Origin of the sequence: Marinicella marina, from assembly GCF_030065545.1 — a bacterium.
GTDB classification, from domain to species: domain Bacteria; phylum Pseudomonadota; class Gammaproteobacteria; order Xanthomonadales; family Marinicellaceae; genus Marinicella; species Marinicella marina.
The window spans coordinates 1-57,671 of sequence record NZ_JASJNC010000009.1; the positions used below are offsets into that span (position 1 = coordinate 1).

Annotated in this window: 46 protein-coding genes and 1 pseudogene (1 of these 47 running past the window's edge); 24 read left to right on the forward strand and 23 right to left on the reverse strand. The window is 45.2% G+C overall.

Translation table 11 applies throughout. The features are described 5' to 3' along the window. The 3 genes and pseudogenes from QNI24_RS13405 to QNI24_RS13415 form a co-directional block, all read left to right on the forward strand. A pseudogene (locus tag QNI24_RS13405) lies at window positions 1-201 on the forward strand (hypothetical protein); the annotation flags it as partial. A 6-nt stretch (window positions 202-207) separates the two neighbouring features. Beyond that, the gene (locus QNI24_RS13410; RefSeq protein WP_267177405.1) at window positions 208-705 is read left to right on the forward strand and encodes a GNAT family N-acetyltransferase; all 498 of its coding nucleotides are present in this window, start codon (window positions 208-210) and stop codon (window positions 703-705) included. Window positions 706-861: 156 nt separating this feature from the next. Further along, window positions 862-2,043 carry an energy transducer TonB gene (locus tag QNI24_RS13415; RefSeq protein ID WP_267177404.1) on the forward strand — a complete coding sequence of 394 codons (1,182 nt, stop codon included), beginning with the start codon at window positions 862-864 and terminating at the stop codon, window positions 2,041-2,043. A gap of 208 nt (window positions 2,044-2,251) precedes the next feature. Here the strand turns inward: QNI24_RS13415 and QNI24_RS13420 are convergent, their stop codons facing one another. After that, window positions 2,252-4,576, reverse strand: a complete 2,325-nt coding sequence (locus QNI24_RS13420) for a S8 family peptidase (protein WP_267177403.1) — start codon at window positions 4,574-4,576, stop codon at window positions 2,252-2,254. A gap of 350 nt (window positions 4,577-4,926) precedes the next feature. Then, complete coding sequence (locus tag QNI24_RS13425; RefSeq protein ID WP_267177402.1) at window positions 4,927-8,205, reverse strand: WD40/YVTN/BNR-like repeat-containing protein; 3,279 nt, start codon at window positions 8,203-8,205, stop codon at window positions 4,927-4,929. 171 nt (window positions 8,206-8,376) lie between these two features. On the opposite strand from QNI24_RS13425, the gene QNI24_RS13430 reads away from it, so the two are divergent. From QNI24_RS13430 to QNI24_RS13440, 3 genes are all read left to right on the forward strand, one after another. Further along, entirely contained in the window at window positions 8,377-10,332 is a 1,956-nt protein-coding gene (locus tag QNI24_RS13430) for a winged helix-turn-helix domain-containing protein (RefSeq protein WP_267177401.1), read from the forward strand. 178 nt (window positions 10,333-10,510) lie between these two features. After that, window positions 10,511-12,160: an FG-GAP repeat protein gene (locus tag QNI24_RS13435; RefSeq protein WP_267177400.1), complete on the forward strand. Its 1,650-nt coding sequence runs from the start codon at window positions 10,511-10,513 to the stop codon at window positions 12,158-12,160. Between the two features lie 84 nt (window positions 12,161-12,244). Next, window positions 12,245-14,185 (forward strand): hypothetical protein, encoded by a 1,941-nt coding sequence (locus QNI24_RS13440; protein WP_283708742.1) that lies wholly within the window; start codon window positions 12,245-12,247, stop codon window positions 14,183-14,185. A gap of 83 nt (window positions 14,186-14,268) precedes the next feature. Here QNI24_RS13440 and QNI24_RS13445 read toward each other — a convergent pair whose 3' ends face one another. Both QNI24_RS13445 and QNI24_RS13450 read right to left on the reverse strand, forming a co-directional pair. Beyond that, window positions 14,269-16,011, reverse strand: coding sequence for a sodium:solute symporter family protein (locus QNI24_RS13445; RefSeq protein ID WP_267177398.1), 1,743 nt, complete (start codon window positions 16,009-16,011; stop codon window positions 14,269-14,271). 2 nt (window positions 16,012-16,013) lie between these two features. Next, window positions 16,014-16,271: a DUF4212 domain-containing protein gene (locus tag QNI24_RS13450; RefSeq protein WP_267177397.1), complete on the reverse strand. Its 258-nt coding sequence runs from the start codon at window positions 16,269-16,271 to the stop codon at window positions 16,014-16,016. Between the two features lie 229 nt (window positions 16,272-16,500). On the opposite strand from QNI24_RS13450, the gene QNI24_RS13455 reads away from it, so the two are divergent. Beyond that, on the forward strand, window positions 16,501-20,280 hold the full coding sequence (locus tag QNI24_RS13455) for a hybrid sensor histidine kinase/response regulator (protein WP_267177396.1): 3,780 nt from the start codon (window positions 16,501-16,503) through the stop codon (window positions 20,278-20,280). A 5-nt stretch (window positions 20,281-20,285) separates the two neighbouring features. Here QNI24_RS13455 and QNI24_RS13460 read toward each other — a convergent pair whose 3' ends face one another. The 8 genes from QNI24_RS13460 to QNI24_RS13495 all read right to left on the reverse strand — a co-directional run bounded on the left by QNI24_RS13460 (window position 20,286) and on the right by QNI24_RS13495 (window position 28,340). Further along, window positions 20,286-20,957, reverse strand: coding sequence for a response regulator (locus QNI24_RS13460; protein ID WP_267177395.1), 672 nt, complete (start codon window positions 20,955-20,957; stop codon window positions 20,286-20,288). A gap of 11 nt (window positions 20,958-20,968) precedes the next feature. Then, window positions 20,969-22,909 (reverse strand): acetate--CoA ligase, encoded by a 1,941-nt coding sequence (acs, locus tag QNI24_RS13465; protein ID WP_267177394.1) that lies wholly within the window; start codon window positions 22,907-22,909, stop codon window positions 20,969-20,971. A 107-nt stretch (window positions 22,910-23,016) separates the two neighbouring features. After that, the gene (locus QNI24_RS13470) at window positions 23,017-23,430 is read right to left on the reverse strand and encodes a 7(1) septoil knot domain-containing protein (protein WP_267177393.1); all 414 of its coding nucleotides are present in this window, start codon (window positions 23,428-23,430) and stop codon (window positions 23,017-23,019) included. Window positions 23,431-23,512: 82 nt separating this feature from the next. Beyond that, complete coding sequence (locus QNI24_RS13475; RefSeq protein WP_267177392.1) at window positions 23,513-24,199, reverse strand: exonuclease domain-containing protein; 687 nt, start codon at window positions 24,197-24,199, stop codon at window positions 23,513-23,515. Window positions 24,200-24,208: 9 nt separating this feature from the next. Beyond that, entirely contained in the window at window positions 24,209-26,068 is a 1,860-nt protein-coding gene (locus tag QNI24_RS13480) for a putative nucleotidyltransferase substrate binding domain-containing protein (protein ID WP_267177391.1), read from the reverse strand. Beyond that, window positions 26,068-26,517 (reverse strand): hypothetical protein, encoded by a 450-nt coding sequence (locus QNI24_RS13485; protein ID WP_267177390.1) that lies wholly within the window; start codon window positions 26,515-26,517, stop codon window positions 26,068-26,070. Before QNI24_RS13485 ends, QNI24_RS13480 begins: the two co-directional genes overlap by 1 nt. An 85-nt stretch (window positions 26,518-26,602) precedes the next feature. After that, a complete protein-coding gene (locus QNI24_RS13490) occupies window positions 26,603-27,943 on the reverse strand; it encodes a DcaP family trimeric outer membrane transporter (protein WP_267177389.1) in 1,341 nt (446 codons plus the stop codon). A 103-nt stretch (window positions 27,944-28,046) separates the two neighbouring features. Next, window positions 28,047-28,340: a hypothetical protein gene (locus tag QNI24_RS13495; protein WP_267177388.1), complete on the reverse strand. Its 294-nt coding sequence runs from the start codon at window positions 28,338-28,340 to the stop codon at window positions 28,047-28,049. Window positions 28,341-28,413: 73 nt separating this feature from the next. Here QNI24_RS13495 and QNI24_RS13500 point away from each other — a divergent pair, with 73 nt between their 5' ends. From QNI24_RS13500 to QNI24_RS13520, 5 genes are all read left to right on the forward strand, one after another. Continuing rightward, the gene (locus QNI24_RS13500; protein ID WP_267177387.1) at window positions 28,414-28,707 is read left to right on the forward strand and encodes a metalloregulator ArsR/SmtB family transcription factor; all 294 of its coding nucleotides are present in this window, start codon (window positions 28,414-28,416) and stop codon (window positions 28,705-28,707) included. Further along, entirely contained in the window at window positions 28,694-29,341 is a 648-nt protein-coding gene (locus QNI24_RS13505; protein WP_283708743.1) for an SdpI family protein, read from the forward strand. The genes QNI24_RS13500 and QNI24_RS13505 overlap by 14 nt, the downstream gene beginning before the upstream one ends. A 168-nt stretch (window positions 29,342-29,509) precedes the next feature. Beyond that, entirely contained in the window at window positions 29,510-30,007 is a 498-nt protein-coding gene (locus tag QNI24_RS13510; protein ID WP_267177385.1) for a hypothetical protein, read from the forward strand. Next, window positions 29,979-30,806 (forward strand): hypothetical protein, encoded by an 828-nt coding sequence (locus tag QNI24_RS13515; protein ID WP_267177384.1) that lies wholly within the window; start codon window positions 29,979-29,981, stop codon window positions 30,804-30,806. Before QNI24_RS13510 ends, QNI24_RS13515 begins: the two co-directional genes overlap by 29 nt. A gap of 78 nt (window positions 30,807-30,884) precedes the next feature. Continuing rightward, complete coding sequence (locus tag QNI24_RS13520; RefSeq protein WP_267177383.1) at window positions 30,885-32,912, forward strand: S9 family peptidase; 2,028 nt, start codon at window positions 30,885-30,887, stop codon at window positions 32,910-32,912. 84 nt (window positions 32,913-32,996) lie between these two features. Here QNI24_RS13520 and QNI24_RS13525 read toward each other — a convergent pair whose 3' ends face one another. The 8 genes from QNI24_RS13525 to nadC all read right to left on the reverse strand — a co-directional run bounded on the left by QNI24_RS13525 (window position 32,997) and on the right by nadC (window position 40,596). Continuing rightward, window positions 32,997-33,584: a hypothetical protein gene (locus tag QNI24_RS13525; RefSeq protein WP_267177382.1), complete on the reverse strand. Its 588-nt coding sequence runs from the start codon at window positions 33,582-33,584 to the stop codon at window positions 32,997-32,999. A 56-nt stretch (window positions 33,585-33,640) separates the two neighbouring features. After that, the gene (locus tag QNI24_RS13530; RefSeq protein ID WP_267177381.1) at window positions 33,641-34,243 is read right to left on the reverse strand and encodes a hypothetical protein; all 603 of its coding nucleotides are present in this window, start codon (window positions 34,241-34,243) and stop codon (window positions 33,641-33,643) included. Next, window positions 34,240-34,494, reverse strand: a complete 255-nt coding sequence (locus tag QNI24_RS13535; protein WP_267177380.1) for a hypothetical protein — start codon at window positions 34,492-34,494, stop codon at window positions 34,240-34,242. The genes QNI24_RS13530 and QNI24_RS13535 overlap by 4 nt, the downstream gene beginning before the upstream one ends. Window positions 34,495-34,872: 378 nt before the next feature. Further along, a complete protein-coding gene (locus QNI24_RS13540) occupies window positions 34,873-35,229 on the reverse strand; it encodes a type II secretion system protein GspG (protein WP_267177379.1) in 357 nt (118 codons plus the stop codon). A gap of 236 nt (window positions 35,230-35,465) precedes the next feature. Then, entirely contained in the window at window positions 35,466-37,319 is a 1,854-nt protein-coding gene (locus QNI24_RS13545) for a PLP-dependent aminotransferase family protein (RefSeq protein WP_267177378.1), read from the reverse strand. A 133-nt stretch (window positions 37,320-37,452) separates the two neighbouring features. Beyond that, window positions 37,453-38,094, reverse strand: a complete 642-nt coding sequence (locus tag QNI24_RS13550) for a nicotinate-nicotinamide nucleotide adenylyltransferase (RefSeq protein ID WP_267177377.1) — start codon at window positions 38,092-38,094, stop codon at window positions 37,453-37,455. A gap of 8 nt (window positions 38,095-38,102) precedes the next feature. Then, on the reverse strand, window positions 38,103-39,764 hold the full coding sequence (locus QNI24_RS13555; protein ID WP_267177376.1) for an NAD+ synthase: 1,662 nt from the start codon (window positions 39,762-39,764) through the stop codon (window positions 38,103-38,105). A 4-nt stretch (window positions 39,765-39,768) separates the two neighbouring features. After that, entirely contained in the window at window positions 39,769-40,596 is an 828-nt protein-coding gene (gene nadC / locus QNI24_RS13560; protein WP_267177375.1) for a carboxylating nicotinate-nucleotide diphosphorylase, read from the reverse strand. A 120-nt stretch (window positions 40,597-40,716) separates the two neighbouring features. Between nadC and ribD the strand changes: the two genes are divergently transcribed. The 6 genes from ribD to QNI24_RS13590 are packed head-to-tail and all read left to right on the forward strand — an operon-like array spanning window position 40,717 to window position 44,989. Beyond that, on the forward strand, window positions 40,717-41,814 hold the full coding sequence (gene ribD, locus QNI24_RS13565; protein ID WP_267177374.1) for a bifunctional diaminohydroxyphosphoribosylaminopyrimidine deaminase/5-amino-6-(5-phosphoribosylamino)uracil reductase RibD: 1,098 nt from the start codon (window positions 40,717-40,719) through the stop codon (window positions 41,812-41,814). Window positions 41,815-41,816: 2 nt separating this feature from the next. After that, entirely contained in the window at window positions 41,817-42,428 is a 612-nt protein-coding gene (locus QNI24_RS13570; RefSeq protein ID WP_267177373.1) for a riboflavin synthase, read from the forward strand. A gap of 13 nt (window positions 42,429-42,441) precedes the next feature. After that, the gene (ribB, locus tag QNI24_RS13575; protein WP_323373326.1) at window positions 42,442-43,554 is read left to right on the forward strand and encodes a 3,4-dihydroxy-2-butanone-4-phosphate synthase; all 1,113 of its coding nucleotides are present in this window, start codon (window positions 42,442-42,444) and stop codon (window positions 43,552-43,554) included. Window positions 43,555-43,557: 3 nt separating this feature from the next. Further along, entirely contained in the window at window positions 43,558-43,992 is a 435-nt protein-coding gene (ribH, locus tag QNI24_RS13580) for a 6,7-dimethyl-8-ribityllumazine synthase (RefSeq protein WP_267177372.1), read from the forward strand. Beyond that, complete coding sequence (gene ribA / locus QNI24_RS13585) at window positions 43,989-44,576, forward strand: GTP cyclohydrolase II (protein WP_267177371.1); 588 nt, start codon at window positions 43,989-43,991, stop codon at window positions 44,574-44,576. The genes ribH and ribA overlap by 4 nt, the downstream gene beginning before the upstream one ends. Window positions 44,577-44,581: 5 nt before the next feature. Beyond that, window positions 44,582-44,989, forward strand: coding sequence for a hypothetical protein (locus tag QNI24_RS13590; RefSeq protein ID WP_267177370.1), 408 nt, complete (start codon window positions 44,582-44,584; stop codon window positions 44,987-44,989). Window positions 44,990-45,014: 25 nt separating this feature from the next. On the opposite strand, the gene QNI24_RS13595 is transcribed toward QNI24_RS13590, so the two are convergent. Further along, window positions 45,015-46,472: an amidohydrolase family protein gene (locus QNI24_RS13595; protein WP_267177369.1), complete on the reverse strand. Its 1,458-nt coding sequence runs from the start codon at window positions 46,470-46,472 to the stop codon at window positions 45,015-45,017. A gap of 320 nt (window positions 46,473-46,792) precedes the next feature. Here QNI24_RS13595 and QNI24_RS13600 point away from each other — a divergent pair, with 320 nt between their 5' ends. Both QNI24_RS13600 and QNI24_RS13605 read left to right on the forward strand, forming a co-directional pair. Further along, window positions 46,793-47,977, forward strand: coding sequence for an efflux RND transporter periplasmic adaptor subunit (locus tag QNI24_RS13600; protein WP_267177368.1), 1,185 nt, complete (start codon window positions 46,793-46,795; stop codon window positions 47,975-47,977). A 27-nt stretch (window positions 47,978-48,004) separates the two neighbouring features. After that, window positions 48,005-51,154, forward strand: coding sequence for an efflux RND transporter permease subunit (locus QNI24_RS13605; RefSeq protein WP_267177367.1), 3,150 nt, complete (start codon window positions 48,005-48,007; stop codon window positions 51,152-51,154). A gap of 75 nt (window positions 51,155-51,229) precedes the next feature. Here the strand turns inward: QNI24_RS13605 and QNI24_RS13610 are convergent, their stop codons facing one another. After that, window positions 51,230-52,507, reverse strand: a complete 1,278-nt coding sequence (locus QNI24_RS13610) for an APC family permease (RefSeq protein ID WP_267177366.1) — start codon at window positions 52,505-52,507, stop codon at window positions 51,230-51,232. A gap of 195 nt (window positions 52,508-52,702) precedes the next feature. After that, a complete protein-coding gene (locus QNI24_RS13615) occupies window positions 52,703-53,281 on the reverse strand; it encodes a superoxide dismutase (RefSeq protein ID WP_267177365.1) in 579 nt (192 codons plus the stop codon). A 142-nt stretch (window positions 53,282-53,423) separates the two neighbouring features. Here QNI24_RS13615 and QNI24_RS13620 point away from each other — a divergent pair, with 142 nt between their 5' ends. The 4 genes from QNI24_RS13620 to QNI24_RS13635 all read left to right on the forward strand — a co-directional run. Then, window positions 53,424-53,972, forward strand: a complete 549-nt coding sequence (locus tag QNI24_RS13620; protein ID WP_488192488.1) for a DUF924 family protein — start codon at window positions 53,424-53,426, stop codon at window positions 53,970-53,972. Window positions 53,973-54,169: 197 nt separating this feature from the next. Then, on the forward strand, window positions 54,170-55,552 hold the full coding sequence (locus QNI24_RS13625; RefSeq protein ID WP_267177363.1) for a class II fumarate hydratase: 1,383 nt from the start codon (window positions 54,170-54,172) through the stop codon (window positions 55,550-55,552). Then, on the forward strand, window positions 55,552-56,763 hold the full coding sequence (locus tag QNI24_RS13630) for a hypothetical protein (RefSeq protein WP_283708744.1): 1,212 nt from the start codon (window positions 55,552-55,554) through the stop codon (window positions 56,761-56,763). The genes QNI24_RS13625 and QNI24_RS13630 overlap by 1 nt, the downstream gene beginning before the upstream one ends. 26 nt (window positions 56,764-56,789) lie before the next feature. Beyond that, window positions 56,790-57,671, forward strand: partial view of a sensor histidine kinase gene (locus QNI24_RS13635; RefSeq protein WP_267177361.1) — the 5' portion only. 246 nt of this gene lie beyond the right edge of the window; the window shows 882 of its 1,128 coding nt (coding positions 1-882); its start codon is at window positions 56,790-56,792; the stop codon falls past the right edge of the window.

Consider the following 57,671-nt stretch of genomic DNA (forward strand, 5'->3'; position numbering starts at 1 on the left):
CAGGTCAGCAGACAAAGGGTTGCTCGGTTGATGAAAGCTGCGAATATTCAGTCGAAAATAGTTAAGAAGTTCGTTATCACTACCAATTCAAGAAACACCAAAGCACCTTCCCCTGATCGCCTAAAAAGGAACTTCAAGGCGTCTGAGTCCAACATCTCTTGTGTAATGACTTTAAGTTTGCAAGTATTTGTGGTAGTATAAATGGTTATGACAAAAGAAATAGAATGCCGAGCCGCGAGGTCTAAAGACGCCAAAGATATGATTACCGTTCAATTCAAAGCGGTTCAATCTATCTCCAAAGAAGACTATGCCAAACAGGTTTTATCAGCATGGTCACCCAAACCAAACAGTCAAAGAATCCAGTGGTGGGCTGACTACATCAAAAACGACAATGTCCGCTGTTATGTCGCTACCAATGAGAACAGTAAAGTGTTGGGCGTGGGGGTTTATTTGATCGCTGAACAGTCGATTAAATCGTTGTATGTTGATCCGAAACATTCGGGCAAGGGTATTGGCTCACGTTTATTGAAACGAATGGAGCGGTTCGCTGACCGCAAAGATGCCGATAAACTTAAACTCAAAGCTTCGTTAAACTCAATTTCGTTCTATAAAAATATGGGTTATAAGAAAATCAAAGAAGCCAAACAAATACTCAGCAACGGCAGTACCATGGATGCGATGTCTATGGAAAAGGCGATTAATTAGCTCCCTCTGATCCAGTAATTATGACAGCAATGTCTGCGCGCTCAGATAAAATGTAGCGCGATCTTGTTGCGCTCAAGAGGGCGTGATTTGCGCAGCAGTGATGATTGGGCTAACATGCGTTTTTATTTTTATGACATTTTCCAAAGGAGTATAGGTATGTCAAAAATCTGTCTGTTATTATTCCTGTTAATTCAGCCTTTTTTCAGCACAGCCAAAGAGCCGGAGGTGCATGAGATCATTCCAATTGTGCAGATTGCGCCGCAGTATCCTCGTGTGGCCCTCATGGCCAGGATTGAGGGCGAGGTCAGTGTGGTCATGTCAATCAATGCCCAAGGTTCTGTTGACAGTGTTGAGGTTGCTGAAGCGCAGCCGCCCAGAATTTTTAATGATGCTGCAATCAACGCTGGTATGAAGTTTAAGTTCAAACCCAAAGTCATTGATGGGAAAGGGGTTCCCAGTCTGGCAAAAATTACATTTGTTTTTGAGTTACCAGAGCAACCAGCTGATGTTCATGTTGAAGCGGTGTTTGAATTATTAAAACCAAAACTCAATGAGATAAAGGTCCAGCCCAAGATGGTGGTGCTGGCCGATTCGGTGCAGATAAAGTCTACAATCAGACCCAAAAAAGTCAGTGAAGTACATGTGATGTTCGAGGATGATTTATTAGAACTCAAACCTCAACCACTGATCTGGGGAGGGGTAGATACTGCTGAGGAATTGGTACCTGATTTTGCGGAACAATTAGCCCTCAGAAAAGCTATGGTTGAGCAGCAGTATGCAGAACTGCCTGGGATGTACCAAAGGTTTCATCGCATTTACCACGCTAAAAGTCACCCACCAGTTTTGATTAACGCCGTTGATTCGGTGGATTTCACGCATATGGGTAATGGCTTTCCTGAAGAATACAGGTTAACCATTGATGAACAAGGTGATGTGATTAAATGGCGAGCTTTGCATAATAAGGTGATTAATAAAGCGCCAGCGATGGTTGAATTGGTTGATGAGTTCATGGCAACTCTGAAGTTTTTGCCGGCTTTGAAAAAACACCAAGCTGTAAAATCTAAAATTACTATTGGGTTTAACACGGTCTTAGCCACTGAGTTTGATGTGCATCAATTTGCGCAAAAAAATAACCGTCAACACGTTGCAGAGCAACCATGGGTGAAATTAGCCGCCATCATCAACCCTGACGGCACAGTGCATGCTGTGAAGGTGCTGGATTCATCTGAGCAAAGTTTTGAAGCCATGGCTGTTGAAGGACTTAAAGGTCAACTTTTTGGCAAAACAAAAGTCAAATGGCAAATGCAGGAATTGGTGGAGTTTGCGCCGAAAAACTAGGCATTGATTGTGTTGTGTTTTTCGGGGATGCCAATTAACACCGTACAGATGATCACGTTAATGAAGGGCGTGATGTTTATACAAGGTTATGGTCAATTCATGCCAAGTCCTCACGGCGGGTACTTCACTGAATGCATGAATGGTTTGATTTAAAAAAGCTTCGCAACTGGGTATTAAGTTGCGAAGCTTATGGTTAAGTACCGATTGCTTAAGGACAATCTCCTGAAATGCATACCTCTTCAGAATCCAGCGTTTTACAACGCAAACCAAGTCCGGTAATAACTTCGTTGTTACCCTCATCTTCGATGTACACCACTAATTTGGTGGCCAATGAGTCACCAGGACAATAGGCGGGTGTGCGCCAATTATCATCACAGTTAGGACGTTCAAATGTAGTTGGGTTGGAAATTCGGGTTAAGGTGTTATCACTCTCAACACGGGTGCGGTAGAGTTTTACGCCTTTGAGCCGGGTGTTGTTTTTGGTCTTGGAGTTACACACCGAGACACCACGGATGAACGTATCGTGTGAGGTGGTCAGTGTCGGTACAAACTTCTCCGAGCGACTGGTAGGGCCTCTGTTACCGCAGATGTCGATGTTGGCATGAGGTAACTCACGGGTGTTGTTAAGGATGTGGGCTTTTTCTGCTTGTATGAAGCAGGGGCGGTCACTGCGTTCGGCCATTTTGATGCGCTCAATGGCCAGAAACTCTCCTGCGGTGCCGATGGTTCGGGTGCGGTCGCCAGAAAAACCAGAGCGGGCCGGTACACTGTCCAACAAGTCCCCGTCCATGGATAAAACTACTTCCACCTCATAGCTGGAATCAGGGACGCCATCATTATCTGTGTCTTGAATTAAGGAAGGTTGAGCCGCTTCCTGCTGTAGCATGGCAGCCTTGATATCGGGCAGTGGTCCAATGCTGACACCTGCACCTTGTGGCGTGCCTGTTGATTTCAGCAGTTGGCCCATTTCATACCAATCCAGTGGTCCGCGTCCACGGGCCACCTGCCAGCCTTGGATGGCAGCCACAGCGCCTGCCACCACCGGTGTGGCGCTGGAGGTTCCATTGAAAGAGTTGGTGTACCATTGGATGTCGTCATTGCCATCAAAACGCAGGCCATTAGCACCATAACCCGTGGTGGTGACTGAATTACCATAGCCTTGAACATCCACTCGACTGCCATGGTTGGTCCAGCAAGTTGGGGTGTGGTTGTTATTTGGATCACCAGCGCCGATGAACAGGGCGCCTGAATCACGCACGTTGCGGTCAAAGCGGTCCTTATAACGACTGTTATCGAGGTTAACACTGCCATTTCCTGCTGCTTCTGCAACTATGATGCCGGCAGCTGATGCGGCATTGATCATGTCAAATTCTGCCTGCCAATATTCCATGGCAATGTAACCACATTGATCTTCATTGCAGTCACAATTGACATTGCCGGGTCCTTTGGCGTGTTGTTCAATCAACATCACATCACCTTCTGACATGTTAACCAGTCCCACAAAAACAGCCTCAGCGACATCATAATGCCCCCAAATGCCTTGGCCGCGACGTACTGAAACCACGCCACCAGAAGCATTAGGTACGATTCCGGTGACACCGGAGCCGTCCTCTTTGGCCAGCATGACGCCCATTACAGCGGTACCATGTTGGCCTTTATCGCCGGTTCGAATTCGACCATCAGTGATGAACATGGACGGTAAGTCTTCATGGTTCAGGTTCCAGCCACTTTCTATATCAACTATTTTTATTAACTCACCTTTGCCACCAGGCTGGTTCCAGGCATAAAGGGCATCGATTCCTTGTGGTGCTGGGTTCAGATAAGTTTGGCTGCCCTGCAAATTAGGCGTGGGCGGTGCCACATCGGCGTTTTCAGGCACTGGTGGTAGGTAAGCAATTTCGACAACATCTAAGGCGTTCAATCGATTGACCAGCTCAACCGCTGATGCCGTGTCTTTTACTTGTGCCCAATAATAATTGGCCAGATCAGCGCTTTGTTTGCGGGTCACGAACTCGGTGTTCTTCCGCAAACGTGAGAGCAGTTTGGTATCGTTTCCAAACAGCTTTCCAAAACCGACCAGTGGTGACTGGCTTAGGTGCTTTCTGGCCGCAGTGAGTTGTTTTCTTAACTTTCTGACCGACATTTTTTTCTGTTTAATCAGGTGTTGGTCGTATTCGTCATGCAAGCGATCCATCAAGACTGTCTTACTGATGCGGTCATTGATGGTTTTTATTTTCTGGTCGTTGTGTTCAATCCCAGGCATTGGTTTGATTCTGATTTTTGGCCCATCAATGAATTTAATCACCACCCGTTGTTTTTGTAGGCCTTCGCGATACAGACTCAATTTGGGCTTAATCACCGCAGCCTTTGGTTTGAGCTTGATGCGCTTTGTGGCTGGTAGCTTATTGGCTTTGAGCTTTTCTGTGACTGGAATTCGATCTATTTGGTTGGCTTGTGTGAAGCCACTGATGAACATCAATAAGATCAGTATCATGCTGTGATGGATGAATTCCCCTTGCTTTAAAAACTTCATGTTTTTTCTCCTTTTTTATGTTGATGCTGCAGCTCCAGTCCAGCAACCCTGCTGGTTTAATTCAGCAGTTTAAATTAATGCCACTGAATGGTTTCATTGGTGCCACAGTCACTTTCAGATTAGGGGAAAGTGTTATGAAAAACATGAAAAAGTTATGAAATAAACATGAAAATTAGATTTATATGTACAATTTAAATGCCTTAAGGCAGGTAAACATGCTGGTTTTGTAGTTTGATTGACTTAACCGCGGTTGTATTCAGCCATGAAGTGCAGGGTGAGGTGAGGCGTCAGCTTTAACAGGGTAACCAAAGCCGATACAGTCATCGGCTTTGGTTAAGTTTAACTTGAACTTACTTATTACCCAAGGAAGGCAGACGACCTGGTGTCCAGGGTGCACCGTATTCGCCCAGTTCTTCTTCGAACATCCTTAAGTCTGTTTCCAGCATGTGCATGGTTTTCAGTGCGGTTGAGAGCTGACCCGCTGCAATGCGCATGGAATCTTTGTAGTTGCCTGGGATGTCGGCTTGAGACTCAATCAAACCACCATACAAACTGCCCACACGTTGTGAGATGGACCAGGGCACGGCTTCTTGTCTAGATGCGATGGTGCTGTCACCCCACATTTTGACTTTTAAGTCTTGGACCCTTCCGGCCAAATATCTGGCAGTTTGGGCATGCTCCTCGGTAGCGGCTGTGGTCAGGTCTACGGCTTTGTACAGGTGTTTCAGGCGGTTATCCATTTCACGGAGTTTACCGCTGGCACCATCGGTTTTTCTTTGTAGTTCTGCCAGTTGTTTTTTGAAAGCCAATACAGCTTCAGGGTTGGCTGAAATTTCAGGGCTGTTGTCCATTGATTTTAAGCGGAAAGGCATGGCTTCACTCAAAGCACTTAATTCACCGCCTTGGCGTTTCATTAGCGTGGCGCGGTATTCACCCGGGATGGCCAAAGGGCCCATGGGTGGAGAGACCCAATAAGGCACGAAACCTGGTTTTCTCAAGCTAACCGCATCTGGTGCAGGGTAGCGCATGTCCCATTGAACCCGTTGAAAACCTTTGCTGTTTTTGGCCGGAACCCGACTGACCACATTGCCTTTGTCATCTTCGATCAGAACAAACACGCTGGGTGCTTCTTCGTTGTCCTCAGCACGTAACGCATCCCAAGAAGGATAGGGTGTGTTTTCGCCGGCTTTTTCTTTTTTAATTTCAGCACTGCGACGTTGTTTCTTCAACGACTTGAATGCGTCTTTCAAATGGTAAGAAATGGTGGCACCACCGGGTGGGTTAGGTGCGGTAAAGAAATCACTGCCGGATGAGCCTTTTTCACGGTCATCAAACTGATCACCTTCAATGTACAACCAAGCGTCTTTAACTGGGAAGACTGTGGCAGTCTCATTCAAGCTATCGGCTGCTGTTCTTAACGGCGTGTAGTCATCTAGGATATAAACACCACGTCCAAAAGTGCCAACGACCAAGTCGTTTTCACGCTGCTGAATGGCCAAATCACGCACCGCGATGGTAGGTAATTGTTTCAGCTCTACCCATGAATCGCCATCGTTTTGGCTGAAAAACACACCAAATTCAGTGCCCACAAACAATAAGCCTGGCTTCACATGATCCTCAACAATGGTGTGCGCTGAGCCTCGTTCAGGTAGGTTGTTGCTGATCAGTTTCCAGGATTTGCCTTGGTCGGTTGTTTTCAAAACATAAGGTTTATAGTCACCGCGTTTGTGGTTGCCTATGGTGGCATAAGCCACATCGGCGCTGTGGTGAGAAAACAGCACGTCTGAAACATAAGACATGTCAGGCACACCTCTGAATGATTTCACAGAACGCCAATTTTCACCGCCATCAGCAGAGACACTGATCACACCATCATCGCTGCCCGTCATCAGTAAGTCTGCTTGGACTGGGCTTTCGGTGATACCGATCAAACTGCCGTATTTCGAGGTTGAGACGTTTTTGGCAATGGTATCAACACTCCAAACACGATCCATTACTTCCAGTTCGTTGCGATCGATTTGTTGGGTCAGGTCAGGGCTGATGATTTGCCATGAGTCACCACGATCATCAGAGCGGAACAGTTTTTCAGCACCATAATACAAGCGGGTGCTGTTGTGCGGGCTGAGCAGCAGCGGTGCGTTCCAGTTCCATTTGTATGCCGGTTCATCAGCACCAGGGTGTGGGGCGATATAAACCCGCTCCATGGTGCGGCGGTCGTATCTGGCCAAGCCACCGTATTGGTATTGGGCATAAATGATATTGGGGTCATTGGGATCGAACTGGGGTTCATAGCCATCACCGCCCAGAATGATGTGCCAGTCGGCATTGGTGATGCCGTGGATGTCGTTGGTGCGAGAAGGCGCACACAGCGAGTTGTTGTCCTGGGTGCCGCCACAGACATTATAAAATGGTTCGGCATTGTCGGGTTCGATGCGGTAGAACTGTGCGATTGGCAGGTTTTGGACGTGGCGCCATGTTTGGCCGCGGTCCCAAGTTTCGTAAATACCACCATCACCACCGATGTATAAATGTTCGGTGTTATCTGGGTCAATCCACAAGGCATGATCATCCACGTGCCTGAATTTCAAAGACAAAGGCTTCCAGGTTTTACCGCCATCCTCGGTGATGTTGGTGAAGGTGTTCATGGAATAAACCCGGTCTGGATTATGTGGGTCTACAATCAGTTCATTGTAGTATTGGGGGCTGTTGGTCATATAACTGGACTGCTTGTGCCAGTTCTGGCCAAAATCCAGTGAGCGGTATACGCCTTTTTCTTTGTCATTTGCCTCGATGATGGCGTAAACGGTTTTGGGGCTGGATGGCGCGTTGGCCAGACCAATGCGACCCATGTTGTCTTTGGGTAAGCCAGCGGTGATTTCAGTCCAGGTTTCGCCGCCATCGGTGGTTTTATGGATGCCGCTGCCAGGTCCACCATTGATTAGGGTCCAGACATGGCGTCGGCGTTGGTATGAACTGGCTATGATGTGATCGAAATTATCAGGATCAATTACGAATTCATTGACACCGGTATATTTGTCGATTTCTAGGATGCGGTCCCAACTCTCGCCACCATCGGTGGTTTTATACAGGCCGCGATCACCGCCGTTACTCCACAGAGGGCCTTGTGCTGCCACCAGCACGGTGTCTGAATCTTCTGGATGAATCCATATTTGGGAAATGTGGTTGGAGTTTTTTAAACCCATGTTTTTCCAGGTTTTACCGCCATCAGTGGTTTTATAAACGCCATCACCATAGGCGACACTGCGTTGCGAGTTGTTTTCGCCTGAACCGACCCAAATAATCAGCGGGTTATTTTGGTCAATTTCAATGGTGCCCAAAGAATAAGAGCCCTGGTGTTCAAAGATGGGTTCCCAAGTGATGGTGTTGTTGCTGGTTTTCCATAAGTTACCAGAGGATGTGGCGACGTAAAACTCATGTTTCTTGGTTGGGTGAAAAGCAAATTCTGAGATGCGCCCAGATATCATCGCCGGTCCAATGTTGCGCAGTGGCATGTTGGCCAGTGGGTGCGTTGTTTCTTTGGCTTTGGCTTTGGCTTGGGTCAGGGTAGGTAGACCACTGATGAACACCATGGCCACGCTCAGCCACAATACATGAATTATTTTATTCATAGGAATCCTCTTTGTCATGGTTGTTTTAACAGTAATCTATCATAACTCAAATTCGACTTAATCTGCTAGCAGTCACCACAGACAAGCCCAAAAATATCAAGTCATTGATTACTTTCCCAATGGGGTAAAAATTGTTCTGAAAATCATGCCATTCATAGTATTATTTATTTCATGGCAATTTATTCGTTTGGTTCATTCCAACTCAACACCGAGACCATCAAGCTAAATCGTGGCAATCAAGAAATTGAGCTTGAGCCACAAGTATTCAATGCCTTGTTGTACTTGATTGAAAATCATCGGCGGGTGGTTACCAAAGATGAGCTGTTTGATGAATTGTGGCAAGGTCGAACCTTGACCGATAATGTGATTACCAGGATCATTTATGAATTGAGAAAAGCCATTGATGATAAAGCAAACAAAGATTCTGTCATCAGAACAGTCAGGGGCAAGGGGTATCAGTTTGTTGCAGCGGTCACTGAAGTTGAGTCCAGTGATGCTGTGGTTCCAGCAACGTCATCTGGCTTGAAAGCCAAAACATGGACTGCACCTATTTTTTCATTAGCAGCTTTGGGTGTCTTGGTGTTTGGTTATTGGGCGCTTTATGCTGAAAAGGATGGCATCAATAAATCAGAACAATCAAGTGCTGGGGCGCTTTCAATCAATACCAAAAACCAGGCCTATCAAATTCTGTCTGTGCTGCCGATAGAAATCAATTCAGGCAATGATGAATTGGAGATGCTGGTGCAATCGTTGATTGATTATTTGATTCATCAGTTGGGTCAAAATTTTAATATGAAAGTCATCCACCCTGACAGCTTGGTCAGTATGGGTGAACAAGTGGAAGACTTATACGCCATACAAGAGGCCACCCGGTCTAATTTTCTGATTCAGGGGTTCATTGAATCCAACAGTGCCAAAATCGTAAATTTACATTTGACCTTGCACAAATTGAATCAAGACGGCACCCTAACGCCGTTTCCTTTGGGTGCTTTTGAATTTCCTTATCCCAATGATGTAAAGGAGCTGAATGCCTTGTATAAACAACGCAAAGTGACCGTCAGGAGTATTGTCGAAATCATCAAGCCAGGCTTAACGCTTAATCAAGACGATCATTTTGAGACTGATGACCCCGAAGCTTATCGATTGGTGATAGCGGCACACCACATGTCGCGCTCGGATCAATGCGATGACATGAAACGGGCCGAAGAATTGTTACTCAAAGCGGTAGCAAGGGACGATGAATTTGTGTATGCCTATTTGCAGTTGTTCATGAATTACTACAAAAGGGTTTGGATATGTGGCGAATCAACTGACTACCATGCCAAAGGCTTGGTGATGGCTGCGGTGGTGGATCGATTGGCACCAGATAAATTCCAAGCCATGGACATGCGCCGAAGCACCATTTTGGTTGAGTCTAACCAAGTCGAAGAAGCCTATGAGTTTTCCAAGCAAGCTGACTGGAATAACCCCAGCGACATTTACGACATGTCATACAGCCTGCGCTATGCTGGATTTTTGGACATGTCGAGTGAAAATATAGACAGAATTCTTCAGCTGGATCCGTTTTTCTTCAGTGAAAAGCCCATTCAACATGCACCTAATACTTTGCTGTACCAAAACCGATTCAGTGAGCATTTGGCCTTGTTGGCGGAACCCGGTAGTGCCTATCATGATTATTTTCGTGCCTTGAATTTATACCTCAATGATGAATCGAAGCAAGCCCAAAAAATTCTAGAGGGCGTAGTCAAAAGAACACCGGAAGATTTATTCGGCCGTTATTCGCAAGCCCTGTTGTATGTGGTCGTTGCGGATCATGCGGCAGCAGTAGCTACCATTGATGGCATCAATCAGCTCAGAACGACACAAAAACACACCGATGGTGAAATGACTTATAAGTTAGCACAGCTCTATGCCATGGCTGGATCAACCGAGCAAGCCATAAAGCAGTTTCAACAGGCTGTTGATCAAGGTTTTTTTCCAATGAATTACTTTTTGATAGACCCAGCTTTGATGTCACTTCGTGATCACCACCAATTCAACCCAATCATCAAACAAGCAACCCAGCGGCACCTGGCCTTTGCTCAGCGCTTTGGCTTAACTCCTGAGGCTGCCAAGGCAAACAAATAATTCACTCAATGCTGAAAATTCAATGGATGTTAAAAATTCATTGGATAAGACATCCTCAAGTTTTCATCACCAAACCATGAGCCCAGCATCATTTTTATCAGCACTGTAATTCCTAACATATACACAGGTTTGAAAAACCCATGTTCAATTTTGTTTTATTTATTTGAAAGGAATTATTATGAAAAAGAGACCGCAGACAGCAGGGTTGTTGACCGTACTTTTAATTGGCGCTCTGGCTGGCCAAAACACCCATGCAACGAAAACCCAACACAATGCAATCAAAGCCATTGAGGGATCGAATTTTTTGGACTTGGATACTGTAATCAGCATTTATGCAACAGCAGAGGATGATGAGTTTGGGTATGCTTTGGCCAATGGTGATTATGACAATGATGGTTATGATGATCTGGCTGTGGGGATTCCACGATATGACTTAGAGGTTTTGGGTACACCCATTGAGAACACGGGTGCTGTCATGATCATTTATGGTACGGCTGGCGGGTTGGGCAGCAGAACCCAGCTCATTTATCAAAGCTTTGATCAAGCGCAAGATGGTATAGAGGAAAACGATTTATTTGGTCGCGCCCTGACCACCGGTGATTTCAATGGTGATGACATTGATGACTTAGCTGTTGGGGTACCATTTGAAGACGTGTTCAGTGTATCGCCAGTTCTCAATGCAGGTGTGGTGAATGTGTTTTATGGCGCCAAATCTGGTTTTGGTAATGAGTCGTTGTTGATTCGACCCGGGTTACCAGGACAACCTTCTGTGGGGGTTGAGAGCAATGATCAATTTGGTACCGCACTGGCAGCTGGTGATTTTGATGCCGATGGCTTTGATGATTTGGTGGTGGGTGTGCCCTTGGAAGATTTTGGCACAGACAATGACATCGATAATGCCGGTTCAGTGGTCATTTATTATGGTTCAGCAGCCGGTGTAGACTTAGACAGCAGGCAGGGTTATAGTCAAAACACAGCATCAATTGAAGACAGTGTGCAGGAGGGTGATCTATTTGGCTGGAGTTTGGCTACTGGGTATTTTGATAACGACCAGTATGCGGATTTGGCTATTGGTGTGCCGGGTGAGGACATTGATGGTGAATTCAATGCAGGCATTGTGCAAATTATTGAAGGCTCGGCGTCTGGCCTGACCTCTAATGATTATATCCGCTCGCAAGAAGGTCCAGTCAGCGGTATTTTTGAGGCTGGCGATGAGTTTGGCCATGCTTTGTCAGCTGGTGACATCAATAACGATGGCTTTGATGATTTGGCGGTTGGGGTTTGGCGTGAGGATGCCAATGCCAGTGGCTTGGTTGATATTGGCGGGGTCAACATCCTCTATGGAGACACCAATTCGCTATCTGAAGAAGGCAGCCAATTTATTTCACAAAATAACAGCAGTGTTTTGGGTACTGCAGCCAATAGCGATGAATTTGGTTCTGCTGTCTTGTTGGTCGATCTAAATGATGATGGTTTTGCTGACTTGGTGGTTGGTACACCGGAGGACATCAGTTTCAATGACGATGCTGTGGTGGACAATGCTGGCAGCATCAATATCTTGTATGGTAACGCCGCAGGCATCAGCCTCAATGGTGATGAATACCGCCAGTCTCGTGACGTGGATTCAAGTCAAAACATAGGTAGCTTGTATGGCAGGGCGCTGACAGCCGGTCAATTCAATGGCTTCGTTGGGCTGGCAGTTGGTGTGCCAGGTTGGCAGTCTGGTGATGGTGATGTTGAGGCTGGCGCCGTCGATGTGCTTGATTTTACCCGTGCTGATTTGATTTTTGCAGATGGCTTCGAAGACACATCGTTTTCAGCAGAATGAGTAGAGAGCCAGTGAACAGCTCTCAGTATAACTATAAAGTGAGGGCTGTTTTGCTGGGTGATTCAATCAAATGAGGAAGTTATGATGATGAAAGATTCAACCCTAAAAGTTCCGGTAAATATACCATTCGTTCACTTCGGTTCATTGTTGTTGTCGTTGTTATTATTAATGTTTTGCCCCTTGGTAGCTGTTGCTAAAAGCAAACAATTCAGCAATAAATTGAATCAAGACATACTCAAATCACAAAGTTTTGATCAATTGAGTACAGTGATTGCAACCAGGCCTGCGGGCGAATTCATCAGCCTGGGCGCTGATGGGGACTGTGAATTGAATGTGGCATCAAGCAGCCTCCAGCAGGCGATTGATACCGGAGTGGCAGAAATCAGGGTGGCATCAAATGGTACTTACCTTGAGAACATCTCAATCGATAACCAAAGCGTGGTAATCAGAGGTGGGTTTACTGATTGTGCCGCAGCCAACAGCAACAGCCAAACAAGCAATGATTTAACGGTTATTGATGGAGCCAATATGACCGCCCCAGTGATTCACATCTCAGGTGTTACCAAAGGCCAAAGACAGGTGGTTAGGTTAGAAAACTTGAGGTTAGAAAATGGGACCTCCTCCAATGCGGTTAACGGCGGTGGTTTATCTTTGGATGAAACTGATTTGGAGTTACAGCTGTTGCGGGTTTTAATCATTAACAATGATGGAACTTTTGGTGCTGGGATGAATGTGGATGGCGGCATTGGTGTGAATGCCGCTGAACTTGATGTTTTTGGTCAAGATGTGGTGGTTGTCGAAAACACATCCAGTGCAAGTGCAGGCGGCCTTTTATGTATCGGTTTAGCAGATGTAACCTTCACAGGTATGAGTTTGGTGGTGAATAATTCAGCAGTCAATTCAGCGGCTGGCATTTCTATGCGGAATGGTTGTGAAATCAGTTTCTACAGTGAGCTGTTTGCGGGCTCCTTAACCGGATTTGCTGGCATCATTGGCAATTCTGCTAACAACGATGCCGGTGGTGTATTTGCTACTTTGGGGGCGAAGCTCTATTTATTCGGTCAAAAAATGTGTGTTGATGACAATTGTTTAGGCTCTAATCAACAACCAATCACTGTTATTAATAATGTGGCTGATGAGGATGATAATGCTGACGGTGATGGTGGTGGGATATACCTGCAAGAATCTGGCTTTCAAACTGAAGCGTATGGCAACGGTGTGGTGATTGATGGCAATACAGCTGGTGGTCATGGTGGAGGCGTTTTTATTGGTGGCAATGCCAAGTTCACGGTTGAAAGACAAGTGGGAGGGTGTTGGAATAAAGACCGATGTAACCACATCATAGCCAATACATCGGGCGATGATTCTGGCCGAGGAGGTGCTTTTTATGTATCTGATGGAGGCGTGTTAAATATCAGACAAAGTTATTTAGAGGAGAATCGTGCTGATTTTGGCACAGCCATTTATGCCACAGGTCAAACAGCAGCCGTGTTTGTTGAAAGCAGTATTTTTAATGACAATGGCGATGGGGGCATTGACGGCTTTTCAGATTTTGGGGTGATCAGTGCTTTTGATGGTGCTGCCACAGATCTGCGTCACGTTACCATTGCAGACAATGAATCAGCCAGCAGTGTGTTTGGTGTTGGTCCGACCGGTGATTCCTCTTTAACTTTATTGAATTCGATTGTTCATGATCCCGGTTCTGGTAACTTATTTGGTCCAGATAATGGCCCCATATCTATCAATTGTTTGATCGCTCATGAGGCCAATTCATACCTTGGTGGTCAAGTTTCTGTGCTTGATCCAGGTTTTGTCGATCGTTTGGCTGGTGACTTTCACCTCAGTTCTGATTCATTTGCGATTGATCTGTGCGATGGTATTGCTTTGACTCAGCTATTGGACATAGATGTTGAAGCCAGAGGCTGGGATGACCCAACGCAAATCAATGCCAGTGGCACGCATGTATTAGATGCAGGTGCTGATGAAAGTTACGCCAATGACATCATTTTTGCGGACAGTTTTTAATTTGAAAGCATAAAAAAACCCTGCTTGAGCAGGGCTTGGGGAGACGTGGCTGGTTCAAACCAGCCACTTTTTTACCTCGGTCCTTAAGTGGTTGCTTTTGGAATCCTGATTGATTCAACCAACTCTTGGATTTCTGCTGGTGGTGGGGCAGTGACTTTACTGACCACAAAGGCCACCACAAAGTTAAGGATCATACCCAAAGTACCTATGCCCTCAGGTGAGATACCAAACCACCAATGTTCGGCGTTGTTCAACTCTACGTTCAGGGTTTTGAAGTAGATGATATAACTCAAAGTGAAGACAATACCAACAACCATGCCAGCAATCGCACCGGCTTTGTTGGCTCGTTTGGAGAAAATGCCCATCAAGATAGCAGGGAATAGGGATGAGGCTGCCAAGCCAAAAGCCAATGCCACCACTTGGGCCACAAAGCCTGGCGGATTGGCGCCCAAGTAACCGGCCACGATAATGGCAAATGCGGCAGCAACACGTCCCACCATCAGTTCTTTCTTCTCTGAGATGCTTGGCATCAACATGCCTTTGACCAAATCATGAGAAATGGCTGCTGAAATTACCAGCAATAATCCCGCAGCGGTTGACAGCGCGGCGGCAATACCACCAGCAGCAATCAATGCAATGACCCAGTTGGGTAATTGGGCAATTTCTGGATTGGCCAATACCATGATGTCGCGATCCACTTTTAATTCATTGCCTTGCCAGCCATAACTTTCAGCGGTGGCTTTGAAGTCTTGGTTTTTGTCGTTGTAGTACTGAATGCGGCCATCGCCATTTTTATCATCAAATGCCAACAAGCCCGTTTTTTCCCAAGTGGCGAACCAGTCGGGTTTTTTACTGTATTCCAAATTGCCAGCCACTGAGCCCACAGCGCCCGGTTGAATGGTTTCAATCAAGTTCATGCGGCCCAAAGCGCCCACAGCTGGAGCGGTGGTATAAAGGATGGTGATGAAGAACAGGGCCCAAAAAGCCGATTTTCTGGCATCAGCCACCTTAGGCACAGTAAAGAACCTAACAATCACATGCGGCAGACCAGCAGTACCAACCATCAATGCGGCAGTAATAAAAAACATGTCTACAGTACTCTTAGCACCATCGGTGTAGGCAGTAAAGCCCAAGGATTGAACCACATTATCTAGTTTAGTCAGTAAATACATGCCTTCACCAGTCATTTCGCTGCCAAAAGCAAGTTGTGGTACTGGGTTACCCGTGGCTTGGATGGAGATGAATATGGCTGGTACCATGTAGGCAAAAATCAACACACAGTATTGTGCCACTTGGGTGTAAGTGATGCCCTTCATGCCGCCTAAAACCGCATAGAAAAACACAATGCCCATACCAATGATCAAACCAGTGACAATTTCTACTTCTAAAAAGCGTGAGAACACAATACCCACGCCGCGCATTTGGCCAGCTACGTAGGTGAATGAGATGATGATCAAACAAATCACTGCCACTATCCGCGCCGTTTTTGAATAATACCGATCACCAATGAATTGTGGTACCGTGAATTTTCCAAACTTACGTAAGTAGGGTGCCAATAACAGCGCCAGCAGCACATAACCGCCGGTCCAACCCATCAAATAAACCGAGGCATCATAACCAGCAAAAGCGATGATACCTGCCATTGAGATGAACGATGCGGCTGACATCCAATCGGCCGCAGTGGCCATGCCGTTGGCAATCGGGTTAACACCTTTGCCAGCAATGTAAAAATCACCGGTGCTTTTGGCCTTTGACCAAATCGCAATGGCGATGTACAAAGCGAAAGAGAGAACAACAACGGTTATGGTTAAAGTCTTTAATTCCATGATTATTCCTCCACCCCAAATTTCTTATCGAGCTTGTTCATGCCCCTGACATAAACTGCAATAAGAATTAAAAAGACATAGAGTGCACCTTGTTGTGCCATCCAGAAGCCCAATTTGAAGCCAGCGAATTGAATTTGGTTGAGTTCATCAACAAAAACAATGCCGCACAAAAACGAAACAATGAACCAAATGGATAACAACAACCCCATCAATTTGAGGTTGGCTTTCCAGTAGTTAGCATGATTGCTATTTGTAGACATGTGATCCTCTTTTTAAATGAATTAGACCTAATGTAACAAAAGCACTGAACAATTAAACTTAGACTTTGGTCTACGTGCTGCGGGCAGGATATCGTACTTGATCATTATTTTTTTGCTGGCGATTGTGCTGCCATGTATTTTATTTTGGTTTTTTCGCTCAAAAGCATCTTTACTTGATAGAATAATCTCATGAAATCAGCTGCTTGCCTGAATAAGCTCAACCAAAATCATGTTCACTGAATATGCGGTTTACATCATATTGGTGCTGTATATGGCACTGATGTATGGCATTGCCCGTTGGGGTGATGGGCTGAACATACAGCACAAACCTCGTTTGCGCAGTTGGGTTTACGGTTTATCCTTAGGGGTTTATTGCACCTCATGGACGTTTTTCGGTGCTGTGGGTACGGCTGCCAGTAAGGGCTGGGATTTTTTGCCGATATACCTTGGGCCGCTGATTTTGTTTACAGTCGGCTGGCCATTGGTGGTGAAAATCATCACCTTAAGTAAAGCCAACAACATCACTTCAGTGGCTGATTTCATTGCCAGTTTGTATGGCAAATCTCGGCGGGTGGCGGTGTTGGTGACAATCACTGCAGTGGTGGCTTCTATTCCATACATTGCTTTGCAGTTAGAGGCCATTACCGCCAGCATCGACGTCATCAGTGAACAAGCTGATCACAGTGGCTCAAATGATTTTTACAGTGCTTTATTAATCACGGTGTTGTTGGCATTTTTTTCCACCATATTTGGTACCCGCAAGTTGGATGTGACTGAACACCACCGCGGTTTGATGCTCTCCATAGCTTTTGAATCGGCTTTGAAATTGTTGGCGTTTGTGGCAGTTGGGTTGTTTGTGGTGTTTGTGTTGTTCAAGGAGCCCCAAGCAGTCATCGCGCACGGCATGGCAGACCCTAAAGTAGCCGGTGGGCCAGTCCTTTCAATCAATTTTATGGCTCAGTCGATGTTGGCATTGATGGTGTTTATGTGTTTACCGAGACAGTTCCATGTCACCGTGATTGAAAATGAGAGCCGAACAGATTTGGGTAAAGCCAGATTGATTTTTATCCTTTATTTACTGTTGTTTACCCTGTTTGTGATACCCATCGCCTTGGCAGGTAGTGAATTTTTGGGTCAAAGTAGCCGGGCTGATTTGTATGTGTTGCAGCTACCGATGTATTACCAACAATCAGGTCTGACCTTGTTGGTGTTTTTAGGTGGTCTGGCGGCTGCCACAGGCATGGTCATCATCGCCACCATCGCTTTGAGTACCATGGTCAGTAACGATTTGATTTTGCCGCTGTATTTGCGTTTCAATCATTATCACTTGAAACACAAAGACGGCCTGCAACGGGTGGTGCTGTGGTCCCGCAGGGTCAGTATATTTGCCATCAGTTTCGCAGCTTTGGTGTTTTATGGCTTGGCGCATGATAATGTGCCCCTGGCGGCCATGGGTAATTTATCCTTTTTATTGATGGTGCAATTTGCGCCAGCCATATTGTTGGGCATTTACTGGCAAAGGTCGAATAAACAAGCCGCTTTCATGGGCATGTTGGCGGGCGTTTGTGCTTGGTTTGTGATGGTCTTCTTTCCGGCGCCCATGGTTGGGGTTGCACAGACTGAATACGGTATTTTAACCAGCATGCTCCAACTGACCAGTGATCAACCGCCTATTTTTAAATTGTTTGGTGTGTCGGTATTGAGCAACATCGCCATGCACGTAGTTTATGCTTTTATTTCTGGGTGGCTAAAACAGCCGCGGCGAGTGAATCGAACTGTGGATGCTGCCGCTGTCAGAGATGACTTGATTGTGGCTGATTTGAAGCAACTGGTTGCTCGCTTGGTTGGGGAAGGTTTTGCCAATATATCATTCAATGAATTTGCGCAAGATTTGAACCATGAGCTCAGTGATGAAGAGACTGCCAGCCCACAGCTGATTCAATTCACCGAGACTTTACTGGCAGGATCAATCGGTTCATCATCTGCACGAGCCGTGATGACCGCAATGTTACAAAGTAAAGGTTTGGCGGTGAATGAAATACTTGGACTTTTGGATCAGACCACCCAAGCGATTCAATTCAATCGCTCCCTGACTGAGGCGACATTGGATAATATCTCCCAAGGTGTCAGTGTGGTCGATGATAATTTGCGGTTGATTGCTTGGAATAAGCAGTACATTGAATTGCTAGAATATCCTGCAGATTTTATCAAGCGAGGTATGCCAATTGAACATGTGTTGCGGTATAACCTCAAACGCGGCCTGATGCCTGCCGCAGAGAGTCAGCAGGAAATTGAAAAACGTTTGGTGTTGTTGCGACAAAGGCGCAGTTATCAAACAGAACGTGCCTTCGATAATGGCAGGGTGTTACAAATTGAGGGTCACCCCATGCCCAATGGCGGTTACGTTACCACATACAGCGATGTGACCCAATACAAGGCAGCCCAAGAAAAATTGATTGAAAGCCAAAAACAGATCCAACTTTACACCGATAATTCACCGGCGATGTTGGCTTACTTGAGTAAGCAACAACGCATCATGTTCGTTAATAAGGCCTATGAACAGTTTATGGGACGTGAGCGCACCGAGTTGGTTGGGTCATCCTTAGCTGAGTTATTTGATGAAACGGAATTGGCCAAACGTGAGCCCTATCTGCGCGCTGCTTTCGGCGGTGAAACCATGAGCTTTGAGATGTCCTTGGCTGATTATCAGGGTCAAGAGCACTTTATTCTGGGTACTTATGTACCTGATTGGCAACAAGACCAAGTTAATGGGGTGTTTGTGATCATGCAAGACATAAGCACCAGGCGCAAGGCAGAACTTGAGTTGAAACAAGCCAAAGTTAATTTGGAGCAGCGAGTAGAACAGCGAACTGAAGCTTTGTCCATTGCAACAGAGCAAGCACAACAAGCCAATTTAAGCAAAACCAAGTTCATCGCAGATGCCAGCCATGATTTGTTACAACCATTCAATGCAGCCCGCTTATTCACCTCAATTTTGCGCGAACAAAGTGACCAACTGGAACCTGATGTGGCTGAGACTGTCTATAACCTAGATCATTCGCTGCGAGCAGCGGAAAACATGCTCAGTGCGTTGTTGGATATTGCGCAGTTTGATGCTGGGGGTGTGCAGATCAATCAAACCGATTTCTCACTGAATCAGCTGCTACAACAGTTGGCCGCTCAGTATCACCCCAGGGCGGCCAAAAAAGGACTTGATCTGCGGGTACATGAGGTTGATTTTTGGCTCAAAACCGATGAAAAGTTACTTTATCGGGTGTTACAAAACTTAGTCAGTAATGCCATTCGTTATACTGAAAAGGGCGGGGTGTTGGTTACGGCTCGGCGACACCAAGGGCAAATACAATTGTGGGTGATTGATACCGGTGTCGGTTTGAATGATGATGAGCAAATTGAAATATTTAATGAATTCAAGCGTTTAAACAAAGTTGCTCAGGAACAGGACAAAGGATTGGGTCTGGGTTTGAGCATTGTTGATCGCATCGTCAAACAACTGGGTTTAGCTTTGACCATCAGGTCAGTTCCTGGGCGTGGTTCATCTTTTGTGGTCACACTAGAGGAAGCAGTAGCACAGCAGTCCGGTGAGTTGGAGCCAACCAATGTGGCGACGTCTGGGCCTGTGGTGGCGGCGCAAAAACAAGTTTTGTGCATAGATAATGAACCTCAAATCCTCAAAGGCATGCAGCAGCTGTTAACCGGATGGGGAATGGGTGTGCAGTGTGTTGAGGGCTCGGTCGGGGCGATGGCTTTACTTGAGGCGGGCATGCGGCCAGATTTGTTGTTGGTTGATTATCAGTTGAATGATGAATTGGGTACCGATGTGGCCTCATCGTTGTTGCAACAGTTGCAATTAAATTGTCCGGTTGTTTTAATCACCGCTAACCATTCAGAGGCGCTGAAAACAGCAGCCAAGCAGGCTGGTTATCACTTGCTATTAAAACCGATCAAACCCATCAAACTCAGGCAAATGATCAATCAATTATTGCATTGAGCCATTCATGCATCGCCCATATCAATGTTAGCCACTTTCATCACCGCTTGGGTGCGGTTATTGACCTCGAGTTTTCGCATGATGGCGGTCACATGGGCCTTGACTGTGGCTTCTGAAATGTCTAAATCATAAGCAATTTGTTTGTTCAGCAGGCCTTGTTTGATCATGCCCAATACTTTGAGTTGTTGGGGCGTTAATTCAGCCACTTGGCGCGTGGTCTCAGCAATGCCCTCATCTTGTGTGATGTAGGCTTGTTCGTTGAATTGGTATGGGAAGTAAATATCGCCTTTCAGTACAGTATTTAAACCTTTTCTGATGTCTTCTATACTGGCTGACTTGCTGACGAAACCCAATGCGCCGAAGTGTTTGGCATGCATGATGGTTTCTGGTTTATCGTTGGCTGAAATCATGATAATGGGCAAATCAGGATATTTCTTTTGCACAAATGCCAAAGCGGAAAACCCTTCAACCCCAGGCATATTTAGATCCAGTATCAATAAGTCAGCATCGTGGTGTTCACGTAATTCAACGCGCAGCGTATCAGATGATTCAGCTTCAATGATTTGGCAACCATTTTGTTCCAAGTTCAGAGCGCCTCTGAGCGCATTCCTGAACATCGGATGGTCATCGGCAATGATGATTTTATCAACGGCTATGTTATCAATGTCCCAATTCATCGTTTGTTGTTTTACTTGTTTAGTCTGTTGTTGGTGAGGTGAACCACCACTTCAGGTTCGGCCAAGGTCGAAGTATCACCCAATTGGTCATGTTCATTGGCCGCGATTTTGCGCAAGATGCGACGCATGATTTTACCTGAGCGAGTTTTAGGCAAGCCAGGGGCCCATTGGATTTTGTCCGGTGTGGCTATTGGGCCGATTTCTTTGCGTACCCATTTGACCAATTCCATGCGTAAGTCATCAGACTCACTGACACCACTGTTCAAAGTGACATAGGCGTAGATGCCTTGGCCCTTGATGTCATGGGGGTAACCCACCACAGCCGCCTCTGCCACGGCGTCATGCGCCACCAAGGCACTCTCGACCTCAGCAGTACCCATGCGATGACCAGAAACATTCAGCACATCATCTGTACGACCTGTGATCCAATAAAAGCCATCGGCATCTCGTTTGGCACCATCGCCGGTGGTATAAACACCATCAAAAGCAGAAAAATAAGTGGTGTAAAAACGGGCATGATCACCGAACACTGTGCGCATCTGTCCAGGCCATGAATCGGTGATGACTAAATTGCCACTGGCTTCACCAAATAATTCATTGCCGTCATTATCTAGCAGGGCAGGCATCACGCCGAAGAAGGGGCGGGTGGCTGAACCTGGTTTCAAATCGGTTGCGCCTGGTAAGGGTGTGATCATGATGCCGCCAGTTTCGGTTTGCCACCAGGTATCAACAATCGGGCAGCGTTCATCGCCAACCACTTCATAATACCATTTCCAAGCTTCTGGATTGATCGGCTCGCCAACAGAACCTAACACCCGCAAAGACTTTCTGGATGTGGCATTGACTGGTTCATCGCCTTCTTTCATCAAAGCACGAATAGCAGTGGGGGCGGTATAACAGACGTTGACTTGGTGTTTGTCACAGACTTGCCAGAAACGACTGAAGTCCGGGTAATTGGGCACGCCTTCAAACATCAAGGTGGTGGCGCCATTGGCAAGGGGACCATATACCACATAGCTGTGACCAGTGATCCAGCCAATATCAGCGGTGCACCAATAGGTATCGCCTGGGTGGATGTCAAACACATACTCGTGGGTCATTGAGGCATAGACCAGATAACCACCTGAAGTGTGTAACACCCCTTTGGGTTGGCCCGTGGAACCAGAGGTATACAGAATGAACAAGGGGTCTTCTGCATTCATGATTTCGGGCTCACACTGGCTGCCTACGCCTTCACTGGCCTCATGGTACCAATGGTCATGAGCCTGCCAATTAACGGCTTCATCAGATGTCTTGATTACCAACACCGATTCCAAGTAATCTTTAACGCCAGGTTTTTCAGCGGCTTTATCCACGTTGGCTTTAAGCGGTATGGACTTGCTGCCACGCACGCCACGGTCGGCCGTGATGACTAACTTGGATTTACAGTTAATGATGCGGTCACCCAGTGCATCGGGTGAAAAGCCACCAAACACCACCGAATGTATGGCACCAATGCGGGCACAGGCCAGCATGGCATAGGCCGCCTCAGGAACCATTGGCATGTATAAAGTGACTCGATCACCTTTGCTGACACCGAGTTTTTTTAAGGTGTTAGCAAATACGCACACCTGCTTATGCAGCTGGGCATAAGTGATGTGTTTTGACTCATCGGGGTTATCTCCTTCCCATATGATGGCAGTTTGATCAGCCTTTTCCGGTAGGTGTCTATCGATGCAGTTGTAGGATACATTGAGTTCACCATCAGCAAACCATTTGATGTGCAGGTCATCTTTGGCAAATGAAACATCTTTTACTTGGGTGTAAGGTTTATACCAATCAAGGCGTTGACCATGTTCAGCCCAAAAGCCTTCATTGTCCTCAATGCTTTGCTGATACATGGCTGAGTATTTTTCATTGTCACAAATCGCCTTTGCGGCAAACTCAGGATTAACTGGATACAGATTTTTCATGGCAGAACTCATATGGTTTTTTGCTTAAAAGCTTACTATGACATTGTTCGGTTTTTTATGGCATTAGACCTTGGTCGTAGGCAGCAGTCTTGTCACTGTTTTATGCATCACTGCATGCCTGGAAAAGAGCTGACTTTTTTGACTTCAATGTCGGGAAATGAATCCACTACCTGGACTTTGAAATCAGGGAACGAGTCAACTTCTTGCCATTGGCCGCAGTCATCAGGAAACGAGGAAACAAACTCAACATGAATGTCGGCAAAGGAGCTGACGTATTTGATTTTAAGATCAGGGAAAGAGTCGACGAATTGGACCTTGCCTTTGAGCTCGATGCCATTGTGATAACAAGATTTTTGTCGTGATTGGGAGGTGGTTTGTGTTGATGATTTATTGGATTTCTGATGGCTGCTTTGTACCGGCATGACAGAATGCCTGGCACCGATGGGGCCTGAGTCCTCAAACAAGGCAATAAGTATGATGATGCTGATGATAACAATCGCAATTTTCAAATCTTTGTCCATGATGCCGCTCTTTTGTTGGTGTCTATTTATTTTATAAGTTTTAACGGTGACTGTCGATGAGAGATTTTCAGGGCATGTTGAATTAACTGGTGATGTCTTTGAGTTTTACCGCTTTGTGCTGTTGTTGTCGGTGGCAGATTTGCGCCAGTAGCAATTCTGCCGTGGCGATGGCATCTTCCATCGCATTGTGAGCATGGTAACGCGGCAAGTTATAGTCGTTGCGCAAATTAAACAGGCGCAATTGATTGGCACCTATGGGGCGAAACAGCCGTTGCAGTTTTCTTCGTTCTATTTGTAGGGTATCGACCATCACCATAGGCAAGGCATGACCATACAGTTGTTCACTGATGCGTTGGATGAAGTTGTATTCTATGCTTTGGTAATGTGCCACCACCGCTTTACCAGCCATGTGTTGTAGTAATAAGTTCATCATGGCTTTGATGCCGATGCCTTGACTGACCTCATCATCAGTGATTTGGTGGATGCTGACATTGTCACTTTCGAGTTTTTTTTCAGTTTTGACCAAATGGTGTTGACTGCGATTGAGTTGCACCCGACCTTGACTGATTTCGGTGAAGCCGATACTGATGATATGGTCTCTTTGGTCATCCAAACCAGTGGTTTCAAAATCCAGCACCAAATAATCAACAGATAAGGCCGGTAGATTCAGGTCAACCAATGGCGTCATTAAATAATTTTTCAATTGACCCATTGGGTTCAGGCGCAGGGCACGATCAATCAGCTTTTGGTTTTTATTATTCCAGAACATCAACTGCGCTTACATTTGGCCTTGGTTGTATTTCTTTGATAACACGTCTTGATAGGTGCTGATCAATTCAAATGCATCTTTCAGGTGCCGGCGTTCCAGCGAGGAGAGTTCGTTGGGATCAACATAGTTATCAGCGGCTTTGCCCAGTTTGATGTTTTTGACTTGGTGCTGCAGTCGCACCATGCTGAGAAATTCAAAACTGTCGACTAAATCTTCTGCAGCCTCCTGTGAAATAATACCAGCTGCTTCAGCGCTGCTTAACCGGTCGGCGGTATTAATCACTTCGGTACCGGCATCCAAAGCAAAAACCCGGGCAATATCAGTACAAGGCATGATGCCGCGTTTTTTCATGTCTAGGGCTTTGTTTTCTGCCCCATGTGATTCCAAGACGAAGCGACGAAACAAACCCAAAGGTGGTTTGTTCTGCTGTGCATTGGCGGCCATGTATGCCAGAAAAATGCGGTTGTTTTTAATCATGGCGTGCACTTGTTGTTGCAGTGATTGAAACAAACTCACATCGCCGTAAACACAGCGCAAATCGAAAAAGATACTGGAATACATCAAAGCCTTGGGCTCGGGTTGGTTGATCCAGCGATTGAAGTAAGACACCCATTGTTGCAGTGGCTGACGCCATTGGCTGTTGCTGGCCATAACATCTCCTGGGCACAACACATAACCACATTGGTTCAAGTCATTGGAAACTGCCGCCGCGAGTTGTTCAAAATAGCTGCCATGAAGTTGTTCATCATACTCATCCGAAAGCAACAAGCCATTGTCTTGATCAGAGTGTGCTGTTTGGTCATTGCGAGCCAATGAGCCGGCGACCATATAAGCGAAAGGAACGGGTGCCTTACCGAGTTTTTTCAGATTAAGTTTGATGACTTTTTGAATGATGGCACGCCCAATGGAACTGATCGAATAAGCGATGTCGTTGGCATTTAAATCAGCATCGACCATCTTGCATAAAGCCGTAGGCAGCTGAGCGCTGAGTTGTATCAATGTTTTTTGGTCATCGGCTTTGTGAATTTGATTAACCAGGTAAATGGGGTTGTGACTTTGGTGGTGAATCAAGTCAGTGGCAGTGATCATGCCCAGTAGTTTTTGGTCTTGAACCACGGGTAGATGCCTGACGTTCAAGCGTGTCATCAATAACATGGCCTCCAAGCCTGTTTGTTGTGGGCCAATGGTGATCACATCTTGGGTCATGATTTCACTGATGGCCACCTCAGTGTCCAGGGCTTGGGTCACCACTTTGGTACAAAAGACTCGGTCAGTTACTATGCCTTTGAGTCTGTTTTGTTCAGTGATCAAGGCAGCTGTTTGGTTGCTGTCACGCATCATAAGGGCAGTCTTACGGATACTGGTATTGGCAGGGATTCTCAAGGGTTGGTGGTGTAAGAAGTCGGCCACTCTGGATTTTATCAGGATGTTTTCTTGGCCAGTTTTGAGTTCGTTGATAGCGCTTTTCAGGCGTTGGTTTTTCTGTTGGCTGAAGTAGTTTTTGAAGTCATTGTTGCTGATCATCAGCTGCTGATAAACTGCATTGGGTATCAAGTAAAATAAACTGTCCTCTAGGGCAACTACTTTGTTTTTGATCAGGCCGCCGCGTTCCAGCGCTTTGTGGCCGAAAAAGTCCTGGCTACTGAACTGGGCCACCAAACCGTCCTGGTGGTCGGTTCTTTTCACGGCCCCTGAACGAATCAGATAAAGCCATTGGTTCTGTGTTTCTGGTTCAAGAATGGTCTCACCACGGGCAGTGTAGGCTATTTCGATGGCCGCGGTTAACTGCTTCAATTCATCAGCGGTCAGTTTGTTCAATGGGTGGGTGTTTTGCAGAAAATCGTGAATTTCAAGTTGTTCTATTTCCATCAGAATCTAACCTCTGACTCGGCAAAATAACCTTTGCCTTGGTATGAAAAAGCAATGCGAATGTGCTTGTATTTAGCAATGATATCATTGGGCTGCAGTTTAATTTGCCAGTATTTGTTGTCATCAGATTTCATCATTTGGAATTGTCTGAATGGTTGTTTGTTATCAGTGAAAGCCTCTGCCATGCCTAAAGTTAAATGCTTAACTGGCTGGGTTGTTATCAGGGCCAGTTGTTGTTGTCCTTGTTGTTCATTGCTGATCAATTTCAGTTCAACAGCAGGGGATATAAACACACAAGCATTTTCTGTCGGTAAACAAGAGCCAGCCAGCTGCAGTTGGCCATATGTCTCATCGGCCTGTTTTGATGAAATGAAATAGCCAGCGCCTATGTATCCAGCAATGGCCAGCAATGGGGCGATAAAAAATGCAGTTTTTAAATGTCTGTTCATGTTTTGGCTTTTCTTTTGATTATACTTTTTTTAAACGCCAACAGGGGCTTGATTGCCCCTGTGATTTCACTTTGATTGATGCAGTTTAAAAAGCATACTTGGCGCTGAAGATTAAGCGGTTTAATTCACCATCGGTGCCACTTTCAATTTCACGTTTACCATGCAAATAACCCATGCCCAGTGTTAACTTGGGTGCTGGTGAATACAACAGGTTAATTTGTGCACTTTGAGATGACTTGGTGACACCACCGCCGGTGTAATCAGCATCGTTATCGATGTCTATGCGAGATAAGATGAAGTTTGAGCGCCATTGGTCGCTCCAATGGTGTCGATAAGCCACTGCCACTGCGGTTGAATCAATGGTGTCGAGTGAGCCGTTGTCTGTAACAACTGCGGCGTTGGCTGTGTTCAATGCCACATAGCGTCCCATGCCTGCACCAGAGGCCACGTTGAATCGAATGTCATCGCGATTGCCGAGCTTGTATTTACCAGTCAGACTTAAGCCATAGGCGGCCTCACTGGTGTCATCACCGACGTTATCCAGTTCTAAGTAACGGAACAAGCCGGCCACTGCCAGATGCCCCCAGCCTGCTTTGTGGGTGTATTTAGCCACAAAGTCAGGTGCGCCGTTGTCGTCAGAGACAATGCGACCACCGCCGCCAAATGGGGTGAGGGTGGTTTCAGGGTTTTCCAAAGCCAATGACCATGGGCCTTTGCTGTACCTGACCATCGCTTGACGTTCAAATACGATGCCATCAGAGGCGGCCAAAAAGTCAGCAGATTCAGGTAGTGCGCCAACGTCTTGGAAAGTCGACCAAGTTTGGCCAAACAACCAGTCGTTGTAGGTAATGAATGCGTGCCTGATTCTGGGTTGGTAGGAGTTACTGACTCGCTCGTTGCCGCTGGGTGCCAGTAAAAAATCCAACTCAATGAAAGTACCAATGTCATCACCATTGGCTAATTTGTGAGTGGTTTTCAAATTAAACCTGGTTTCTTTGGCATGAAAATCAAAGTCAGTGCCTTCCCCTTCGCCACCCACTGGAGTGGTGCCTGGGATATAGAAGTCTCGACCCACTGATCCAGCGGCCAAGTCACCATCACTGTAGGCTGAGAATGATGCGGTGGTTTTGACAAAGCCTCCGAATTTATAAGTGCTTTGAGGTGCTGCTGACTTTGCTTCTGCCTCAGCAGCTTTCGCTTCCGCCATTTCTTGGGCGGCTTTTTGTGCCTGAGCGGCTTGCATTTTCTCGGCTTTTTGTTCGGCTTGATCTTTTTCAGCCAACTCTGCTTTTAAAGACATGAGCATGGTTTCCAAAGCGGTGATTTTGTCTTCTAATCTTTGAAATTCATCGCCTGAAGCGGCTGCATTGCCTGAAAACAAGGCCGTTGAGATGGCTGCAATCAGTAGTTTCTTTCTGGTTTTCATTAACACCTCCAATATAAATGATGGTGTTATGATATTTAATAAATGGCATACAAGGTATTAGCCATTGGTAGATACGACTAAAGTCTAATAAAGTAAAACAGTGTTATTTTTTCATCACCATCACTGCCAAAGAAAAGACGTAAGCAGCCAGTATTTTTTCATCAAGTAATAAAGTCCTGCCATCTAACATCTGCATGGTGTCAGAGACGGTTTGAATGACCCCGCCCATCAATACCAGCATGGCTGCGGTGTGGGCTTTTTGTCGATTGATTTCTTTTTCGCCGATTCGATATGTTTTGTTCGATTGTTGTTGCAAGGCCAGTTTGAGACCCGTACCAGCCACAATCAATGACATGAACAAGCTCAGGTATTCGCTGTAAAAGGGCAGTGCATCCATAGGTGATTGAATTTGAAAATAGGAGATTATAGACCATCTTGACAAATAGATAATTAGATGATAATCTAAATATATGAATGAGTCTAACCAACAAGCGTCGCTATTTACTGCCATTGCAGATGTGCAGCGACGCAAAATATTGGCCATACTTAAAGAACAGGAACTGTCAGTGGCAGACATCAAATCACATTTTGATTTCAGTGGCGCCACTTTGTCGCATCATTTAAGTATTCTTAAAAAAGCTGAATTGGTCAGGGTCAGAAGACAAGGACAACAACGCATTTACACCTTGAATTTAAGTGTGGCTGAGGAGTTGTTGTTGATAATGAAACAATTATTTAACAGAGAAAATGATGAAATTGAATAAACTTTTTATCTCGGTCGTAACTGTATTGATTGTCACTTGGGTGGTGGCAATTATGTATGAGCCCAAACTACCTGAACAAATTCCAACCCACTGGAACATCAAAGGTGAGGTGGATGACTACACCAGTAAGCCATGGGGTGTTTATATGTTGCCGTTAATTTCTACAATCACCAATTTATTGTTGTTCTTTCTGCCTAAAATAGCGCCGAAAGGATTTAAGTTAGAAGCCGCAAAAAAAGTCTATGAAATATTGATCATGGTGATGGCCGTTTTTATGTTGGCTGTGATGGTGTTGATGTTTGAGGCTGCTTTGAATAATGACATTGACATGAACAAGTGGATATTGGGTGGTGTTGGTTTGTTGTTTGTTATTATTGGAAACTACCTCAGTAAAGTCCCTAAAAACTTCTTTTTAGGCATCAGAACACCATGGACCTTGGCCTCAGATGAAGTGTGGTTCAAAACCCATAAATTGGGCGCTTGGGCTTTTGTGATTTGTGGCTTATTGGTCATGATTGGAGCACTGTTGTCTTGGCCTGTTTGGCTAATGACGGGTTTGTTGATGGCAGCCGGATTCGTACCAGTGATTTATTCTCTGATTGTTTATAAGAAAATTGAAGGATTTTCAGACTGAATGTTTAACCACCATAAAAATATCTAATCCGTTAAAGGGGTTGCTTCTGGCACTGTTTTAGCACTGTGCATTTGCTAAAATGTACATCACTGGAGTTAAATGAGGCGTCTTTATGTGTGGAAATATTTTTTTGGACTTTGCCTGTATGGCAGATAACAACCTACAACCATGAACATATTTAAGTTGGTTTTAGCATTTTTAAGTACAGCTGCAGTGAGTTTGATACTGTACTATCTGGTTTATAAACAATACGGCACAGACTCATTGGATGACACCAAAGATAACAAGGCCTTGAACAAAAAAGTGAAGAACGAGGATTGGTCCATTCAGCATGTTTTGATGTCAAAGTGGATGTCATTTGGTGGAGGTTTTTATGGCGTGATTGCGGTACTGACCTATGTGGTGGTTGAGTTCAGGGAAATTTATGACTTTTTAACCAGTGAAGGCAGTCTGATTGAAACCATCACTTCGATTGGGGTGGGTGATTTGGTGAATCTGTTCGTTAATTCAATCATGAATTTTGTTACAGCCATCGCTTGGCCAGCTTATTGGTTGAATAAAATAGAGGGCTATTCAGTTTGGGTTTGGTTTGTGGTTGTATACTCGGGGTTTTTGGCCGGACAGTTTTGTGCCAAAAATGTCATCAACCCGTATCAAGAAGATTAAAACACGCTTTACTTCAGTTTTTTGCCTGCTGTTGTTCGTCCTCAATTGCGTTCATGCCGAAAAACAAAATGCTGTCATGGATGCCGAGACAGCACAACCCTTTGAGTTGAATGGTTTTCAGGCAATGATTAACCAAATCAATGGTGTCGTTTATACCGAAAAAACCCATTTTAAAACCAGAAACAAAGACGGATCACCAAAATACCTGCATCAGTTGGCTGATGATGTGTATGAAATGACAGTTTCATCGCCGGGCGAGTACAGCCTGACGCTAAAACCTGAAACATGGTTTAAAATCACCCAGGTCGATGGCAACGCCTTTCAAGTAAAAATCGTTAATTTAATCGACATGTGGGAGCAGCATAAGACGGATGAATTTAACATCACCTGGCAGGTCGATAAAAATGTCTATTGTGATGACTGTAAAGTCACTCGGATAAAAACCCGAGACGGTAATCAGCCGGGATTGATGCGCCAAACCCAACCTTTTGAATTATTGGGTTTTGCGGTGATGATGAAACAATTGTATGGCGTTGAGGCGGTTGAGGACACAGCAAAAAACGAGCGCAAAGCCAACGGAGCCCCAATGTATTTGCACCAAATTGAGGATGAGGTTTACACCTTAAAAGTCTCTGAACCAGGGAATTATGACTTGATTTTAACGCCTGAAGAATGGTTTGAAATCAATCAGCTCAAAGGTGATGTGTTCGAAGTAAAAATTATCAACCCCAGTAAAATCAGGTCTGAGGAACATGATGAGTCATTCACGGTTGATTGGCGATTGGAGACAGTCGACTGATTAGAAATCAATAAGCAGTCTTTGGTTGTTGTCGGATGTGGTTTATACTGATGTGTCACCCATTAAGAACAACACACCATGAAATTTATCGCATCCTTATTGTTGCTGGTGCTGTTTTCAAACAGCATATTCGCAGAAAAAAACCAACACCTTGAACTGCTTGATGTGTTCAATTTAGAGTACGTCTCAGACCCGCAAATATCACCCAACGGCAAACAAATCATTTATACCCGCCACTTCAAAGACGTGATGACCGACAAAAATCACAGTAACTTGTGGATCATTGATTTTGATGGTAAGAACAACAGGCCGTTGACCACCGGTAATCACAGTGCCCGAGCAGCCAAATGGTCTCATGATGGGAAAAAAATTGTCTACCTTTCTGATCATGCCGATGACAAAACCAAGTTGTATGTGATGTGGATGGACTCCAGAGATTCAGCACCCTTGACCAACTCCAAGTACCCACCAGCACAAGTTTCATGGTCTAGGGATGATAAGCATTTGGTGTTTACTCAGTTTGTACCCAAAGCCAAAAAATCATTGGTACAAATGCCAACCAAGCCCAAAGGGGCGCAATGGAACAAACCACCTATTTATATTGATGACATGAACTACCGTGCTGATGGCCGTGGCTTTCTGCCTGCCGGTAATCGACAAATTTTCAGTTTGCCGATTGATGGTGGTACGCCGCGTCAGTTGACTGATTCAGCACATAACCACCAAAGCCCCATTTTCTCTGCTGATAAAAAGTCGGTGTTCTTTACTGCTAATTTGCATGAGGATCATGAGTTTGAACCACTCAATGCTGAAATTTACCGCTTGGACTTGACTGACTTAAGCATCAAAGCCTTAACCAGCCGATTTGGCCCTGATGGCAATGCGCAATTGTCTCCTGATGGAAAAAAACTGGCTTATGTTGGTTTTGATGATACCTTCCAGGGACACACTGTCAGAAAGCTTTATGTGATGGATGCTGACGGTAATAACCAAAAACTCATCTCAAGTGAGTTGGATCGTTCGGTGCAGTCCATGGCATGGGCGGCTAACTCAAAAGGGCTGTACGTACAGTATACCGATCGTGGTGATGGTAAGTTGGCCTTGGTAAAACTCAATGGCTCAATCACTGATGTGGCTGAGAAAATGGGTGGTTTGTCACTGGGACGTCCATACAACGCAGCGGCATTTTCTGTGGCTGAAAATAACCGCGTGGCTTTCACTTATGGTGGCACGGAACATCCGGCAGACCTGGCTGTTGTTAATAACAAAAAAGTGCGTCGTTTGACCCAAGTGAATGCCGATTTGTTTGATCACAAAGCTTTGGGAGAAGTTGAAGAGTTGTGGTGGCAATCATCAATTGACCAACGACAGGTGCAGGGCTGGCTGGTGAAGCCGCCTCATTTTGATCCCAATAAAAAGTATCCTTTGATCTTAGAAATTCATGGTGGACCCTTTGCCAGTTATGGTTCGGTGTTTTCTGCTGAAGTGCAGCTATTTGCTGCAGCTGGTTATGTGGTGCTGTATGCCAATCCACGGGGCAGTACGGGGTATGGTCAGGAATTTGCAAATTTAATTCATCATGATTATCCCAACAATGATTACCATGATTTGATGTCTGGGGTGGATAAGGCGATTGAGTCGGGCTATGTGGATGCAGATCAGTTATTTGTTACTGGTGGCAGCGGCGGTGGGGTATTGACTGCTTGGATAGTCGGTCACACCGATCGTTTTAAAGCGGCTGTGGTGGCCAAGCCAGTGATTAATTGGATCAGCTTTGTGTTGTATGCGGATAATCCGGGTTTTTTCTACAAGTATTGGTTTCCTAATAAGCCATGGGAAGACACTGAAAACTATTTGAAACGCTCGCCCTTGTCATATGTTGGTAATGTCACCACGCCCACCATGTTACTCACTGGTGAAGAGGATTTTCGCACACCCATTGCTGAGTCTGAACAGTATTATTCAGCTTTGAAGTTACAGAAAGTGGAATCGGCCATGGTCAGAATCCCTGGTGCCAGTCACGGCATTGCCAGCCGTCCCAGTAATTTGGTCGCTAAAGTAGCTAGTATTTTGGCCTGGTTTGAAAAATACCGAACAGCTGAATAAAGGTTTAATGTCACACCCCTCAACCCGTTACTATGGGCAAAGGGGTGTGCATGCTTCATCATCGAATGGCTTTACCAAAACGAATTATAGGCCATTTACAATGTGTTCACTCCAATTTTCCATTGCTTCATCTAACGCCTTGATGGCATCCAGCTCAAACAAGCCCAAAACCTTGATTTGATCTTCGTTGCTGCGCACTTCAGGGCTGGCCAGTTCCCAGCGCTCGACCACGCCAATGTGGACCCGACCGACCGGGTTGCTGTTATCTAATATATAGCCCAAGTGGGTTTTGCTGATGATTTCTGAAACTATCAGTTCTTCATCAATCTCTCTTTGTGCCGAAGTTTCTATGGTTTTATCCAAATTGATTACGCCTTGTGTGTCATAGGCCAAATCAAAGGCATCAATGTGGCCACCAAAACCAATGGAGTTGAGGTTGTGTAGGCGGCTTTCACCGCCTTTTTTGGTGCGTTGGTAAACCGCAATTTTGCCTTGGTATGAAAGGATCACATAGGGAATGATTTGCTTGAAATTCTCGTCCTCCTCAAGGTGGGGGCGAGGGCCAATCCACAGTTGGTTTAAATCAAATATTTGTTCATTGGTTTTGATGAATCCGTCACCTTTGATTTTGGTTGAAACCAGTTCGCTGGCGGTGCAAATGATGTGTTGCATAGTATCCTAAGTCATGAAAAAGATGAATTCTATCACCCAATGGCAGTGCTGTGCTTTTAGTTTGTTTCTTGCATCGACTTGAGGGCGTTGTATTTGACTTGGTAGCGGTTGGTTGTCTTTATGGTGTGGGCGTTCTTCATCGCCATTTCCATCGCTGTGAGGGCCTGATCAATGCGACCTAATTTAAAATTAGCGGCGGCTATACCGGCATAGGGTTGGTGCAAATAGTCCGCTTTTTCAATGGCTTTCTCATAAAATCTTATTGATTTTCTTAAGTTGTCAGCGGCCAGTTCTTCATCCGCCAAATCCAGCCACCTGAAAGGGTCTGGATTGTCATAGCTGGCAATCACCGTGGCCACCTGTTCTGCTTCAGAGTGGCGCCCATTTGTGATGAGTAAGTTGTGGTAGTTGTTAAGTAATTCTAAATGGTCGCCTTTCAATGACAGGCCATATAGGTAACTGTTTTCAGCCCACTGCTGGTGACCCGTCCGGTGATAAAGTACACCCAGTATGTTCACAGCTATGAGGTTGTTTGATTTAATGTTCAAAGCTTCTTTGATGTTGGCATAAGCCGCATCATACTCACCTTTGAGCATGTGTTCCGCGGCTTTGTTACTGTAATGCAGCGAATAAAACTCATTGGTTTTTACTTTTCTCAAAGTGCGTGAACCGGTGTGGAAAAATAATCAACTTTAACCCGGTCATTGGGCTTAACAAATTGTTTGGTGCTTTTGGTGGTTTTGTTATAAACCTCAGCCCGGATGTGCTGCGAGGACAGTTCATAATTGTTTTCACGCTGAAACACCGGAGGTGTTCTGGCCAACTCATAACTGATGCCCACGTGAGTGAGTTTGGATAATGCTTTGGTCAACAAGGCCAGTGACATGCAGTTACCGGCGTTTTGGGACAATGATTCTGAGGCTGTGAGCGTCTCTGAGTGGAAATAAAATGCTCAAGGTGGTTTTTTAAATACTCGAAGACCCTTTGCGAATCTGACAAATCGCGGTATTCATTACTGTGAAATTTACTTTTGAAATGCGCTTCTTGTTCAGGGGTGAGGGCAAATACTTGATCCAATGGTTGGATTGTGAATGAGGTATCAAATAAATGGTCTTGAAAAATGTCCTTAGCAGCAATGTTATTATTGTGCTTCAACCGAGTGGGTGAGCCGCACGCAGATAACATAACCACTGTGGCGATGAGTGGCAAACAGGAATAGAGTATTGCCAAAACTTTATGCATAATATGATTATAAATTAAATTTAACGGTAACTGAAGTTTTTGTAATTTATTTATCAGGGTTGATAATTTTCAATGACGATTCGCTGATTTGGTCTTTGGCGTGCTCAATGCCACCAATTTTCTTATCTTTACCCAATGTATAGAGTTGGTAGCCACCTCTTTCTGGGTAGTTCTGGTAATGGTAATATTCTCCCCAGGGGTCAATGAGGTCTTTTACTTTGATATAAGGTCCCATCCACATGGGGTGATTTTCTACGTGTAAGTCCTTTAGACTGTCAGGGTAATTGTTTGAATCCAGTTTGTATTCTGCAAGCGATTGATCCAATCTCAGCAACTCAATTTTTGCGCTATTTTGTTTTGAGTGACTTTCATCAATGCCATCCGGAATGACGGACAATGTCATGATTATGAAAAAAACACCACTAAGAGAAAGGACTGTAATCAGACCAGTCAAAAGGAATTTAATAATCTGTTTTGAATTCAAGCCCATTGAAATTTTTACTGTGACAAGATGCTTGTATATGACTCAAACAACTTAAAATAGTTCGTTTTTTAAACTCAGTAGAAGGCTTAAAATCTGCTGTTGCTGATATTCAGGTCAATGCTGAAACAAGTTAATAATTGGTTAGTTATGGCAGATCACAACAACCCGTGTTGCAGACAAAATTCTTTCAATGATTGCAGCAGTACATCCACATCCACTTCAGGTGAAAGGGAAACCCTGACCACATAGTCTTTGTCAGCCTCCTTGGTGGTACCTTGGGTTGACGTGGCAGGGATGGTCCAATAACTGCCTTTGAGTTGACCATAACTGACACAATTTTTACAATCATCCGGGTGTCTGTTGATCATGAACTCAATCAGTTTTTTGTTCATCTGTTTTTGTAGGGCTTGTCGTTCTTCATTCGATTCGGCATGAACCGGCAAATCCAAAGAGAACACAGAAGGGGTGAAACCACGTCGGGCAATCTCATCAGTGACATAAAAGGTTTTTGAATTCGGCAGCATGAGTTTTACCTGATCGACCATTTCTCGGGTTTTTTCATATGCTTGTGCAATCCTTTCAGGCATTGATGGCATGGTTTCTGCCAAAATGTTCATCTGATTGTCATCAGCGACGTTATCCGACAGCAACAAATGTGATTCTATCAGCGGCATCAAAGCTGTGGCCGCTTGGTTGGCAGCACAGTAGCCAGCAATACAGCGCCCGCCACTGGGGAATTTTGAACCGCTGGAAAACGATATGGTCTTTACGCCGTCTAATTCGCTTTGTTGATGCAGTAACTTGACGTTGGGGCAGAAGGTTTGATCCACTATGAACACCGCCGGAATAGCCGTTTTCTCATCCGGTGTTTGACGCACTGTGGTCAACGTTTCACCCAGCAACAGCATATCGGGTACTTCGACCCGTGGATTGGTGGGAATTTCGGCCAACACCAAGGGCACGCCATCGATTTCTGCCACTTGTCTCAATATCCCTTCTAGGCTGGTGACCAAATCTGCACCACCATCAACCAACAAGTCCATGATTTCAACTTCTGGGATCAGCGCGGCGACACGTCGCGATTGATCATTGGTGCCGCCGTAACAGTTAGGCGGTAGAATGATGCGTATCGGTTTCTCCGGATATTCGGTTTTGGCATGTTCAATCAGGCCCATCAAAATGGCGTATTGAATTGAAAGGCCGCTTGATGCCACCAATGGCTGGCTTTGACTACCGGTGTTTTTATTGATGCATTGAGCCACGGTCAAGGCGGCTTTTTCACTCAACTTAATTGATTCGCTCTCGGCGCCAACCATGGTTTTTAACACGTGTAGACAGTGTTTGGGCGACATCGCAGTGGTCTCACGTCTTCTAACGTGTTGCACAGCATCTACTGTCGCTGAGTGGTTGCCCCCATGGATGATGACATAAGCACCATATGTTGGATTGATGTTGATGGTGGCATCGATGTGATCAGCGTGAGGCAAGGGCTGTTCGAATGGTTGCTGTGTGACAAATACTTGGGTGGTGTCGGGTATTGCGGGTACCTCTTCAAGGCGATTCACTTGGGTCAGTTGATACTGGTAACCGTATACTTGGTGTAACCGGGCCTCATCAAGCAGGGGTGCGTGTGCGCCATCATAGTAGATGTGGGTGGTTTGATTGGCCAATTTGTTGCTGCGCAATAAAGCCAACAGCGGCATGGTGGATGAGGCGAAGGAAATGACCTGATCAGGTGAAACTTGGTTGATGTCAGCCAAAACCCATTCAAGTACACTGGATAATTGGTGCCCCAAACGGATGTAATCATAGGCTGTAGGCAGTTGAGCCAGCGACTTGGTTGCTGTATCGCCACTGGCCAATAACGTCTGCATGCCCTCGAGGAATTCGGTTTTGGCTGCTGCCTCGTTGTAAATATCGAGTCGATGCGTGGTCAGCTCAATCCAATCTTGTGGTATGTTTTCTAGCAGTGTTTTCAATGATTCAAGCATGGCTGTATTGGCTTTCAATTGGTTCTCCTGTCACCGGTATTTACTTCATCGGTGACGTAAATTCTTTGTTCTGAAACGAGATTGATAAGTGGGGTCTTTTGGCCCTGGTTCAATCAGTTTTTGTGCATGGTACCCAGCCAGCTTTGATCGTTTAATAAATTTCATGGGATTCTATGAAAGCCTTAACTGCCTCATCAAGGTGACTGATCGTGTCAATCGGCTGGCTTTTTAGTTTGGCCCTCAACTCGGTCGATGAAACATCAATTTGCGGCAGGCCTTCAACCACATGTATCGCCGGGTTGATGGTTTTTAATTGTTGGATGAAACTGGCGTTGATGCCATGGCCAGGTCTTTGGTGAATCATTAAACCATTCTCTTTAACCAGCCGCTGCCACTGGTGCCATTTTCTGAACTTAGGCCAACGGCCAGAAAAATGATCGGCACTGAGTACGAACAATTTGTGCTTAACTTCAGTGGCATGCAGGGTGTCATAGCTGTAGCTTTTAACGCCATTTAAATCATAAAGTTGTTTTTCTATATCAGTCACATACACTGGTAATTTTAAGTTTTTTCTGATGCCTTCGGCGACCAATTCACACATTTCAAAGCGGGCCCTGAATGCGCTTTGTGGTTGGCTTTTACCAGCGATTAAGTTGGGTTGGTATGTGGGGATCAGCAGCAGTTGTTCAATCTGAATGCCGTTGTTCTTGGCGAACTCAAAACTGTTGAGTATTACTTGTTCGTGGCCTTTGTGGATTGGATCAGCTGTCAATCCAAACAACAAAGTGTGCATCGCCATACTCATTCAGCGTGGTGCACATAGCCGTTGGTGATGGGCATCCTGCGGTCTTTGCCAAAGGCCATTTGTGTGACCCGTGGACCGGGTGCGGCTTGTTGGCGTTTGTATTCGTTGCGATCAACCATTTTCAGTACCCTCACCACCAAAGCCATGTCTTGTTCGGTGGTTTTGGCTATTTGTTCCGCATCTTTGTGATCATGCAGGTACAACTCAAGGATGTGATCTAACACCTCATACTCGGGCAATGAGTCAGAGTCTTTCTGATCAGGTCTTAATTCCGCTGATGGTGGTTTGGTGATGGTATTCAATGGTATCACCGGCCCCGCAGGATCGATGCTGTTGCGGTATTCACACAAGGCATAAACTTGCAGTTTGAATAAGTCTTTGATGGGTGCAAACCCTCCAGCCATGTCACCATACAACGTGGTGTAACCCACGGCGGTCTCGCTTTTGTTGCTGGTGCACAAAAGGATGGCATTGCTGTTATTGGAAAAGGCCATCAATAACACCCCTCGAATACGTGCTTGGATATTTTCATCGGTTTGTCGATGGAAATAATCATCGTAGTGGGTGTTGAATAAAGGCTCTAAAAATTGGTGGAATTCATTGTGCATCGGCTTGATGGGTACCACATGACTGTGCATACCCAATGTATCTGCCAATAGTTGGGCATCCTCGACTGAATGGTTTGATGAATATTTAGAGGGCATCAAAACACCTGTGACATTTTCAGCACCGATGGCATCAGCGGCTACCACCGCAGTCAAAGCAGAGTCAATGCCACCTGATAATCCCAACACCGCTTTGGTGAAACCGTTTTTTTGAAAATAATCACGGGTACATGTCACCACTGCATCATACAACTCAGCCAATGGTGCTTCGGGTGTGGTGATGTGGGTATTGGGCTGACTGAAATTAAAACAGATGAAGGCTGCATCAAAAGAGGGCGCCAACACCTTTAATTCACCGGCAGCATCAATGGCACAGCTGGTGCCGTCAAAAATCAATTCGTCTTGACCTCCGACTAAATTACAATATACCAGTGGCGTGGCAAAGCGTTTGGCGCGCCGTTGCAACATGGCAACCCGTGAACTGATTTTATTCCTGGCATAGGGTGATGCAGAAATGTTAACCAATAAATCGACACCTTGCTGGGCCTGATGAACCACTGGTTCAGCTTCATACCAGATGTCTTCACAGATGGTGATGCCGATTTTAATCTGTTGATCATTGAGGGTTATTTCAGCAATGCCATCATGTTGTCCCGGTGTGAAATAACGTTTTTCATCAAAAACCAGATAATTGGGTAGCTTGTGCTTGTCATAAATCATTTTGATGTCGCCATCTTGAATCAAAGCCGCTGAGTTATAAAGTAATTCAGGTTCGTTGGGGTGATTGCGGGGGAAGCCAAGGACCACAGCAATGTCATCAGTGTGATCTGCTATTTTTTTTATGCTGTTGTGGCAATCATCTAAAAACTGTTGGTGTAACAACAAATCCTCAGGTGGGTAACCACAAACACTCAGCTCCGTGAATACCAATAATTCAACTTGTTCATTCTTGGCTTCTTGGATGGCATCCAGTATCAATCTTTGGTTGCCAACCAAATCACCAACTTTGATGTTCAATTGTGACAATGCGATTTTTACATTGGGTTTTTTCATAGTTTTATACCACCAATAAACTGTAATCCATGGCTTTGACAGAATGGGTCAAAGCACCAATTGAAACATAATCAACCCCGGTCAGAGATATCCCTTCAATGGTGTCTAAATTAACATTTCCTGAGGCTTCTAAATCAATTTTATCTGCAGTTATTTTGACTGCTTCAGCCATGGTTTCATTGTCCATGTTGTCTAACATGATGCGATCGACCGGACAATCTAAAGCCTCCTTAAGTTCGGTGAGGTTGGTGACCTCAACTTCAATGGGGCGTTGGTGGTTGTCATATTCCAGTAATTGATTCACAGCCTGAGTGATGCCGCCTGCAGCTTTGATGTGGTTCTCTTTCAGCATGGCCATGTCATACAAGCCATGGCGGTGATTGACCCCACCACCTAAAGTAACGGCCCACTTATCTAAAACCCTTAGATTAGGTGCAGTTTTTCTGGTGTCCAAAATCTTGCACTTGCCTTGTGCTTTTTGGACAAATTGATGGGTCAAAGTGGCGATGCCACTCATGCGTTGAAGTAAGTTCAGTGCCACCCGTTCTGCGCCCAACACGGATAAGACAGGCCCATTGATTTTGGCAATCACATCACGGTCAGCACACTGTTCACCGTCAGCAAACAACAATTCAACTTCAATGCTTGAATCAAACAGCAGGAAGGTTTCCTTGAATACTTCAATGCCTGCAACTGTGCCTGCTTGTTTGGCGATTAATTGAGCTGTACAAAGCTGCTCTGGTGGGAAAATGGCTTCACTGGTCAAGTCGCCAGACTGAATGTCTTCAAGCAAGGCACTGGCAATGATGGGACGATAATGGATTGGATTCATAAATACCTGAGGCATTTTCTCGCAGCATTTTCACAAGGCTGGTAAAATGGCCTGATTATTAAACAAGCCAACATTATCAATAACCCACCCATGAAGCACAAGAGCCCACAGCATAAATTCATGAAAAAGGCATTGGCCCAAGCCAAACATGGCCTGTTTTCAACCGGTGCCAACCCACGTGTGGGCTGTGTTTTGGTTAAAGATGGCCAGGTCATTGCTCAGGCTTATCACCAACAAGTGGGAGGGCCGCATGCCGAGGCATTGGCACTCAAACAAGCCGGTGATCAGGCCAAAGGTTGCACGGCTTATGTGACGCTGGAGCCATGCAGCCACGTCGGCAAAAACCCACCCTGTGCTGATGCTTTAATCGCTGCTGGTGTGAGTGAGGTGGTGGTTTGTAATGATGACCCTAACCCACTGGTGGCCGGCGCTGGTTACCGTAAGTTAATGGCGGCGGGTATTGCCGTGACTCGAGACGTTTTGATTGATGAAGGCACGGCATTGAATCAGGGTTTTTTGCATCGCATGCACACAGGCTTGCCTTGGGTGCGCACCAAGTCGGCGCAATCCATAGATGGACGCACGGCCATGGCCAGTGGTGAAAGTGTCTGGATTACAGGGCCACAAGCCAGGGCTGATGTGCAGTATTGGCGTGGCCGCAGTGGCGCCATCATCACGGGTATTGAAACCGTACTCAATGATGATTGTCGACTTAATTTCCGAGCTGATGATTTACCCAAAAAACAACAAAAATATGCACATAAATCAAGCATCAAACAACCTGTGCGGGTGGTGGTTGACAGCCAACTGAGAACACCTTTTGACGCCAAAATCTTGACCGATACCCAATCGGTACTCATAGTCACTGCAAACACAGATAAAGATCAGCACAAACCTTTTACCGATCGAGGCATTGACGTGCAATCGATGCCTGGAATTGATGGGCGGGTTGACTTGAAAGCGTTGGTCAGCTACTTGGGAAGGCAACAAATCAATGAAGTTTTGGTTGAGAGTGGGGCGCAATTATCAGGTGCTTTTGTGGCCGCAGGATTGGTCAATGAGCTGATCATTTACACGGCACCTGTGCTGATGGGATCAACCGGTCGTCCCTTGTTTGAATTAAACATTGAAGAAATGAACAATCGACACCATATAAAAGTCACTTCAATCAAAGCCGTTGGCAATGACTGGCGCATTCGTGGGCTGATCAATCAATAATTATGTTTACAGGAATCATACAAACCATAGGTCAAGTTACTGATAAAAAAGAAAAATCAGGCGACTTAAGCTTCAAGATTAAAACCAATTTTTCGCAGCCAGAACAGATTAAATTGGGTGACTCGATTGCCATGGATGGGGTGTGTCTGACGGTCACTGCCAAGGCTGATGATGAGGTCAATGTTGATGTGTCAGTTGAGACGGTCAATAAAACCACCGTTAATCAGTGGCAAACAGGCACCGCCTTAAACCTGGAACCAGCGATGACTTTGCAGGACCAGTTAGGTGGTCACATTGTATCCGGCCACGTCGATGCTGTGGGTCAATGTATCAGCAGAGAACCTTCTGCACGTTCAGAAATTTTTGAATTTGAAATCCCACACGATTTGATGAAGTTTGTGGTGGTCAAAGGCTCCATCACCATTAATGGTGTGAGTTTGACTGTCAATACCGTTGAAGACAACAGACTTTCGGTTAATCTGGTGCCACACACCATGCAACATACCAATTTGGGCGGTCTCACTGCAGGTGATGCAGTCAATATTGAAATTGACACCATTGCGCGGTATGTTGAGAAAATGCTGCAACCCCACTTATTAAATAAAACGGCTTAACTTGGAGCGCCCAATGAAAGTAGTAGAGCAACAATCTAATTTGGCATTGAACACAACGGAAGAATTGATCGCAGACATCAAGGCCGGGAAAATGGTCATTATGATGGATGACGAGGACCGAGAGAACGAAGGTGACTTGGTCATAGCAGCCAATGCGGTTACCCCAGAGGTGATTAATTTTATGGCCAAGTACGCACGCGGTCTGTTGTGCTTGACCTTGATGCCAGATCAATGTAAAAAATTAGAACTGCCTTTGATGGTTGATAACAACACCGCACAGTTGGCCACCAATTTCACGGTATCAATTGATGCTGCTGAAGGCATCACCACCGGTATATCAGCTTATGATCGTTATAAGACAGTGGTCGATGCGGTTCAAGTCAATGCCAAACCAGCTGACATTGTTGTACCTGGCCATATTTTTCCTTTGATGGCGCAGCAAGGTGGTGTGTTATCGCGTGCTGGCCACACAGAAGCGGGTTGTGACATCGCGATGTTAGCCGGGCGTACAGCAGCGGCAGTGATTGTTGAGATCATGAATGATGATGGCAGCATGGCCAGACGCGAAGATTTAATGGAGTTTGCCAAACAGCATGATTTGAAAATTGGTACCATTGCAGACTTGATTGAATACCGCATGATGAATGAAACCACCGTTTCTGTATCTGATGAATTCACCTATGACACGCAGTGGGGCACATTTGAGGTGAAAAAATTCATTGATCAGATCACTGAAACTGAGCATTTGGCCTTTTATATGGGTGATCTAGAACCAGAAACAGCTGTGCCTGTCAGGGTTCAATACGGTCATTTTTTCCGTGAATTACGTGGTTTAGATTCCAAAGACGGCTATTGGACTGCTCAGCGTGCGATGAAAACCATTGCTGAAAACGGCAGTGGTGTCATGGTTGTGCTGAATTCCAACGAGTCGGTGCCCATTGAGATTGATGAAGTGGGCGGCAAGAAAAGCAAAGAAAGTTATGCCTACCAAAATGTCGGTATTGGTTCCCAAATTCTGAAACAATTGGGTGTTGGTAAAATGTATTTGATGAGTCCTGAAATTCGCTTTCCAGCTTTGTCAGGTTTTGGTTTGGAAATCTCAAAATTCATATCTTACGAAGGATAATCGATGAAAATAGCTATCATAACCGCACCGTTTTACCGCCACATCAATGATGGCCTGTATCAAGGTGCTGTCAATTACCTCAACCGTGAAAACATCGAACACCAGCGTTTCGATGTGCCAGGTGCGCTGGAAGTTCCCTTGGCTTGTCAGTATTTGGTGCAAACCAATCACTTTGATGCAATCGTTGCTCTGGGTGCAGTGATTCGGGGTGAAACAGCTCATTTTGATCACGTTTGTGAACAAAGCTCACGTGGTATCATGAATGTTTCATTGCAACACAACATCCCCATAGGCAATGGCATCATCACTGTGGAAAATGAAAAACAAGCTTTGGCTAGAAGCAGTGTAGATGAATCCATGGGTAAAGAGAACAAAGGCAAGGAAGCCGCTCAAGCGGCAGTGGCATTGTTGCGCATGCGCAAAGAAATATTTCAATGAACAATAAACAAACGCAATTTATCACAAAAGCCAAACTGCCTACCAGTTACGGTGAGTTCGAAATTTATGTGTTTGAACATCAGGGCCAAGAACATTTGGTTTTGACTCAAGGTGAATTCACCACAGATGATGTGATTTTAACCCGGGTACACTCTGAATGTTTGACCGGTGACGGTTTATTCTCTTTGCGTTGTGACTGTGGTCCACAGTTGGCCTTTGCCATGGATCAAATCGCCAAAGCAGGTAAGGGCATGATTGTATATTTGCGTCAAGAAGGCCGAGGCATTGGACTGACTGAAAAAATCAAAGCCTATCACCTGCAGGACCAAGGGTTCGATACATTCGATGCCAATGTTCAGCTGGGCCACCTGCCAGATGGGCGCAACTACGACATGTTGGAGGCCGTATTTGAGCACATGGGTGTCAGCCAGATTAAACTCATGACTAACAATCCCGATAAAATCAGTGCGATAGAATCACAAGGCGTTAAAGTGGTCGATCGGATGCCGGTTAAAGTAGGGCATAACCCGCATAATCAAAACTACTTAAACACCAAAAGAGAGAAGTTTTTGCATTTGGACTGATCCTCATGACTGTCTTGTTTGTTTTAGCAGTATTCATGATTGATATGGTTGTTCATTACTACACCATACAGTGGTGGGGATGGCTGCAGACCTTTTGGGTGAACTTACTGGTCATCTTTATTGGGTGGCTGTTGTTTATGTGGCGAAAGCCCTCACTCAAATTTCAACGAGGCAAGGAACTACACAGTCAATATTCAAAAAAGAAAATAAAAAAATTGGATCATATCAGCAAGAATAACCCTGATAAACTCACTGCCCAAGACAAAGAATATATTTCCATTGGTACGAGTATGGCTCTGGCATCATTTGGCTTTGTGTTGGTGTTGTTCCCTGGCTTATTAAGTGGCTTCATTGGCATGGTACTTATGATTGTTGGCTTCATTGGTGCACAGGTATTGCCTCCGTCCGAATGATTTTTCTATTCTGAATCAGTTCTTCTTAACCACCCCATTTAAGTAGATTCAAATACTCTCGCCGTGTTTTGGGTCCGTATGTATTAAAATGCGGGTTGGGATCATTCAGGTAGTTTTGTTTGGCCGCAGTTAAAGCATCTTTGGCAATGAATCGATTCACTTCCTCGGCGCTGATTTGGTAGGGTTTGGTGGCGTTAAGGCCGAATATTTTGGCTTTGAGTTGTGGCATGATGGTTTGGTAGCCGTATTTTTCTTGGAATTCTTGTCCAATTTGAAAAGTTCTGAATGCTTGAATTTGATCTTGCGGTGAGCCATACCAGATGGAATCTGTGCCCCACAGCACATTATCTTCACCTACGTACTTGATGAGTTTTGCCATCACATGAGCGGCTTGATTGGGGTCTCGCATCAAGAAGCGCCAGGTACTTCCCAGTTCGGCGTAGACGTTGCTGTTTGGTTTGACCTGATGCTTTAACACCGAGTGAATCAATGAATCCACGCCTCGATTGGCATTGTCCGGCTGATAAGCCTGCTCCTGATAATTCATGTCATAGCCGGAATGGTAGATGATGAAGTTCATCTCAGGGTACAGTTTCGCTACTTGGCCCACATCATCAGACAAGCTGTGCTCAAATGACTGCTGCCCAAATGGTATGCCTTTGTGGATGCATATGTTTCTCACGCCTAACTTTTGGGCTTTTTCAATCATGGCCAAACCCACATCATCACTCAACCAATAACCGATGCCATCAGGTCCAAACTGGGTGTAGGTTTTAAAAGCGGCCACCTGCCATTCCTCTGCCAATGCGTCCATACCTTCCAAATCACCTGATTGGTTTGGGTTAACGCGTCCATGCAGTAACAGGCGATGGTTACCGTCCATTTGGTCAATAATGGCCCTGGTTGCAGCTGCTTCTTGAATGGTTAACGGTTCATTGTCGGCAGCAGAAGGCACAAAGGAGAGCACCATTAAATCAGTGTCAGAGTCCATAAAGACATCTTTGATGAATTCTTCGCTGCCCAGGCAATTGAGGTAATTGCGGTTGGATTGATTGGTGGCTAAATCACATTGTGCCTTTGGCATAAAGGCCAATGGTTTGGCGGTTTCAGGTAATTTTTTCAGCCAATCACCGTTGGGGTTAACAAAATGACCTTGCACATCAAAAATAAATTCATTGCCATCCACTTGGTACTTGGCCAATTGAGGGTCTTTGCTGGCATCGGCCGATAATTGGTAAAAGCCTCCGGTCATTCCGAATTTGGCAAAAGCTGAATTGAAAGCCAATAAAGTAGAAGCGACTCCACAGCTTGATTTGAGAAATTGTCGGCGGTTGCTGTTGGTGGCTTTGGCATCAGCAGCTGTGCTTTCTTTGGCTAAATCATTAGCGAGGCATTGTGGCGGCGCCAAGGGCACTGGGATGAACTCACCATTGCTGGTTGAATCGAGTTTAATCGGTAGTTTCAGGTGGTCTTCAGTGGCCATGGTCGTTCCTCGTCTTTTAACCCTTATTACTATATATCAAATGTCTTGATCTAGACCAGGGTATTAACAAGCATTAGTCCTGAACCATGACCAATGGCCTACGAATAATGCGGTATTTGGTGACCATTGGCCCATGCGATGAGGGTGTTTTACATGTTCAAATAATAATAGAACGCAAATAAGTGGATTTATTTCAACTTAATGATCAATGCAAAAATCACTTATATGCCAATAGTCATGAATGTTATTTATTTTGTAACTATCAGTTAATCGCTTCGTTCATTAGCCAAACAACAGTCGTCTTAAATGAGGAAAAAATTGTGAAAACTTTAGTCAAAATCATCGCGCCAATTTCAGTTTTAATCATCAGTTTTTATGTGGTACAAGCGCTGGCAGCCGCTAAACCAGAACCTGAGAAGAAAGAACCAACTCAGCGTTTGATATCTTTGTATGTGGATGAAGTTAAATCTGAGACCATCACACCAGGGATAAAAACCCAAGGCGAAGTTAAACCTAAAACTGAAATTGATTTAACAGCCAGGGTGTCTGGTGAAGTCATCAGTATCGCCGAATCATTTGCAGAGGGCGCCGAGTTTGCGCCCAACAGCACTTTGATAAAAATTGATGACACTGACTACAAAGTAGCAGTGATTAGGGCAGAGGCTCAAGTGGCTGCAGCTCAGGTGGTGCTGGAGAAAGAATTGGCCAATGCCAAAATGAAAAAAGACACCTGGTTACAGAAAAATGGTTCTGTAAAGCCAACTGACTTTGCTTTGAACAAACCACAAGTGCAAGATGCTCAAGCCCAATTGCGTGCAGCCAAAGCCAATTTGAAAGAAGCACGATTGAATGTAGCTCGAACCGAAATTACGGTACCATTCAAAGGCCGTGTGGTTGAAAAAATGGTGGGTATTGGTCAGTACATTGCAGCCGGTACGCAACTGGGCAAAGTGTTTGCCACTGATGTGGTAGAAGTGCGTTTGCCGTTGACTGATTTGCAGCTGACTGAATTGGATTTACCCATGGGTTATATGGCTGAGGCCGGTCAAGGTCCTGCAGTAGAATTCAGATCAAACATGGGTCGATCTCATCACAGCTGGCAAGGTCGTATTGTCAGAACCAATGCATCCGTTGATCAACAAACTCGTTTGATTTACGCCATAGCAGAAGTACAAGACCCTTACGGTAAAGGTGCGGATTTTGGTGTACCTATGGCCGTGGGCATGTTTGTTGAGGCGAATATCGCTGGCATTGAATCAAAACAAGCCATGGTCATACCTCGCGATGCTTTACGCAATGCGGACAAGGTCTATGTGGTGGATGCAGATAATAAATTGGACATCAGATCAGTAGAAGTGATGTCAACTTCAGCTGATCGCGTGTTGCTGTTAGGTGGTGTTGAAATTGGTGAGAAAGTGGCTGTTTCAACCATCCCCAATGCCGCTCAAGGCATGTTAGTTGAACCCATCAGCAAACAACCAACTCAATTAGTCAGTCAACTTTAAGTTTAAAACAACAAGAAGGAGGGTATTATGAATCGATTGATCGCCTGGTGGGCAAAAAATTCCGTAGCAGCCAATTTATTGATGCTGGGTATTTTCATCGCTGGTTTCATTGGCTTTAATTCACTTGAACGGGAAATGGATCCGCAGGTCAGGTTCCCTGGTTTAGAAATTTCAGTCTCATGGCCGGGTGCTTCGCCACAAGACGTGGAAGAGCAGTTGGTGGCAAGGATTGAAGAGTCTGTCAGCGATTTAGATGCCATAGAGTGGGTGCGTTCTACCTCCAGAGAGGGTTTTGGAGGGGTATATATCCTGGCAGAACAGCAGGTGGACTTCAATCAATTCATGAATGATGTCAAGATCAGAGTAGATGCGATATCAACCTTCCCAGGTGACATTGAACAGCCAGTGGTTAGACAATGGATCAATCGCGACGAATACATCCGGATTGCAGTGCATGGCGACATGACTGAACGTGAGTTGAAAAGGTTGGCTGAAAAATTGCGCCGTGAAGTGGCACAACTACCGGCCATTACAGTGGTACAGCTCTTCGGAACCCGCGAAGAAGAAATTTCGATTGAAGTGGGTGAGGAGGCCTTGAAACGTTATGGCCTCACATTTTCAGATGTGGCATCAGCCATCAGAAACTCTTCTATGAACCAGTCCTCTGGTACGGTCAGAACCCAAGTCGGTACTTACCAACTGAAAGTGCGCAGTCAAGCCGATACCGAAGCTGAATTTGCTGACATCATTATCAGGGAAACCGCCGATGGCGGCGTGATCAGAGTGGGCGATGTTGCCACGGTGATTGATGGTTTTGAAGACAATCCCATTTTAGCGACTTTGAATGGTGAGCCTGGTGTTTTGATTCAAGTCATGACCACAGAAGTGATGGATATCGTTAAGGCCTCTGACTCGGTCAGAAACTGGATTGCAGAACGCAAAGACACTTTACCTAATGGCGCCAAGCTGACCTTGTGGAATGATCAAGCAGAGGATTTCAAAGGACGCATGCAAACCATTGGTAGTTCGGCATTCATGGGGTTGATTCTGGTGTTGTTTGTGTTGATGCTGACGTTGCGCCCTAAAGTGGCGCTTTGGGTGGCTGTAGGTATCGCCACCGCCTATGCCGGCGCCTTTGTGTTTTTGCCAACCGTTGGCGTGTCACTGAATATGTTATCAACCTTTGCCTTCTTGTTGGTGCTGGGTATCGTGGTGGATGATGCCATCGTAGTCGGCGAGGGCATTCACAGTGAATCCAATCGATTGGGCGGTGGCGTCAAATCAGCCGTCTCTGGTGCCAGTCTGGTAGCCAAACCGGTTATATTTGGTGTACTGACCACCATCATGGCATTTATGCCTTGGTTGTTCCTCGGTGGTTCAACCAGTGAATTCACCCGCCACATCACCTGGGTGGTGATATTGGCTTTGGCTTTCTCATTGATCGAATCGTTGTTGATTTTGCCATCACATTTATCATCGATGAAACCACGCAAGGACCAAAACAGGTTTGGTCGAATGCAAAAAGCCATCTCTCACAGCATCATTAATTTTGCTCACAACCATTACCGGGGTATTGCCCAGTGGTCACTGAAAAACAGGTACTTAACCGCCAGTTTCTTTATTGGTATTTTGATTGTGGGCTTTGGTATGTTCAGCAACGGTCTGGTCAAGAAGAGTTTCATGCCAGATATTGAGTCAGATGAAATTATTGTTAATGTGGTTTTGCCAGAAGGTGCGCCTTACAGCAGGGCATTAGAAATATTGGCACAACTGCAAACGGCCGAAAAAGCCTTAGAAGATGAAATCAATGCCAAGACCGATGGCCAAGGTGGCTTGATTGAAAACTGGTATACCCGTTCAAGGCGTGACAGTGTCATTGCCATTGTTAAACTCACGCCACCTGAAGAGCGACCACTGGCGGTACAAAATATGTCAGCGAAAGATGCCTCGGTGCGTTTGCGTGAACTGATGGGTGATGTGCCTGATGCCAAAGAAGTGTCTGTCCAATACACCCAAGGCAACAATGATCCGGCTTATGAAGTTTCAATCAGACACCCTGATTTAGATGTATTGCGAGCAGCTACCAATGAATTAGAAGATCAATTGAGAACCTATGAAAATTTGTACGACGTCAGAAACAATTTAGAGGGCGCCTCAGAGGAAATCAGACTGACTTTGAAGCCCGGTGCGACTAAGTTAGGACTGACATTGGCTGAAGTCAACCGACAAGTCCGACAAGCTTATTTTGGCGAGGAAGTACAAAGGGTGCCTCGCAACGGTCAAGATGTCAGGGTCAAAGTGCGCTATCCAGTAGAGTCAAGACGTTCGATTGAGAGTTTGAATAACTTTTATGTCAGAACCATTGACGGTGCTGAAGTGCCTTTGCTGGCTGTGGCTGATTTAGAGTATGCTCCCGGTATCAAAAGCATTCAACGTTGGAATGGTAACCGAGCAGCACGCATAAGTGCTGATTTGAAAGATGATGTGCGAGAGGATATCAACAAAGATCTGGATGAAAATTTTTACCCAGCATGGGAAGCCAAATATCCTGGTATCATCCGTGGTTACGTCGGTCAAGCTGAGGGTCAAGCAAGGTTTGTCAAAGAAGTGATGGGCTTGTATGCCATCGCATTTTTTGCCATGTATTCTTTATTGGCTGTGGCTTTCAAGAGTTATTCTCAACCCATATTGATTTTGATTGCCATTCCTTTTGCCTTTGTTGGCGCGGTGGTAGGACATGCGACTATGGACATGACCATGGCCATATTCTCCTACTTTGGCATCGCTGCAGCGGCCGGGGTGGTGGTGAATGACAATTTGGTCTTGATGGATTACTGTAATCGACTGCGTGACCAAGGTATGGCTGCCAAGGAAGCCATTGTGGAGGCCGGCGTGGCCAGGTTCAGACCGATTCTGTTGACCTCAGTGACCACCATTGTTGGCTTGATTCCGATGATGATGGAGCGTTCAATTCAGGCGGCATTCTTACAGCCTATCGTGGTGTCGTTGGCCTTCGGTGTATTCATGGCCTTCTTTGTGACTTTGCTGATGGTGCCATCGTTGTATGGTATTGGCATAGACATCAAGTCAGGCGCCAAGCGTCTGTTCAGAAGAAAAGCAAAAAAGGTAAGCTCAGAAGAGCCGTATGATGACCCAAGCGTAACCACAGTTAACTGAGTCCAGTAAATTACAACAAATTAAAAAGCCGCACATTCAAGCGGCTTTTTTATCTTTAGGACTCATGTAGGTAATTTATTTTAGATTGCTGTTTGAATGACTTCTTACCGCCATAAAATAGAGCGCTGTTCCAACAACGAAAATTATTCCGAGCATTTTAAAGGCTTCTGCACTGGCTTGACTGGCCACCCATATGGTTGATAGTGCTGCGATGGCAGCAACTGGCAGGTGCCATGTGCTGGCGGTTGCATTATTTTTGTGGTTCAGAACCGGCAATGCCAAAGCCGAAAGTAGATACATCACCAAACGGGACAGGGTGCTGGCAACAGCCAACGTGGCAAAACCAGCCCATAAACTAAAAATAACTGCAAAGCCACCATAAAAAAGAATGGAGGCATCGGGAGTTTTGAATTTTTTAGAAACATGAGCAAATATTTTGGGTAAATCACCCCGTTCAGCCATGCCAAAAGTCATTCTGGGGATAACAATACCACCGGATAATGTGTTGGCACCAATCGAAAAAGCCGCAGCCAGTGAAATGATGATGACGCCAGCTTGGCCAGCCAGTTCATTGGCTGCTGCTGCCAATGCACTGGTGTCACCTGTCACTGTTGGATTGATGGCCAAATAAGTCCATATGACCAACATGTAGAACAAAGCAACCGCAGCCAAGGTGGTGATCAAAGCAAGTGGGATGTTCCTTTGGGGGTTGCGCAATTCACCCGCTGCAAAAGTACCGTTTTCAAAGGCCATGAAGGCGTAAAAAGTCAATAAAACCACACTTTCAAATTGGCTGAATTGAGGCAGGCTGAAGCCAACCATTGGATCATAAGTAAAAAGCCCCAACACAATAAAAAACAGCAGTGGAGTGAGTTTAATCACAGTCATGACACCTAACGTGCGAACTGAACCGCGCATACCAATTAAGTTGATACCTGTGGTGAAAATAATGAAACCAACCACAGTCAGCGAGCGCAGTGTGGGGTTTTCTAAAACGGGGAACAAGGCCGCTAAATAAGCCACGGCAACATGGGTGTTGGCGGCAATCGCCACCACGCCAGAGGCATAGCGCATCCAACCGGATTGGAAACCAGCGAATGAACCAAAGGCTTCATGGGCATAGAGTACGGGACCACCATGACTGTCATACCGTGTTGATAAAGCAGCAAAAACCAAAACCAGCGGCAGCATGATTAATGCGCCAACCAGCATCATCCATGGTGCAAAATTACCCACAGCTGCTACCATGATGGCTGGTAAAGCGAAAATGCCAGAGCCAATCATGCCATTAACAGGTAATAATGCGGCGCCCCAAAATCCAACGGTTCGTGGTAGCTTTTCTGATTCGCTCATGTTTTCACCTCTGTTTTTTTTCTCGAATAATCGCAACAACCTATGATGTACTATTTACTGACTCAGTGCAAACGCGATTGTTATTCAAAATTTGTTTAAACCTTAACTTCAGAAGGAAATTAATCTGTGTCCAACAAATTTCACACAAAAAAAAGCCGCTCAGAAGCGGCTTTTCAATAAACGCTTGTGGATGGGTTATTTCAAATTACCAGCCACATAGTCCCAATTAACTATGTTCCAGAAATTTTTCAGGTAGCCGCCCCGGTCATTGCGGGTGTCGACGTAATAGGCGTGTTCCCATACATCACAAGTCAACAAAGGATGTTTGCCGTCGGTGATTGGGTTGCCAGCGTTTGAGGTGCTGACCACTTCTAAGTCACCAGCTTCATTTTGTACCAACCAAGCCCAGCCAGATCCAAATGTTGTCATGGCTGTTTGGTTGAATTTCTCAACAAATGCATCAAAGCTGCCAAAGGTTGCATTGATTTTTTCAGCTAAATCACCACTTGGTTGACCCCCGCCGTCAGGTGAAAAGCCATTAAAGTAAAAAGTGTGATTCCAGATTTGTGCTGCGTTGTTGAACACACCACCATCTGATTTCTTGATGATGTCTTCCAACGAAAGACCTTCAAACTCAGTATCTTTGATCATGCCATTGAGGTTATTGACATAAGCATTGTGGTGCTTGCCATGATGGTATTCCAGCGTTTCAGCAGAGATATGTGGTTCTAAAGCATTTTTTTCGTAAGGTAATTCTGGTAGTTCAAATGACATATAATAGCCTCTTTATAATATTAATTATTGATGTTCGAGTCCGATATGAGGATGTTGGGAGATAAATAAAGTCCCAATTTCAAGATTACACGTAACCTCCTAGATCGCGCTCATTTATATAATGCATCTTAGGGGAATTGGTGTGAAGAAAGTGTCTGATATACTGGGTTTTTGGTTTAACGAAATTGAGCCCAAACAATGGTGGGTGAAAGATCCTGAGTTTGATGCAGTGATCCAACAACGATTCCTTGAAACATACCATGCCGCTACCAAAGGAGAACTCTACCAATGGCGCACAACTGCCACAGGCAGGTTGGCAGAAATCATTGTTTTGGACCAGTTTTCCCGCAATATGTTCAGGGACCAAGCAGCAGCATTTGCGCATGACTATGTGGCAGTGGCTTTGACCCAAGCTGCGATAGACGTTGGGGCTGATAAAGAATTACTGCACAAGCCGCAGCAATTGGCTTTTATGTACATGCCATTGATGCACAGTGAATCACCTGTCATTCACCAACAAGCGGTTCATTGCTTTTCCCAGCCTGGCTTGGAAAATAACCTTGAATTTGAATTCAAGCATAAGGCAATCATTGACAAATTTGGTCGCTATCCACACCGCAATGAGATTTTGGGTCGGCAGTCGAGTGAAGCAGAAATTGAGTTTTTACAACAACCAGGCTCCAGTTTCTGATTGTTGGGCTTGGTTAATATTATAAAATAACAATAAATATCAATTATTTGAACGTTTATTTTAAAAATTAATTCTAGTCTGCTCGCATCGTTTTTAGATGTGTCAAACAGTCGCTCTGAACAGAACAAACCATCTACCTATTCAATCTTCACTTATTTCCGCGTATAATCGCTGCTCATTTTTTACTCATCATCACTATGACTGAATTTCGAATTGAAAAAGACAGCATGGGCGAACTGAAAGTGCCTGTGGATGCGTTGTATGGCGCACAAACGCAAAGAGCCATCAATAATTTCCCCATCAGCGGACTTACCATGCCGCGTGAATTCATCAAAGCGCTGGGCTTGATAAAAGCGGCTGCAGCAGCGGCCAATCAAACATTGGGTCATATGGATGATGCCGTTTGTCAGGCTGTCACAGTCGCAGCCAAGCGGGTTCAATCAGGTGAGGTTGATAGCCACTTCCCCATTGATGTTTTTCAAACCGGTTCAGGTACCAGTTCAAACATGAATTGCAATGAAGTGATTTCGCACCTGGCGAGCACTGAAGACTTATTCATTCACCCCAATGATCACGTTAATATGGGTCAAAGTTCTAACGATGTGATTCCAACAGCAATTGCGGTCAGTTGTGTTTTGAATGTCACCCATGCATTGATTCCTGCTTTGAGTGATTTTGTTTCGGTATGCAGAACCAAGGCTGATGAACTGGCCGGTGTGGTCAAAACTGGCCGCACGCATTTGATGGATGCCATGCCGGTGACTTTTGGGCAAGAGCTCAACACCTGGGCCAGCATTGTCGAAACCAACACCGAAAGACTTCAAGACACTTTAATTAGAGTGGCTCAATTGCCACAAGGCGGTACAGCAGTAGGTACAGGTATCAATGCCGATGCAAAATTTGGTCAACTTTTTGCTGAAAAATTAACCGCTGCTACCGGTGTTGAATTCACTTCTATGGCAAATAAATTTGATGGCATCAGTGCTCAAGATAACATTGTAGAGTTATCTGGACAGCTTAAAGTCATCGCATCGACCATGATGAAAGTCGCCAATGATTTGCGTTGGATGAATTCGGGTCCTTTGGCTGGTATCGGTGAGATTGAGCTACCATCGTTACAACCGGGCAGCAGTATCATGCCAGGCAAAGTCAATCCAGTTATTCCTGAGGCCATGGCCATGGTTTGTGCACAAGTTATTGGTAACGATACTACCGTTACAGTGGCAGGTCAGTCCGGTAATTTTCAGCTTAACGTTATGTTACCGGTTATTGCTTATAATGTATTGCAGAGCATACACATATTGAGTACTGCCAGCGAGCAATTGGCTCACCAAGCCATCAAAGAGTTCAAAGTCAATCATGAAGCAGTATCTGAAAATGTGGGTAAAAACCCCATATTAGTGACCGCTTTGAATGCGGTCATTGGTTATGATTTGGGTGCTAAGATTGCCAAACAAGCCTACAAGGAAAAGCGTTCGGTTTTGGACGTCACCTTGGAAAACACAGATTTAACAGAACAAGAGATCAAGGAAATCTTAGATCCAATTAAACTTACCACAGGGGGTATTGAGGAAAAATGATGAATAAATTAATGACAGTGATAGCGACAAGCTTGATGATGATGACACAATTGTCTTTGGCGGCAGAATTACCCTCATGGGGGTTGACTGAAAGCCAATACAAACTGCCAAATTTCAATAAAAGAATGGGTGAAATAGGCAAGCAAGCCTATGATAATAATTGGCAATTAAGGGTGACTGCACCAGCTGATTGGCACGGGAGCATCAGAAATGCTTTGACCAATATTGGCGAAAGAGATGTGCAGATGTCTTTTAAAGATTCTGTTTACCAAAGTATTTCAATCACCGCAGCGCCGGGCGCAAAGATCGCAAAAATCTCTCCATCATCTACCAGTAATACCACGGTGCAAAAACAAGTGGTGATAGACAAACCACAAATTGATACAGCTGTTGAAGCGCCTGATTTTGGCGAGACAGCCTTTGCAAGCAACACCGAAGACTTACTCGACAATCTGCCAGAGATTGATTTAGGTGTACCTACCAGCACGCCTGCAACACCTGCAGTACAAAAACCAGTTGCACAAAAACCAGTTGCACAAAAACCAATTGCACAAAAACCAGTTGCACAAAAACCAGTTGCACAAAAACCAGTTGCACAAAAACCAACACCTGTTGCGGCTGTTCCAACATCAGCATCGGCTTTGTTGTCTGAAAATAGAGAATTTTTGCGAAAAAGACATGCCAGAGCTAAACGCGTTGAAAAAGAACTGAGTTATGCCAGTATCAACTCAAAAGATGAGTTGTTCATTAGAGATTCAGTGGTATTGATTAAAAGGTTTGTTAATCAAGGTGTGGTGTTGTACTTTTGGATGAAAGAGTCTTATGATCCTGCGGTTCACAAATTGGTTGAAATGGGCAGTGGTAAATTTAAGAAAGACGCTGATGCAGTCTCTGGCGACCAACCTGAGAGCAAACCTGTAGTTGAAGTCAAGCAAGCTATTGACCCCACCAACTTGAATTTTGTTGCCGTGGATACCATGGTTGAGGATCAAGATGAATTGAGACGTGAATACATCAGAAACAAACGTGTTGATTACACCATCTCGGCCAATCAATTGAAAAAAGGGGATATGCTTTATATTCAAAATCAAACGGTTCTGGTCGAGCGGAAATTGTCTCAAGCACAAAGCGCTTATTATTGGTTGGTTGGTGATACCACCATCACTCAAGAGCTTGAAACCAAAGGCGACAACTCTTTTGAAATCAAGTGAGTTGAACTAACTGACCAATCAATAACATGGTCTATCGTTACTCACACATCAAGCTAATTAGACTGGCTGGGCTCATTATATGGCTCAGCCTTTCTATTTTATTGTTCATTGAATTCACTGATTTCACCCCAAATTTCAATGCCTACCTGATCTCTCACATTTTATTTGGTTTGGTGTTCTGGTTTGTTACCAATAACATTGGCCAAATGAGCTTCAAGCTCAAAGCGTGGCTGTCTGTGGTAATTTTAACCATGTTGGTTTTGGTGATTAACCACATCACGGACAGCGCGGCAGGGATATTCTATGCTTTGATTATTTCGGTTTTGCTGGCTTGGTTATTTCCTGTCAAACAGAGCCTTTTGCTGTTGTTTGTCTGTAATTTATTGATTGGGTTACAGTTCAGTTATATTGGCAGCGATTTGGATAACCGCGCACAGTATTTTGTGTTGTTCTTCATTTATCTTGGGGTTTCGGTATTTTCTTACATCATTTCTCTGGTGGCATTCAAACAGCAAAATGCCAAGGAGGAGCTGCGTATGTTGAATACCGAATTAAAAGCGACACAAGTGCTGTTGGCTGACAGTTCAAGAATCAACGAGCGTTTGCGGATTTCACGTGAGCTGCATGATTTAATCGGACACCATTTAACCGCGCTGACTTTGAATCTAGAGGCGGCCACTCACATGACTGAGGGTAAACCACAGAGTTATGTGAAAAAGGCGCATTCAATAGCCAGGCTGCTGTTGTCTGATGTGCGAGAAGTAGTTGGTAGTTTCCGCCAATCAGGTACCTTGGATTTGGGTTTAGCCATCAGGGAATTGCTGTCTGGCTTACCCCGGTTGAAAGTGACTCAAGAAATACCTGATGAATTTTTGGTCGAAGATCCAAAACTAGCACAAACCATCCTG

Bases quoted from the DNA above. Each gene is read 5' to 3' on its own strand.
- QNI24_RS13410 (WP_267177405.1), top strand. From the start codon at position 208: ATGACAAAAGAAATAGAATGCCGAGCCGCGAGGTCTAAAGACGCCAAA.
- QNI24_RS13415 (WP_267177404.1), top strand. From the start codon at position 862: ATGTCAAAAATCTGTCTGTTATTATTCCTGTTAATTCAGCCTTTTTTC.
- QNI24_RS13420 (WP_267177403.1), bottom strand. From the start codon at position 4,576: ATGAAGTTTTTAAAGCAAGGGGAATTCATCCATCACAGCATGATACTG.
- QNI24_RS13425 (WP_267177402.1), bottom strand. From the start codon at position 8,205: ATGAATAAAATAATTCATGTATTGTGGCTGAGCGTGGCCATGGTGTTC.
- QNI24_RS13430 (WP_267177401.1), top strand. From the start codon at position 8,377: ATGGCAATTTATTCGTTTGGTTCATTCCAACTCAACACCGAGACCATC.
- QNI24_RS13435 (WP_267177400.1), top strand. From the start codon at position 10,511: ATGAAAAAGAGACCGCAGACAGCAGGGTTGTTGACCGTACTTTTAATT.
- QNI24_RS13440 (WP_283708742.1), top strand. From the start codon at position 12,245: ATGATGAAAGATTCAACCCTAAAAGTTCCGGTAAATATACCATTCGTT.
- QNI24_RS13445 (WP_267177398.1), bottom strand. From the start codon at position 16,011: ATGGAATTAAAGACTTTAACCATAACCGTTGTTGTTCTCTCTTTCGCT.
- QNI24_RS13450 (WP_267177397.1), bottom strand. From the start codon at position 16,271: ATGTCTACAAATAGCAATCATGCTAACTACTGGAAAGCCAACCTCAAA.
- QNI24_RS13455 (WP_267177396.1), top strand. From the start codon at position 16,501: ATGTTCACTGAATATGCGGTTTACATCATATTGGTGCTGTATATGGCA.
- QNI24_RS13460 (WP_267177395.1), bottom strand. From the start codon at position 20,957: ATGAATTGGGACATTGATAACATAGCCGTTGATAAAATCATCATTGCC.
- acs (WP_267177394.1), bottom strand. From the start codon at position 22,909: ATGAAAAATCTGTATCCAGTTAATCCTGAGTTTGCCGCAAAGGCGATT.
- QNI24_RS13470 (WP_267177393.1), bottom strand. From the start codon at position 23,430: ATGGACAAAGATTTGAAAATTGCGATTGTTATCATCAGCATCATCATA.
- QNI24_RS13475 (WP_267177392.1), bottom strand. From the start codon at position 24,199: ATGTTCTGGAATAATAAAAACCAAAAGCTGATTGATCGTGCCCTGCGC.
- QNI24_RS13480 (WP_267177391.1), bottom strand. From the start codon at position 26,068: ATGGAAATAGAACAACTTGAAATTCACGATTTTCTGCAAAACACCCAC.
- QNI24_RS13485 (WP_267177390.1), bottom strand. From the start codon at position 26,517: ATGAACAGACATTTAAAAACTGCATTTTTTATCGCCCCATTGCTGGCC.
- QNI24_RS13490 (WP_267177389.1), bottom strand. From the start codon at position 27,943: ATGAAAACCAGAAAGAAACTACTGATTGCAGCCATCTCAACGGCCTTG.
- QNI24_RS13495 (WP_267177388.1), bottom strand. From the start codon at position 28,340: ATGGATGCACTGCCCTTTTACAGCGAATACCTGAGCTTGTTCATGTCA.
- QNI24_RS13500 (WP_267177387.1), top strand. From the start codon at position 28,414: ATGAATGAGTCTAACCAACAAGCGTCGCTATTTACTGCCATTGCAGAT.
- QNI24_RS13505 (WP_283708743.1), top strand. From the start codon at position 28,694: ATGAAATTGAATAAACTTTTTATCTCGGTCGTAACTGTATTGATTGTC.
- QNI24_RS13510 (WP_267177385.1), top strand. From the start codon at position 29,510: ATGAACATATTTAAGTTGGTTTTAGCATTTTTAAGTACAGCTGCAGTG.
- QNI24_RS13515 (WP_267177384.1), top strand. From the start codon at position 29,979: ATGTCATCAACCCGTATCAAGAAGATTAAAACACGCTTTACTTCAGTT.
- QNI24_RS13520 (WP_267177383.1), top strand. From the start codon at position 30,885: ATGAAATTTATCGCATCCTTATTGTTGCTGGTGCTGTTTTCAAACAGC.
- QNI24_RS13525 (WP_267177382.1), bottom strand. From the start codon at position 33,584: ATGCAACACATCATTTGCACCGCCAGCGAACTGGTTTCAACCAAAATC.
- QNI24_RS13540 (WP_267177379.1), bottom strand. From the start codon at position 35,229: ATGACATTGTCCGTCATTCCGGATGGCATTGATGAAAGTCACTCAAAA.
- QNI24_RS13550 (WP_267177377.1), bottom strand. From the start codon at position 38,094: ATGCACACTTTGTTGTTTGGATTGACAGCTGATCCAATCCACAAAGGC.
- QNI24_RS13555 (WP_267177376.1), bottom strand. From the start codon at position 39,764: ATGAAAAAACCCAATGTAAAAATCGCATTGTCACAATTGAACATCAAA.
- nadC (WP_267177375.1), bottom strand. From the start codon at position 40,596: ATGAATCCAATCCATTATCGTCCCATCATTGCCAGTGCCTTGCTTGAA.
- ribD (WP_267177374.1), top strand. From the start codon at position 40,717: ATGAAAAAGGCATTGGCCCAAGCCAAACATGGCCTGTTTTCAACCGGT.
- QNI24_RS13570 (WP_267177373.1), top strand. From the start codon at position 41,817: ATGTTTACAGGAATCATACAAACCATAGGTCAAGTTACTGATAAAAAA.
- ribB (WP_323373326.1), top strand. From the start codon at position 42,442: ATGAAAGTAGTAGAGCAACAATCTAATTTGGCATTGAACACAACGGAA.
- ribH (WP_267177372.1), top strand. From the start codon at position 43,558: ATGAAAATAGCTATCATAACCGCACCGTTTTACCGCCACATCAATGAT.
- ribA (WP_267177371.1), top strand. From the start codon at position 43,989: ATGAACAATAAACAAACGCAATTTATCACAAAAGCCAAACTGCCTACC.
- QNI24_RS13590 (WP_267177370.1), top strand. From the start codon at position 44,582: ATGACTGTCTTGTTTGTTTTAGCAGTATTCATGATTGATATGGTTGTT.
- QNI24_RS13595 (WP_267177369.1), bottom strand. From the start codon at position 46,472: ATGGCCACTGAAGACCACCTGAAACTACCGATTAAACTCGATTCAACC.
- QNI24_RS13605 (WP_267177367.1), top strand. From the start codon at position 48,005: ATGAATCGATTGATCGCCTGGTGGGCAAAAAATTCCGTAGCAGCCAAT.
- QNI24_RS13610 (WP_267177366.1), bottom strand. From the start codon at position 52,507: ATGAGCGAATCAGAAAAGCTACCACGAACCGTTGGATTTTGGGGCGCC.
- QNI24_RS13615 (WP_267177365.1), bottom strand. From the start codon at position 53,281: ATGTCATTTGAACTACCAGAATTACCTTACGAAAAAAATGCTTTAGAA.
- QNI24_RS13625 (WP_267177363.1), top strand. From the start codon at position 54,170: ATGACTGAATTTCGAATTGAAAAAGACAGCATGGGCGAACTGAAAGTG.
- QNI24_RS13630 (WP_283708744.1), top strand. From the start codon at position 55,552: ATGAATAAATTAATGACAGTGATAGCGACAAGCTTGATGATGATGACA.